48 protein-coding genes and 1 tRNA gene (2 of these 49 running past the window's edge) are annotated in these 57,319 nt (G+C 62.3%); 24 read left to right on the top strand and 25 right to left on the bottom strand.

What is annotated here, in order from left to right; genetic code table 11:
* The 4 genes from nirC to AHA_RS20795 form a co-directional block, all read right to left on the bottom strand.
* Positions 1-576, bottom strand: partial view of a nitrite transporter NirC gene (gene nirC, locus AHA_RS20810; protein ID WP_011707781.1) — the 5' portion only. Its footprint begins 237 nt before the window's first position; only the first 576 of its 813 coding nucleotides appear in the window; it begins with the start codon at positions 574-576; its stop codon lies off the left edge, out of view.
* 51 nt (positions 577-627) lie between these two features.
* Complete coding sequence (gene nirD, locus AHA_RS20805; protein WP_011707780.1) at positions 628-945, bottom strand: nitrite reductase small subunit NirD; 318 nt, start codon at positions 943-945, stop codon at positions 628-630.
* Between the two features lie 106 nt (positions 946-1,051).
* Positions 1,052-3,598 (bottom strand): nitrite reductase large subunit NirB, encoded by a 2,547-nt coding sequence (gene nirB, locus AHA_RS20800; RefSeq protein ID WP_164927766.1) that lies wholly within the window; start codon positions 3,596-3,598, stop codon positions 1,052-1,054.
* Between the two features lie 287 nt (positions 3,599-3,885).
* Positions 3,886-4,797 carry a LysR family transcriptional regulator gene (locus AHA_RS20795; RefSeq protein WP_164927765.1) on the bottom strand — a complete coding sequence of 304 codons (912 nt, stop codon included), beginning with the start codon at positions 4,795-4,797 and terminating at the stop codon, positions 3,886-3,888.
* A gap of 167 nt (positions 4,798-4,964) precedes the next feature.
* Here AHA_RS20795 and AHA_RS20790 point away from each other — a divergent pair, with 167 nt between their 5' ends.
* Positions 4,965-6,389: an MFS transporter gene (locus AHA_RS20790; RefSeq protein WP_011707777.1), complete on the top strand. Its 1,425-nt coding sequence runs from the start codon at positions 4,965-4,967 to the stop codon at positions 6,387-6,389.
* Positions 6,390-6,481: 92 nt separating this feature from the next.
* On the opposite strand, the gene hslU is transcribed toward AHA_RS20790, so the two are convergent.
* From hslU to argS, 4 genes are all read right to left on the bottom strand, one after another.
* Positions 6,482-7,810 (bottom strand): HslU--HslV peptidase ATPase subunit, encoded by a 1,329-nt coding sequence (hslU, locus tag AHA_RS20785; RefSeq protein ID WP_011707776.1) that lies wholly within the window; start codon positions 7,808-7,810, stop codon positions 6,482-6,484.
* A 92-nt stretch (positions 7,811-7,902) separates the two neighbouring features.
* Positions 7,903-8,436 carry an ATP-dependent protease subunit HslV gene (gene hslV / locus AHA_RS20780; protein WP_005306539.1) on the bottom strand — a complete coding sequence of 178 codons (534 nt, stop codon included), beginning with the start codon at positions 8,434-8,436 and terminating at the stop codon, positions 7,903-7,905.
* 188 nt (positions 8,437-8,624) lie between these two features.
* On the bottom strand, positions 8,625-9,464 hold the full coding sequence (locus tag AHA_RS20775) for an SPOR domain-containing protein (RefSeq protein WP_011707775.1): 840 nt from the start codon (positions 9,462-9,464) through the stop codon (positions 8,625-8,627).
* Between the two features lie 3 nt (positions 9,465-9,467).
* Complete coding sequence (argS, locus tag AHA_RS20770) at positions 9,468-11,213, bottom strand: arginine--tRNA ligase (RefSeq protein ID WP_011707774.1); 1,746 nt, start codon at positions 11,211-11,213, stop codon at positions 9,468-9,470.
* Between the two features lie 313 nt (positions 11,214-11,526).
* Here argS and AHA_RS20765 point away from each other — a divergent pair, with 313 nt between their 5' ends.
* The 3 genes from AHA_RS20765 to AHA_RS20755 all read left to right on the top strand — a co-directional run bounded on the left by AHA_RS20765 (position 11,527) and on the right by AHA_RS20755 (position 13,453).
* Positions 11,527-12,093 carry an LON peptidase substrate-binding domain-containing protein gene (locus AHA_RS20765; RefSeq protein ID WP_043164119.1) on the top strand — a complete coding sequence of 189 codons (567 nt, stop codon included), beginning with the start codon at positions 11,527-11,529 and terminating at the stop codon, positions 12,091-12,093.
* A 132-nt stretch (positions 12,094-12,225) separates the two neighbouring features.
* Positions 12,226-12,795, top strand: coding sequence for a sigma-70 family RNA polymerase sigma factor (locus AHA_RS20760; protein ID WP_016352315.1), 570 nt, complete (start codon positions 12,226-12,228; stop codon positions 12,793-12,795).
* Positions 12,788-13,453, top strand: a complete 666-nt coding sequence (locus AHA_RS20755; RefSeq protein WP_011707771.1) for a ChrR family anti-sigma-E factor — start codon at positions 12,788-12,790, stop codon at positions 13,451-13,453. Before AHA_RS20760 ends, AHA_RS20755 begins: the two co-directional genes overlap by 8 nt.
* A gap of 61 nt (positions 13,454-13,514) precedes the next feature.
* Here the strand turns inward: AHA_RS20755 and bacA are convergent, their stop codons facing one another.
* The 6 genes from bacA to galE all read right to left on the bottom strand — a co-directional run bounded on the left by bacA (position 13,515) and on the right by galE (position 20,087).
* The gene (gene bacA, locus AHA_RS20750) at positions 13,515-14,330 is read right to left on the bottom strand and encodes an undecaprenyl-diphosphate phosphatase (protein WP_011707770.1); all 816 of its coding nucleotides are present in this window, start codon (positions 14,328-14,330) and stop codon (positions 13,515-13,517) included.
* Positions 14,331-14,510: 180 nt separating this feature from the next.
* Positions 14,511-15,521 carry an aldo/keto reductase gene (locus AHA_RS20745; RefSeq protein ID WP_011707769.1) on the bottom strand — a complete coding sequence of 337 codons (1,011 nt, stop codon included), beginning with the start codon at positions 15,519-15,521 and terminating at the stop codon, positions 14,511-14,513.
* A 185-nt stretch (positions 15,522-15,706) separates the two neighbouring features.
* Positions 15,707-16,699: a galactose-1-epimerase gene (gene galM / locus AHA_RS20740; protein ID WP_164927764.1), complete on the bottom strand. Its 993-nt coding sequence runs from the start codon at positions 16,697-16,699 to the stop codon at positions 15,707-15,709.
* Positions 16,700-16,763: 64 nt separating this feature from the next.
* Complete coding sequence (galK, locus tag AHA_RS20735) at positions 16,764-17,912, bottom strand: galactokinase (protein ID WP_011707767.1); 1,149 nt, start codon at positions 17,910-17,912, stop codon at positions 16,764-16,766.
* Complete coding sequence (locus AHA_RS20730; protein ID WP_011707766.1) at positions 17,909-18,967, bottom strand: UDP-glucose--hexose-1-phosphate uridylyltransferase; 1,059 nt, start codon at positions 18,965-18,967, stop codon at positions 17,909-17,911. The genes galK and AHA_RS20730 overlap by 4 nt, the downstream gene beginning before the upstream one ends.
* Before the next feature lie 106 nt (positions 18,968-19,073).
* Positions 19,074-20,087 carry a UDP-glucose 4-epimerase GalE gene (gene galE / locus AHA_RS20725; protein ID WP_011707765.1) on the bottom strand — a complete coding sequence of 338 codons (1,014 nt, stop codon included), beginning with the start codon at positions 20,085-20,087 and terminating at the stop codon, positions 19,074-19,076.
* A 204-nt stretch (positions 20,088-20,291) separates the two neighbouring features.
* On the opposite strand from galE, the gene AHA_RS20720 reads away from it, so the two are divergent.
* From AHA_RS20720 to AHA_RS20695, 6 genes are all read left to right on the top strand, one after another.
* Positions 20,292-21,296, top strand: coding sequence for a substrate-binding domain-containing protein (locus tag AHA_RS20720; RefSeq protein WP_011707764.1), 1,005 nt, complete (start codon positions 20,292-20,294; stop codon positions 21,294-21,296).
* Positions 21,297-21,514: 218 nt separating this feature from the next.
* The gene (locus tag AHA_RS20715) at positions 21,515-24,592 is read left to right on the top strand and encodes a beta-galactosidase (protein WP_011707763.1); all 3,078 of its coding nucleotides are present in this window, start codon (positions 21,515-21,517) and stop codon (positions 24,590-24,592) included.
* A gap of 234 nt (positions 24,593-24,826) precedes the next feature.
* Entirely contained in the window at positions 24,827-25,813 is a 987-nt protein-coding gene (mglB, locus tag AHA_RS20710; protein ID WP_011707762.1) for a galactose/glucose ABC transporter substrate-binding protein MglB, read from the top strand.
* Positions 25,814-25,867: 54 nt separating this feature from the next.
* Positions 25,868-27,388, top strand: a complete 1,521-nt coding sequence (gene mglA / locus AHA_RS20705) for a galactose/methyl galactoside ABC transporter ATP-binding protein MglA (protein ID WP_011707761.1) — start codon at positions 25,868-25,870, stop codon at positions 27,386-27,388.
* Positions 27,389-27,404: 16 nt separating this feature from the next.
* Positions 27,405-28,415: a galactose/methyl galactoside ABC transporter permease MglC gene (gene mglC / locus AHA_RS20700; protein ID WP_011707760.1), complete on the top strand. Its 1,011-nt coding sequence runs from the start codon at positions 27,405-27,407 to the stop codon at positions 28,413-28,415.
* 51 nt (positions 28,416-28,466) lie between these two features.
* Entirely contained in the window at positions 28,467-30,200 is a 1,734-nt protein-coding gene (locus AHA_RS20695; protein ID WP_011707759.1) for a methyl-accepting chemotaxis protein, read from the top strand.
* Positions 30,201-30,801: 601 nt separating this feature from the next.
* On the opposite strand, the gene AHA_RS20690 is transcribed toward AHA_RS20695, so the two are convergent.
* The 3 genes from AHA_RS20690 to AHA_RS21740 all read right to left on the bottom strand — a co-directional run bounded on the left by AHA_RS20690 (position 30,802) and on the right by AHA_RS21740 (position 32,096).
* Positions 30,802-31,170 carry a CopG family transcriptional regulator gene (locus AHA_RS20690; protein ID WP_011707758.1) on the bottom strand — a complete coding sequence of 123 codons (369 nt, stop codon included), beginning with the start codon at positions 31,168-31,170 and terminating at the stop codon, positions 30,802-30,804.
* Between the two features lies 1 nt (position 31,171).
* A complete protein-coding gene (locus AHA_RS20685; RefSeq protein ID WP_011707757.1) occupies positions 31,172-31,819 on the bottom strand; it encodes an AAA family ATPase in 648 nt (215 codons plus the stop codon).
* Between the two features lie 100 nt (positions 31,820-31,919).
* The gene (locus AHA_RS21740) at positions 31,920-32,096 is read right to left on the bottom strand and encodes a hypothetical protein (RefSeq protein ID WP_017409769.1); all 177 of its coding nucleotides are present in this window, start codon (positions 32,094-32,096) and stop codon (positions 31,920-31,922) included.
* 745 nt (positions 32,097-32,841) lie between these two features.
* On the opposite strand from AHA_RS21740, the gene arcA reads away from it, so the two are divergent.
* The 4 genes from arcA to AHA_RS20665 all read left to right on the top strand — a co-directional run bounded on the left by arcA (position 32,842) and on the right by AHA_RS20665 (position 37,714).
* Positions 32,842-34,062 (top strand): arginine deiminase, encoded by a 1,221-nt coding sequence (gene arcA, locus AHA_RS20680; RefSeq protein ID WP_011707755.1) that lies wholly within the window; start codon positions 32,842-32,844, stop codon positions 34,060-34,062.
* A 63-nt stretch (positions 34,063-34,125) separates the two neighbouring features.
* The gene (arcC, locus tag AHA_RS20675) at positions 34,126-35,052 is read left to right on the top strand and encodes a carbamate kinase (RefSeq protein WP_011707754.1); all 927 of its coding nucleotides are present in this window, start codon (positions 34,126-34,128) and stop codon (positions 35,050-35,052) included.
* Between the two features lie 130 nt (positions 35,053-35,182).
* Positions 35,183-36,187, top strand: coding sequence for an ornithine carbamoyltransferase (gene argF / locus AHA_RS20670; protein WP_011707753.1), 1,005 nt, complete (start codon positions 35,183-35,185; stop codon positions 36,185-36,187).
* Between the two features lie 123 nt (positions 36,188-36,310).
* Positions 36,311-37,714: a YfcC family protein gene (locus AHA_RS20665; RefSeq protein WP_011707752.1), complete on the top strand. Its 1,404-nt coding sequence runs from the start codon at positions 36,311-36,313 to the stop codon at positions 37,712-37,714.
* Between the two features lie 178 nt (positions 37,715-37,892).
* Here the strand turns inward: AHA_RS20665 and AHA_RS20660 are convergent, their stop codons facing one another.
* From AHA_RS20660 to AHA_RS20640, 5 genes are all read right to left on the bottom strand, one after another.
* Entirely contained in the window at positions 37,893-38,384 is a 492-nt protein-coding gene (locus tag AHA_RS20660) for an arginine repressor (RefSeq protein ID WP_164927763.1), read from the bottom strand.
* 217 nt (positions 38,385-38,601) lie between these two features.
* The gene (pyrI, locus tag AHA_RS20655; RefSeq protein ID WP_011707750.1) at positions 38,602-39,066 is read right to left on the bottom strand and encodes an aspartate carbamoyltransferase regulatory subunit; all 465 of its coding nucleotides are present in this window, start codon (positions 39,064-39,066) and stop codon (positions 38,602-38,604) included.
* 16 nt (positions 39,067-39,082) lie between these two features.
* Positions 39,083-40,003, bottom strand: coding sequence for an aspartate carbamoyltransferase (gene pyrB, locus AHA_RS20650; RefSeq protein WP_016352301.1), 921 nt, complete (start codon positions 40,001-40,003; stop codon positions 39,083-39,085).
* Positions 39,984-40,178, bottom strand: coding sequence for a hypothetical protein (locus tag AHA_RS20645; RefSeq protein WP_123785055.1), 195 nt, complete (start codon positions 40,176-40,178; stop codon positions 39,984-39,986). Before AHA_RS20645 ends, pyrB begins: the two co-directional genes overlap by 20 nt.
* Positions 40,179-40,277: 99 nt before the next feature.
* Positions 40,278-40,820 carry a hypothetical protein gene (locus tag AHA_RS20640; protein ID WP_011707748.1) on the bottom strand — a complete coding sequence of 181 codons (543 nt, stop codon included), beginning with the start codon at positions 40,818-40,820 and terminating at the stop codon, positions 40,278-40,280.
* A gap of 208 nt (positions 40,821-41,028) precedes the next feature.
* Between AHA_RS20640 and AHA_RS20635 the strand changes: the two genes are divergently transcribed.
* The 3 genes from AHA_RS20635 to AHA_RS20625 all read left to right on the top strand — a co-directional run bounded on the left by AHA_RS20635 (position 41,029) and on the right by AHA_RS20625 (position 44,911).
* Positions 41,029-41,105, top strand: a tRNA-Trp gene (locus AHA_RS20635).
* 292 nt (positions 41,106-41,397) lie between these two features.
* Positions 41,398-42,768: a phosphatidylserine decarboxylase family protein gene (locus AHA_RS20630; RefSeq protein WP_011707747.1), complete on the top strand. Its 1,371-nt coding sequence runs from the start codon at positions 41,398-41,400 to the stop codon at positions 42,766-42,768.
* 250 nt (positions 42,769-43,018) lie between these two features.
* Positions 43,019-44,911: a methyl-accepting chemotaxis protein gene (locus AHA_RS20625; protein ID WP_011707746.1), complete on the top strand. Its 1,893-nt coding sequence runs from the start codon at positions 43,019-43,021 to the stop codon at positions 44,909-44,911.
* A 65-nt stretch (positions 44,912-44,976) separates the two neighbouring features.
* Here AHA_RS20625 and AHA_RS20620 read toward each other — a convergent pair whose 3' ends face one another.
* Positions 44,977-45,489 (bottom strand): lipocalin family protein, encoded by a 513-nt coding sequence (locus AHA_RS20620; protein WP_024945178.1) that lies wholly within the window; start codon positions 45,487-45,489, stop codon positions 44,977-44,979.
* A gap of 17 nt (positions 45,490-45,506) precedes the next feature.
* Positions 45,507-46,409, bottom strand: coding sequence for an AraC family transcriptional regulator (locus AHA_RS20615; protein ID WP_011707745.1), 903 nt, complete (start codon positions 46,407-46,409; stop codon positions 45,507-45,509).
* 146 nt (positions 46,410-46,555) lie between these two features.
* Here AHA_RS20615 and yqhD point away from each other — a divergent pair, with 146 nt between their 5' ends.
* The 7 genes from yqhD to AHA_RS20580 all read left to right on the top strand — a co-directional run bounded on the left by yqhD (position 46,556) and on the right by AHA_RS20580 (position 56,705).
* Positions 46,556-47,719 carry an alcohol dehydrogenase gene (yqhD, locus tag AHA_RS20610; RefSeq protein ID WP_024945180.1) on the top strand — a complete coding sequence of 388 codons (1,164 nt, stop codon included), beginning with the start codon at positions 46,556-46,558 and terminating at the stop codon, positions 47,717-47,719.
* Positions 47,720-48,226: 507 nt separating this feature from the next.
* Positions 48,227-49,753: a Re/Si-specific NAD(P)(+) transhydrogenase subunit alpha gene (pntA, locus tag AHA_RS20605; RefSeq protein ID WP_011707743.1), complete on the top strand. Its 1,527-nt coding sequence runs from the start codon at positions 48,227-48,229 to the stop codon at positions 49,751-49,753.
* A gap of 11 nt (positions 49,754-49,764) precedes the next feature.
* On the top strand, positions 49,765-51,249 hold the full coding sequence (pntB, locus tag AHA_RS20600; protein ID WP_011707742.1) for a Re/Si-specific NAD(P)(+) transhydrogenase subunit beta: 1,485 nt from the start codon (positions 49,765-49,767) through the stop codon (positions 51,247-51,249).
* Between the two features lie 96 nt (positions 51,250-51,345).
* On the top strand, positions 51,346-52,098 hold the full coding sequence (locus AHA_RS20595) for a substrate-binding periplasmic protein (RefSeq protein ID WP_011707741.1): 753 nt from the start codon (positions 51,346-51,348) through the stop codon (positions 52,096-52,098).
* Between the two features lie 311 nt (positions 52,099-52,409).
* Positions 52,410-53,717, top strand: a complete 1,308-nt coding sequence (locus AHA_RS20590; protein ID WP_164927762.1) for an L-cysteine desulfidase family protein — start codon at positions 52,410-52,412, stop codon at positions 53,715-53,717.
* Between the two features lie 165 nt (positions 53,718-53,882).
* Positions 53,883-55,283 carry an L-cystine transporter gene (locus tag AHA_RS20585; protein ID WP_011707739.1) on the top strand — a complete coding sequence of 467 codons (1,401 nt, stop codon included), beginning with the start codon at positions 53,883-53,885 and terminating at the stop codon, positions 55,281-55,283.
* 93 nt (positions 55,284-55,376) lie between these two features.
* Complete coding sequence (locus AHA_RS20580) at positions 55,377-56,705, top strand: CoA-disulfide reductase (RefSeq protein WP_011707738.1); 1,329 nt, start codon at positions 55,377-55,379, stop codon at positions 56,703-56,705.
* Positions 56,706-56,853: 148 nt separating this feature from the next.
* On the opposite strand, the gene AHA_RS20575 is transcribed toward AHA_RS20580, so the two are convergent.
* A protein-coding gene (locus AHA_RS20575; RefSeq protein WP_017409782.1) for an outer membrane protein assembly factor BamD crosses the window boundary here: on the bottom strand, positions 56,854-57,319 show its 3' portion. 290 nt of this gene lie beyond the right edge of the window; only the last 466 of its 756 coding nucleotides appear in the window; the start codon falls outside the window, past its right edge; the stop codon is at positions 56,854-56,856.

Here is a 57,319-nt window from a genome sequence, read left to right as displayed (position 1 = left end):
GGAGGCGATAAAGGCCAGCAGGCACCACCAGATGGCGATGAACTTGGCGGCACCCTCGGTGCGCAGCGCCATCCAGATGGCGAGGCAGACCAGCCAGTTGCACAGCACGCCCTTCATGAACAGGGTCAGCGCCGGTGCCTGGGTCTTGGCCAGCGCCACCTTGTGCGCCAGGCTGCCTGCGTCCGGCAGCAGGCTGCCGCCGTAGGAGTAGATCAGCGCCACCGCGATGGAGCCGAGCAGATTGCCGGCCCAGGTCTGGGGCAGGATGCGCAGCAGATCCCCCATGGAAATCTTGCCGGTCTTCACCCCGAAGGTGAGGAACATGGTGTGGCCGGTGAACAGCTCGGAGCCGGCGATGATGACCAGGGTCAGGGCGATGCCGAAGGTGGCCCCCATCACCAGTGGACGGATGCTCGGATCCACCAGGTTGCCCAGGGTGAAGATGAGGATGATGCCAAGGCCCACATAGGCCCCCGCCATGGCGGAGCTGAGCCAGAAGCCGAGCTTGTCGCTGCGCTCGAAGCGATTGATGCGGGCCGCGTTGGCGGCGCACTTGTTGATGGTTTCTGTATACATCTTTGTTTCCTTCAAGAGGGCCGCCCGCGGGCAGCCCTGATATGCATGGTGTTAGACGGTGACCCAGACTTGTTGGTCGCGCACTTCGACCGGGTAGCTCTGGACAGACATGGCTGCATTTTCGAGGCAGTGGCCGTCGCGCAGACGGAAGTGCTGCTTCTTGAGCGGGCTGGCGACCCAGAGCTCACCTTCGTGTTCACCTACGATGCCACGCGACAGCACGTTGGCGGCGAAGAAGGGATCCCGGTTGTCGATGGCGAACACCTCGGCCGCCGCGCTCGGGCGGAACAGGGCGATCTGGCGCCCCTCGAGCAGAGCACAGACGCCGGTGCCAGGGAGTATGTCGTTGAGTTGGCAGGCTAATTTCATGATTGAACCTCCACATCGAGCGAAACAGGCATATTCTGGCGTCCCTTGAGCAGAGCGCAGACGCCGGTGCCAGGCAGGATGTCGTTGAGTTGGCAGGCTAATTTCATCATTTGGTCTCCACCTCGATCTGGTAGACGGGGATGCGCTCGGCCGGGGTGGCCGGTCGGTGCTGGTCGCGCTCGCTGACGAACTGGACGTCCGGGTCGCGCTTGTCGCTGTTGATGAAGTGGCTAAAGCGCTTGAGCGCTTCCTCTTCGTTGAGGGTACGCGACCATTCGCACTCGTAGCTGTCGATAAGGGTCTGGATATCGCGCTCCAGGGTGTCGGCCAGCCCCAGCTTGTCGTCGACGATCACTTCGCGCAGGTAGTCGATGCCCCCTTCCAGATTGCCGAGCCAGACCGAGGTGCGCTGCAGTTTGTCGGCGCTGGTAACGTAAAACATCATAAAGCGGTCTATCAACCGGACTAACGTCTCGCGGTCGAGGTCAGACGCCAGCAGGTCGGCGTGGCGCGGCTTCATGCCGCCGTTGCCGCCTACATAGAGGTTCCAGCCCGCGTCGGTGGCGATGATGCCGACGTCCTTGCCCTGCGCTTCCGCACATTCGCGGGTACAGCCGGAGACACCGAACTTCATCTTGTGGGGGGTGCGAATGCCCTTGTAGCGGTTCTCGAGGAAGACCCCGAGGCCGACGCTGTCCTGCACGCCGAAGCGGCACCAGGTGCTGCCGACGCAGGTCTTGGCCATGCGCAGCGCCTTGGCATAGGCCTGACCTGTCTCGAAGCCCGCCGCCAGCAGCTTGCGCCAGATGGCGGGCAGATCATCCTTCTGGGCCCCGAACAGGCCGATGCGCTGGGCGCCGGTGATCTTGGTGTAGAGCTTGTAGTCGCGGGCCACTTCGGCCACCGCCAGCAGCCCTGCCGGGGTCACTTCGCCGCCGGCCATGCGCGGGATGACGGAGTAGCTGCCGTCCTTTTGCATGTTGCCGAGGAAGATGTCGTTGGTGTCCTGCAGCTGGGTATTGAGCGGGCTCAGCACATAGTCGTTCCAGCAGGAGGCGAGGATGGAGCCGACGGTCGGTTTGCACACCTCGCAGCCATGGCCGTGGCCGTGCTTGGCCAGCAGCTCGTCGAAGCTCTTGATCCCCTCCACCTTGACCAGATGGAACAGCTCCTGACGGGAGTAGGGGAAGTGGCCGCAAAGGTGGTTGTTGACCTCGATGCCCTGTTTCACCAGCTCGGCGTTGAGCACCTGGCTGATGAGCGGCACGCAGCCGCCACAGCCGGTACCGGCCTTGGTGTGCTGCTTGATGGCGGCCAGCGTGGTGTGACCCTCGGCCACTGCCTTGGCGATGTCGCCCTTGGAGACGTCGAAGCAGGAGCAGATCTGGGCGCTCTCCGGCAGGGCATCCACCCCCAGGGTCGGTTTGGCACCGGCGTAGGCAGGCAGGATCAGGGTATCCGGGTGGCTCGGCAGCGGCAGGGCGTTGAGCATCATCTGCAGCAGGTTGCCGTAATCTTCCACGTCACCCACCAGCACGGCGCCGAGCAGGCGACTGTTGTCTTCGCTCACCACGATCTTCTTGTAGACACCGGCCTGGTCGTCCTGGAACACATAGCTGTGGCTGCCAGGGGTGCGGCCGTGGGCATCACCGATGGAGCCGACGGAGACGCCGAGCAGCTTGAGCTTGGCGCTCATGTCCGCCCCCTCGAAGCGGCTGTCGCCGCCGAGCAGATGGTCGACGGTGATCTGGGCCATCTTGTAGCCCGGTGCCACCAGCCCGAAGAAGCGGCCCTGCCAGGCGGCGCACTCGCCGATGGCGTAGATGTCGGGGTCGGAGGTGAGGCAGTGATCGTCGATCAGCACGCCGCCACGGTCGGCAATGGTCAGCTCACAGTAACGGCCCAGGGTATCCTGCGGGCGGATGCCGGTGGAGAAGACCACCACGTCCACTTCAAGCGTGCTGCCGTCGGCGAAGGCGAGGCGGTGCTGGGCGTCGCGGCCGCCGTGCATCAGGATCTCGCTGGTGCTCTTGCTGGTGTGCACCTGCACGCCCATGGATTCAATCTTGCGGCGCAGCAGCTGGCCACCCTGACCATCGAGCTGCTCGGCCATCAGCACCGGAGCAAACTCCACCACGTGGGTCTCGAGACCCAGTGCCTTGAGGGCACCGGCGGCTTCGAGGCCAAGCAGGCCGCCCCCGATCACCACCCCGCTCTTGCCACTCTTGGCGGCGCTGCGGATGGCTTTCAGATCCTCGATGGTGCGATAGACGAAGCACTCGTGGTGCTGGCTGCCCTGGATGGGTGGCACCCAGGGGTAGGAACCGGTGGCCAGCACCAGCTTGTCGTACTCGACCACAGTGCCCTTGTTGGAGTGCACTTCGCGGTTGGCCCTGTCGATTTTTTTCACCGCTTCGCCGAGCAGCAGGCGGATGCCGTGCTTGTCGTAGAAACCGGGTTTGACGAGGGAGAGATCTTCGCTGGTGTGATGGGAGAAGTAGGAGGAGAGATGGACGCGATCGTAGGCGGGACGGGGTTCTGCACCGAAGACGGTGATCTCGTAGCGGCCCGGGTCGGCCCGCTCGATCAGCTCTTCGATGAAGCGGTGCCCCACCATGCCGTTGCCCACAACGACCAGTCTGACTTTGCTCATAGTTGCCTCAAGTTTGGAGTAATAAAACATCATTCTGAGGCTAGGCTACCCAGTCGGCAGGGGCAGACGATTGATGCAAATCAAGTGTCTATTTATATATCCCCTCAGGGGTAATTCCTGATAATTCAAAGATATACATAAATAGGTATACCAGTGGCGCAATTGGTGGCGGAATGCGGATCGGGACCGCCGCTGCAGGGGCGGCCTGGCTGCCCACGCAAAGCAACGCCCGTACCGCCAAAAGACGTGAAAGATTCCTTCATTGGCAGTTTGGCAAGACGAGGGGCCTACGGCAGGGGGCGGTAGGGGCTTTGGGCGCAGATGTCGCGAATGAGGGTGCGCAGCCAGCGGTGGGCCGGATCCGCGTCCAGCCGGGGATGCCAGAGCAGGGCGACCCGGATCCCGGGCAGGGTGAAGGGCAGGGGCCGTGCAACCAGATCGCCCAGCAGGGCGGCGCAGTGGTGCTCCGGCACCGTGGCCACCAGATCGCTGCCGCGCACCAGCGCCAGCGCGGTGGCAAAGCCGGGCACCAGAGTGGTGACGGTGCGCGTCAACCCCAGCTTGGCCAGCGCCTCATCGACCGGGCTGTGGGGCTGGCCGCGGCGGGACACCAGCACGTGACGCGCCTCGGCATAGCGGCTGGCGGTCAGCGGGCCGTCGCACAGTGGATGGCCCGGGCGCAGCACGGCGACGAAGTGGTCCTGAAACAGCGCCTGGGTACGCAACTCGGGTGCCGTGGTGGCGCTGATGACCCCGGTCTCGAAATCCAGCTCGCCGCTGCGCAGGGGGCCGCTCTCCTTGTCGGGTTTGGCCAGAAAGTGCAGCCGCACCCCCGGCGCCTCGGCGGCGAGCCGGCTCAGCAGGGCGGCGCCGAACAGTTCCACCAGCCCCTCGCTGGCGCGCAGGGTGAAGGTGCGCTCCAGCCGCGCCGGGTCGACCTCCAGCCGGGGGCGCAGCACCTCCTCGGCCTCCTGCACCAGCCGGCCGACCTGCTCGCGCAGCAGCAACGCCCTGGGAGTGGGTACCAGGCCGCGGCCAGCCCGCACCAGCAGCGGGTCGCCGGTGGTCTCCCGCAGCCTGGCCAGGGCCCGGCTCATGGCGGAGGGGCTCAAGCCCAGTCGTCTGGCCGCGCCCGCCACGCTGCCTTCGTCCAGCAGGGCATCCAGGGTGATCAGCAGGTTGAGGTCGGGAGTGCTCATGTGCATGCCTTCATCGAGGTGGGAGCAAGGTGCCTGCTTCATCATACCCGAGAACGGGCCCCCTCATATGGCGTCTGGTGCATTGATAAATTGCAACGGGTGCGTCTTCCGCCTGTTCACCGGCCCCACTAGCCTTGTCGTCATCACCCCTTTGTGGAGCCCGGATCATGTCATCCTTCACCCGCGTTTTAACTCCCGCTGCACGCCGCCTCGGTCTGCTGGCGCTTGGTCTCGCCACCCTGTTGCCCATGCTGGCTGGGAGCATGGCCAGCATGCTGCTGCCGGCACTGGGCGCGGACTTTGCCGTTCCCTTCGCCAGCTTGCAGTGGGTGCTGGTGGCCTATCTGCTGGGGCTCACCTGCCTGACGGTGGTGGCGGGCCGGCTGGGGGACAGGTTCGGCCGGCGCCGCCTGCTGCTCTGGGGCATGGGGCTGTTTGTGCTGGCCAGCCTGCTCTGCGCGCAGGCCTCGACCATCGGCTGGCTGCTTGCAGCCCGGGTGCTGCAGGGGGGAGGAGCGGCCTGCATGCTGGTGCTGTCGCTGGCCATGGTGGGCCAGCTGGTGTCGCCGGCTCGGCGCGGCCGGGGCATGGGGCTGCTCGGTACCCTCTCGGCCTGCGGCACGGCCCTCGGCCCCTCGTTTGGCGGTCTGCTGCTGGATGTTGCCGGCTGGCAGCCGGCCTTTCTCGCGCTGCTGCCGATCGGCCTGCTGGCGCTGGTCTGTGGCCTGTTCGGTCTGCCTCGGGATGCGGCGTGTACAGAGGGAGAGAGGCTCAATCTGGCGAGTCTGTCGCTCTTGCTGGTGGCGCTGCTCTGCTACGGGCTGGCCCTCACCTCGACGGGGGCGCTGGCCCTCTGGCTGGGGGGCGGGGCGCTGCTGGCCACCGCCTGGCTGGTGCGCAGCGAGCTGGGCGCTGCCGCCCCCCTGTTGCCGCTGGCGCTGCTGGGTACCCGTCGGCTGCGCGGTGGTCTGGCGGCCAGTGCACTGGTGGCCGGCATCATGGTGTTGACCCTGCTGATCGGCCCCTTCTATCTGCAGGGGGTATTCGGGCTCGACCCGTTCACCAGCGGGTTGCTCATCTCGGGCGGGCCCCTGCTGGCGGCGCTGACCGGGCTGCCCGCCGGCTGGCTGGTGGACAGGGTCGGCGCCATCACAGTGGTGCGGCTGGGATTGCTGCTGATGAGTGGCGCCGCGGCCTTGCTGGCGGTGCTGAGTCCAGCCCTTGGCCCGCTCGGCTATCTGCTGCCGATCCTGTTGCTGACCGCCGGCTACGCCCTGTTTCAGACCGCCAACAACAGCGCCGTGATGGGTGGCAGCGGTGGACAGGCCCGCGGTGCCGTGGCCGGGTTGCTGACCCTGGCGCGCAATCTGGGTCAGCTGACGGGGGCGGCCGGGCTCGGCGCCCTGTTTGCCGGTCTGGCGGGCGGGGGCGATCCTGCCGTTGCCAGTGCCAGCGAGCTGCACTTCGCCATGCAGGCCAGCTTCGCCCTGAGCGGCTTGTTGCTGCTGGCTGCGCTCTGGCTGGCGGGAAGAGACCAGTGCAGTGCGCCGGGCGAAGCGACCCGGGCAGGCTGCGAGTCGGGAGGGGGCTGAAAACAAAGACGCCTCCACAGGGGAGGCGTCTTGTGATGAGATTGAGCGGTTCGCTTACAGGAGATTAAACCGCTCAGCTCCTCGTTCTCGATTTACAGGATAAAGCGGCTCAGATCCTCGTCTTCAATCAGCTTGCCGAGGTGAGCGTTGACGTAGTCGGTGTCGATGACGAAGGTCTCGCCGGACTTCTCGGAGGCGTCGTAGGAGATGTCTTCCATCAGGCGCTCCATCACGGTGTGCAGGCGGCGGGCGCCGATGTTCTCGGTGCGCTCGTTGACCTGCCAGGCCGCTTCGGCCAGACGGCGGATGCCATCCTTGGTGAACTCGATCTTGACCCCTTCGGTAGCCATCAGCGCCTGGTACTGATCGGTCAGCGAGGCGTTCGGCTCGGTCAGGATCCGCTCGAAGTCATCGGTGGTCAGCGCGGTCAGCTCGACCCGGATCGGCAGGCGGCCCTGCAGCTCGGGGATGAGATCTGATGGCTTGGCGATCTGGAAGGCGCCGGAGGCGACGAACAGGATGTGGTCGGTCTTGACCATGCCGTGCTTGGTGTTGACGGTGCAGCCCTCGACCAGCGGCAGCAGGTCGCGCTGTACCCCTTCACGGGAGACGTCGGGGCCTGAGCTCTCGCCGCGCTTGCAGATCTTGTCGATCTCGTCGAGGAAGACGATGCCGTTGTTCTCGACCGCGGCGATCGCTTTCTGCTTCAGCTCTTCCGGGTTGACCAGGCGGGCCGCTTCCTCTTCGATCAGCGCCTTCATGGCCTCTTTGACCTTGATCTTGCGCTTCTTCTTCTGGTTCTGGCCCAGGTTCTGGAACAGCCCCTGCAACTGGTTGGCCATCTCTTCCATGCCCGGCGGGGTCATGATTTCGACGCCCATCGGGGAGGCGGCGAGCTCCAGCTCGATCTCCTTGTCATCCAGCTGACCTTCCCGCAGTTTCTTGCGGAAGATCTGGCGGGTGTTGGAGTTGTCGGCTTTCTCTTCCTCGCCCCAGCTGTTGCGCGGGTTGGGCAGCAGGGCGTCGAGGATGCGCTCTTCGGCGGCTTCCTCGGCGCGGTATTTCATCTTCTCCATCTCGGTTTCGCGCACCAGCTTGATGGCGGCATCGGTCAGATCGCGGATGATGCTGTCCACTTCCTTGCCGACATAGCCCACTTCGGTGAACTTGGTCGCTTCCACCTTGATGAAGGGGGCGTTGGCCAGCTTGGCCAGGCGACGGGCGATCTCGGTCTTGCCGACACCGGTCGGGCCGATCATCAGGATGTTTTTCGGGGTCACTTCATGGCGCATCTCTTCATCGAGCTGCATCCGGCGCCAGCGGTTGCGCAGGGCGACGGCGACCGCGCGCTTGGCGTCGGCCTGGCCGATGATGTGACGATCCAGCTCGTGGACGATTTCTCTCGGGGTCATCTCGGACATGATGGCGTTCCTGTATCCGGGGCGGGCAGGGCCCACCCCTTGGAAAATGGGGTTTGGCTGGCGGCCTTATTTGGCGGCCCTATTTCGCCGACTTATTTAGCTGAATAATCCAGCACTTCGATGGTGTGGTTGCCGTTGGTGAACACACAGATGTCGCCCGCAATCTTGAGGGACTTCTCGACGATGCTTTTGGCGTCGAGCTCGGTGTTCTCCAGCAGGGCGATGGCGGCGGACTGGGCAAAGTTGCCGCCGCTGCCGATGGCGATGAGATCGTGTTCCGGCTGCACCACGTCACCGTTGCCGGTGATGATGAATGATTTGTGCTCGTCGGCGACGGCCAGCAGGGCCTCGAGGCGGCGCAGGGCGCGATCGGTGCGCCAGTCCTTGGCCAGCGCCACGGCGGCGCGCTCCAGGTTGCCCTGATGGGCCTGCAGTTTGGCTTCGAAGCGCTCGAGCAGGGTGAAGGCGTCGGCGGTGCCGCCGGCGAAACCAGCCAGTACCTTGCCGTTGTAGAGGCGATGAACCTTGCGGGCATTGCCCTTCATGACGGTGTTGCCAAGGGAGACCTGGCCATCGCCACCGATGACGACCTGACCGTTGCGGCGAACTGAAACTATGGTAGTCACTTTACTTACCTCGCTTGAGCCGAATGACGGCCTGACTGTGCATGGCAAGAAAGATGGGGATGGCAAACCGGCTTTTCAAGCCTGTGGTGTGGCGAGACCAACGGGGTGGGAGAGGCGCGGTGGCAAGTGGCACCAAAAGAAACAGGGCCGGGTGTTGCCACCCGGCCCTGTGGGTATGGACGCGGCGATCAGCCCTTCTTGGGGATGCAGCCGCTGATGCCGGAGCCCTGCAGCTTGCGGTTGGCCGCATCGGCCGCCGCCTTGCCGCTGAAGGGACCGACCATCACCTTGTAGACGGCGCCACCGGCCCCGTTGACCACCTGCAGGCTGGAAGAGAGCCCGGCGGTGAAGGCGATGCGTGCCTTGAGCGATTCGGCGGAATCCTGCGAGCGCAGCGCGGCGCACTGCATCATGTAGCGTTCGTTGTCGGCCGTCGCGGGCGGGGTCGCCGCTTTGGCCTTGGCGGCCTCGGCCCGTTCCCGCTCCAGTTCGGCACGCAGCTCCCGCTCCATCCGATCCCGTTCGGCCTTGCGGTCGATCACCTGCTCCTGGGCACTGGCCACCGGTGCGCCGGTCGCCGGCTTGGCCGGTTGTACCGGTTGCGGCTTGTAGGGCTGTACCTGACCGATGGGGGTACCCGGCTGGGGAATGTCGGTCGGCACCGGTTGCGGCAGCTTCTCCGGCTGCAGGGTCATGGTTTCCGCCGGCGGTGGCGGCAGCACGCCCGGCTGGGGCGGCGGTTCGGTGATATCGACCTGCTTGTTCTCCAGCCGTTCGATATAGCTCCACTTCTCCTGCGGCAGACCGTTGTTCTGTGCCTTGGGCTTGTTGGCTTTCACCTGCTCTTCGATGGTCGGGGCATCATGACCCTTGCCACTGATGGTGTAGAGGAAGCCGCCGAACCCTGCCAGCAGCGCCCCGGCCAGCAGGGCCGGGATAACAGGAAAGCGGCGAGGTGCCGCTTTCTTGGTGTTGCGACCACCCGCCCGACGTCGCGGGCGGCTGCCGACATAATCCCGGGTCGCCATCTATTACATGCGCTCCAGGGTGTGGATGCCCAGTACGCCCAGACCCAGCTTGAGGACCTTGGCGGTGGCGGCACACAGCAGCAGGCGGCTCTGACGGGTCGCTTCGTCGACGCCATCCTTGTTGATCGGGCAGGCTTCGTAGAAGGTCATGAAGTTGCCGGACAGCTCGTACAGATAGGTACAGAGCAGGTGCGGCATGCCCTTGTCCGCCACGCCGTTGACCGCGTCGGAGAACTGGATCAGCTTCTGGGCCAGCACCTCTTCCGCTTCCTCGTTCAGGATCACATGACCGCTCAGGGTGTCGGCATCGACGCCGGCCTTGCGGAAGATGGACTGGATGCGGGTGTAGGCGTACTGCAGGTACGGCGCCGTGTTGCCTTCAAAGGAGAGCATCAGATCCCAGTCGAAGATGTAGTCGGTGGTACGGTTCTTGGAGAGATCCGCATACTTGACCGCGCCCATGGCGATGGCGTGCACCACCTGGGCCTTCTCTTCGGCGGAGAGGTCGCTGTTGCGGCTCTCCAGCAGGGCGCTGGCGCGCTCTTCGGCTTCGTTCAGCAGCTCTACCAGCTTGACGGTACCGCCGGAACGGGTCTTGTAGGGACGGCCGTCCTTGCCCAGCATCATGCCGAAGGCGTGGTGCTCGAGCGGTACGGATTCCGGCACATAGCCCGCCTTGCGGGTGATGGTCCAGGCCTGCATCAGGTGCTGGTGCTGACGGGAGTCGATGAAGTACATCACCCGGTCGGCGCCCAGGGTTTCGTAACGGTATTTGGCACAGGCGATGTCGGTGGTGGTGTAGAGGAAGCCGCCATCGCTCTTCTGGATGATGACGCCCATGGGCTCGCCATCCTTGTTCTTGTACTCGTCCAGGAAGACGACGGTGGCGCCTTCGCTCTCGACTGCCAGGCCGCGCGCTTTCAGATCGGCGACGATCTCCGGCAGCATGTCGTTGTACATGGACTCGCCCATGATGTCCTTGTTGGTCAGGGAGACATTCAGGCGGTCGTAGTTGCGCTGGTTCTGCTCCATGGTCATGTCGACCAGCTTCTTCCACATGGTGCGGCAGTACTCATCACCGCCCTGCAGCTTGACCACGTAGTTGCGCGCGCGCTCGGCGAAGGCTTCGTCTTCGTCGTAGTGACGCTTGGCCTGGGTGTAGAAGGCTTCCAGATCGCGCAGCTCCATGTCGGAGGCGTGCTCGTTGGCCATCTTCTCCAGATAGGCGATCAGCATGCCAAACTGTGTACCCCAGTCACCGATGTGGTTGGCACGCACCACCTTGTGGCCGAGGAACTCCAGCGCGCGGGCGGCCACGTCACCGAGGACGGTGGAGCGGATGTGGTGCACCGCCATCTCCTTGGCCACGTTGGGGGCGGAGTAGTCCACCACCACGGTCTGCGGCACCGGCAGCTTCACGTTGGCGTTGGCAGAGGCGACCATGGCCTCCACCTGACCGGCCAGCCAGCTCGGGTCGAAGAAGAAGTTGATGAAGCCGGGGCCGGCGATCTCGACCTTGGCGATCAGATCGGAGGCGGGCAGGTGCTCGATGATGGCAGCGGCCAGCTCACGGGGATTCTTGCGGGCCGGTTTGGCCAGCAGCATGGCCAAGTTGGTGGCCAGGTCGCCGTGAGCCTTCTCCTTGCATCGGTCTACTTGCACGCGGGCTTCCAGGTCCGCCGGCAGGACGCCCGCTGACTTCAGATTGGCTACCGTTTGTTCAAGTAGATGATGAATATGCTCTTTCATAACTGACCACCAAGGTTGCGCGTCGAAAAATGACTGATATATAAGGGCGTGAATTTTACCCGCATCGGCCCGAGAAAACTATAGGGACGGCCCGCCGGAGTTGGACGGGCGGATATTTCACTGCATTTGGCACCGTAATCCAGAATATTGGACGGAAATTGTGGTGCTTATCCATTTCTACTGCATATCGAAGCGGCTTGTCCAGGCTATTTTCCCCTGATTGTTAAGGGGTTTTTTATTCCAGCTCGTTCTGAATGATCTGCCCCGTCGGCACGGTCGTATCAACAGGGACCTTTTACCGAGGAATCTGTCGATGAAACTGGCGCTGTTTCCCCTCTCGGCCCATCTGCTGCCCGGCGGCATCATGCCGCTGCGCATCTTCGAGCCCAGATACCAGCGCATGATCGCCCAGGCGGGAGATCAGGGCTTCGCCCTCTGCATGCTGGATCCCCGCCAGCCCGATGCGCTGCGCAACATGTACCCCATCGCCACCCGGGTGCGGATCGTCGACTTCGATCAACTGCCGGACGGCCTGCTCGGCATCACGGTGCTTGGCATGGAGCGGGTCAGGATCACCGATCTGTGGCAGGAGGCAGACGGCTTGCGGCTTGGGGAGGTGGAGCAGCTGCCCCCCTGGCGCACCGGCCGGCTCAATGCCGACCAGCACTCGCTGGCCAGGGCGCTGCAGGAGGTGTTCGAGGACTACCCGGAATACGCGGCCCTCTATCGCAACCCCGACTGGGGTGATGCCAGCTGGGTGGCCCAGCGCTGGCTGGAGGTGCTGCCGATCCCGGTGGAGCAGAAGCAGTGGCTGGTGGCGGCGGAAGACAACCAGCCGGCGCTCTCCCTGCTGAGCGGGTTGCTGGTCGCCAGCCACTGAGCCCTCTTTGATACGGTGCCGGTGATCCTTTTGCTGCGGCGCACGTATTGGCACTCATCACCCTCTTCAAGGTACGGCGCCATGGCATATACTGGCCAATCACAATCGACTCCGCACAGGATATCGCCCCCCATGGATGACCCCGCCGGCGATCTGAAATCCCTGTTGGTGCGGGTGGCCGAGCATGGCGATAAGGCCGCCTTCGCCACCCTGTTCCAGCACTTTGCCCCGCGCATCCGCAGCTACGGGCTGCGCCACCTCGGCAGCGAGGCCAACGCCATGGAACTGGTACAGGAGACCATGCTGCTGGTGTGGCAGAAGGCCCGGCTCTATCACCCCGACAAGGGGGCCGCCACCACCTGGATCTACACCGTGATGCGCAATCAGGGTTTCGACATGCTGCGCCGACGTCGCGCCAGCAAGGAAGAACTCTGTGCTGAGGAGCTGTGGCCCATGCTGGAGTTCAGGGCGGAAGAGGAGCACCTGAGCGGCGGTGAAGACGCCGTGCTGACCCGCCAGATGGCCCATTACGTCGGCACCCTGCCGGAACCGCAGCAGCAGGTGGTGCGCGGCATCTACCTGCAGGAGCTCTCCCAGCAGGAGCTGGCAGACCGGCTCGGCGTGCCGCTCGGCACCATCAAATCCCGCCTCAGACTGGCATTACAAAAATTGAAGGAACAAGTGGAGCAAGGCCATGATTAAAGCCCATCCCGTTCAGGCCATGTTGCGCGCCTTTGCCGCCGACGAACTGCCCCTGCCGCTGGCCGTCGGCGTTTCCGCTCACTGCGAGCTTTGCCCCGATTGCGCGGCCCGGCTGCGGGCCTGCGAAGAGGAGCTGGCCCGGCAATATCTAGCGCCGGCCGAAGAGTGCGAGCCCTTGCCGGCGGCGTTCGATGCCATGCTGGCTGGCATCCTGCAGCAGCCGGTGGCCAGTGCGGCTGCGTTGAGTCAGTCGGCGGCGGCACAGCCCGAACTGCAGGTGGCGGGCCAGTCGTACCGGTTGCCCAGGGTGCTGGCCCGTCACCACGCCCCCAGCTGGCGCCACATCGGCGCCATCCGGCAGGTGAGCCTGCCGCTCGACGAGCAGGGGGCCCGCGCCAGCCTGCTGCACATAGAGGCGGGCGGCCGCATCCCGGAGCACACCCACAAGGGCTATGAGCTGACCCTGCTGCTGGCAGGCACCATCGAAGATGGCGACACCCGCTATCAGGCGGGGGACTTCATCTGGCGTGATGCCAGCCACGCCCACAGTCCGCACACCCCGGACGGCTGCCTCTGCTACACGGTGCAGGATGCGCCGGTGCAGTTCACCAAGGGGCTGTCGCGGCTGCTCAACGGCATCAGCCATCGCCTCTACTGAGCCATGGCGGCAATAAAAAAGGGACCCTCGAGGTCCCTTTTTGCATGGTGTTGCGGCCGGATCAGGCGACGAACACCAGATAGACGGCGAAGGCCACCACGAAGCGGTAGATGGCGAACGGGATGAAGTCGAGGCGACGGATCAGCGCCAGGAAGGTCTTGATGGCGATCATGGCCACCACGAAGGCGGTGATGAAGCCCACCGCGAACATGGGGAAGTCGGCCATGGAGAGCAGATCCCGGCTCTTGTAGAGATCCAGTCCGCTGGCCGCCACCATCATGGGCACCGCCAGGATGAAGGAGAACTCGGCCGCCGCCTGGCGGCTGATCCCCATCAGCATGCCGCCGCTGATGGTGGCACCGGAGCGGGAGAAACCGGGCCAGAGCGCCAGGCACTGGAACAGACCGATGCCGAGCGCCTGCTTGTAGCTGATGTCGTCCAGGGTTTCGGAGCGCACTGCCGGGCGGAACTTCTCGGCGATGATCAGCAGGATACCGCCGGCCACCAGGGCGTACATCACGGTTTGCGGGCCGAACAGATGGGCCTTGATCCAGCTGTGGATGGCGAGGCCGATGATCACGGCGGGCAGCATGCCGAGGATGATGTGCACCAGCGAGAGGGTGGCGTGTCCCTGCGCCGGTTTCTGGCCGAAGTGGATGCCGATCAGGCCAAACAGGCGGCGCCAGAACACGGCGACCACCGCCAGAATGGAGCCCATCTGGATCACCACTTCGAAGGTGGCAGCCTTGGGGCCGTCGAAGCCAAGCAGGTGGCCGACGATGATCATGTGGCCGGTGGAGGAGACGGGGAGGAACTCGGTCAGGCCCTCCACTATGCCCAGCACGAAGGCGACAAACAGGGCGTAAGACTCTGTCATGTTTCAGATCTCTTGATTATTGGTCCGGATGAAGTCGGCCCCGAGCCGAGCCAGGGGCGACCAATGATGGAGGAAAATCGGGCGGGCAACCAGTGAATATTGTGTCGGCGCCAGGCCCCGCCGGCGGGGCTATGGGTTTTCGTTCGGGTCAGATTTGTTCGCTGTCGGCATCGGCCCCGATCAGGCGGTGCCCTGGCTGGTCAGGATCCCCTCGATTTGCTGCAGCAGCGCCGCATCCAGCGGGGGTTGGGCCTGGGCTTCCACCGCGCTGACAATCTGCTGCGGGCTGCTGGCACCGATCAGGGCGCAGCTCACCACAGAGTCGCGCAGCACCCACTGCAGTGCCAGTTGCGACAGCGGTTGACCCCGCTGCTGCGCCAGCGCGTGCAGGGCACGGATGGTGGCCAGCTTGCCGGCGGTGATCTGTTCGGGCTTGAGGAAGGGGCTGGCACTGGCGGCGCGCGAATCCGCTGGAATGCCTGCCAGGTAGCGATCGCTCAGCAGCCCGCCGGCCAGCGGGGAGAAGGCGATCACCCCCATGCCGTGTTCGCGGCAGGCCGGCAGGGTTTCGGCTTCAATATCGCGCTGGAACAGGGAGTATTTGAGCTGATTGACCAGACAGGGGGTGCCCAGCTCCGCCAGCCGGGCGGCGGCCTGCGCGGCGAGCGGGGCCGGGTAGTTGGAGAGGCCGACGTAGAGCGCCTTGCCCTGACGTACCATCAGGGCCAGCGCCTGGCAGGTCTCCTCCAGCGGGGTGCGCGGATCCGGCCTGTGGTGGTAGAAGATGTCCACGTAGTCGAGGCCGAGCCGGCGCAAGCTCTGGTGCAGGCTGGCAAACAGGTATTTGGCGCTGCCGCCATCGCCGTAGGGGCCATCCCACATGATGTACCCCGCCTTGCTGGCGATGATGAGCTCGTCCCGATAGGGAGCCAGGCTCCCCTTGAGCAGCTTGCCGAAGGTGATCTCGGCCGACCCCGGCGGCGGCCCGTAGTTGTTGGCCAGATCGAAGTGGGTGATGCCCAGGTCGAACGCCTGGTGCACCATGGCTTTCGCGGTGGCAGGATCGCACTCGGCGCCGAAGTTGTGCCAGAGGCCGAAACCGATGCCGGGCAGGCGCAGGCCGTGGCGACCGGCGGGTCGATAGGGCTGGCGCTGGTAGCGGTCGGGGGCGGCGAGGTAGTGATCATCCATAACGACTCCTTGCGTGAACTTGTGTGCGAGCGGATGTGACGGGTGACCCCGTGCCCTCTTCATCCGCCATGTCGGCATGGAGCAGAGTGCGCGGGGCCAGAGTGTAGCCAGAGTGCCGCGAAACGGTGACGCCGCCCCGGCCGCGCCTGGGGTGGTCAGCGCAGGTCTGCCGGAGGGCGCCGGGATCAGCTGGCGGCGATAAAGCGATAACGGGTCTGGTGGCGATAGGTCTGCCCCGGCGACAGCCAGGGATCCCCCAGCTCGGGCCGGTTGGGGCTGTCCGGCAACTGCTGGGCTTCCAGACAGAAGCCGGCGTGATCCTGATGGAGTCGGCCGCCTCGCGCCGGCGTATTGGCCAGCCAGTTGCCGGTGTAGAACTGCAGCGAGGGCTGGTTGGTGTAGACCTCCATCGCCAGCTGGCGATCCCCCGAGACCACCCGTGCCGCCCACTCGGCGCTCGGCCCGTTGAGCACGAAGGCGTGGTCATACCCCTTGGCCTGTTGCTGCTGGGGGTGGCTCAGCCAATCTTGTCCGATAAGGCGTTCGTGGCGCAGATCGAATGGCCCCTCCACCGGTGCGAGCGCGAGCGGCAGGCCGCTTTGGTCGGTCGGCAGGAAACGGTCGGCATTGAGGCGGATGAGGTGATCGCGCACATCGCCGCCGTTCGGGTTGTCATCGAGATTGAAGTAGGTGTGGCTGGTGAGGCTGACCGGGGTCGCGGCATCCGTGCTGGCGACGAAATCCACCACCAGATCGCACTGCTCCAGCCGGTACTCCAGCGTGACCCGCAGGTTGCCGGGAAAGCCCTGATCCCCCGCCCGGGAGAGCAGGGTCAGTCTGACCCGGTCCGCCTCCCGCTCCTTGATCTGCCAGTGCTGGCGATGAAACCCCGCCCGCCCGCCGTGCAGGCAGTGGGGCGGCTGGTTGGCATCCAGCGGCCAGCGCTGGCCGTCGCGCAGCAGTTCGGCGCCGCCGATACGGTTGGCAAAGCGCCCCGCCACCGCCCCCAGCCACACCTGCTGCGCGGGGTAGGCCTCATCGGCGCAGCCCAGCAGCACTTCGCGGCGCCCGCCCGCCACCGGCAGGGTTAGGGAGGTGAGGGTGGCACCGAAATCGAGGCCACGCAGGCGCAGCCCCTCCTCGTTTTCCAGCTCGAACGGGATCATGGCATCGCTCATAGTCTGCCTGCACCTGTGTTGCCGATCCGGCAGACATGGCCGTCGGTCTGCATCATCAATGGGCTCATAGTTTTCCCGCCCCCGCGCTGGCGCGGCAGACGTAGCTGTCGGCCTTGAGGCCGAAGCGGGCCGGGTACTCGGCATCGACCGCGGCGATCACCTCAGCCACCTTGTCGGGGTGCAGCAGGGCGACCACGCAGCCACCGAAGCCGCCGCCGGTCATCCGCACGCCGCCCTCGGTGCCGATCCTGGCCTTGATGATCTCCACCAGACCGTCGATGGCGGGCACGGTAATTTCGAAGTCATCGCGCATGGCGGCGTGGGAGTCGGCCATCAGCTCGCCGAGGCGCACCAGATCCCCTTGCGCCAGTGCGTCGGCGGCGGCCAGGGTGCGGCTGTTGTCGCCCACCACGTGACGGGCACGGCGATAGCAGACCTCATCCAGCCCGGCCTTGCCCGCTTCCAGCGCCGCCAGATCCAGATCGCGCAGCGCCTTGACCCCGTAGTGACGAGCGGCGGCTTCACACTGCTGGCGGCGGGTGTTGTATTCGCTGTCCACCAGGCCGCGGCGCACGTTGGAGTTGACGATCAGCACCGCCAGATCGGTGGGCATGGGGATGAGCCGGGTTTCCAGCGAGCGGCAGTCGAGCAGCAGGGCGTGATCCTGTTTGCCGCTGGCGGAGATCATCTGGTCCATGATGCCGCAGTTGCAACCGACGAACTGGTTCTCCGCCTGCTGGCCGTTGAGGGCAATCTCGGCCTGCGTGATGGCAAGCCCCAGTGCCTCCTTGAAGGCCTGGCCGATGGCCACCTCCAGCGAGGCGGAAGAGGAGAGGCCGGCCCCCTGCGGCACGTTGCCGGAGACCACCAGATTGAGGCCGCGCAGTGGATAGCCTCGCTCCTGCAGGTACTTCACCACCCCGCGGATGTAGTCGCTCCAGCGCTGATCGGCATGGTGGCCGATGGGCTGGTCGAGATCGAACAGGTCGCGCTGGTTGCCGTAGTCGGCGGCGATCACGTGCACCAGGCTGTCATCGCGCAGGCCGATGGCGACGCAGGTCTCGTAGTCGATGGCGCAGGGCAGCACGAAGCCATCGTTGTAGTCGGTGTGCTCGCCGATGAGGTTGACGCGGCCGGGGGCCCGCACCAGCAGGTCGGGTTGTTGCTCAAACTGCTCGGCAAACACGGCGCTGACGCGCTGGCTCGGGGTCATAGGGCCTCCTCGTTGGCCTGATTGGTCTGGTTGTAATGAATGGGGGACAGGGCGCGCAGTCGTTCCGCCGCTTGTTCCGGAGTCAGATCACGCTGGGTCTCGGCCAGCATCTCGAAGCCCACCATGAATTTGCGCACCGTGGCGGAGCGCAGCAGCGGCGGATAGAAGTGGGCATGCAGTTGCCACGCCTCTGGGCAGTCGGAGCGGGGCGGGGCAAAGTGCCAGCCCATGGAGTAGGGGAAGCTGCACTCGAACAGATTGTCGTAGCGGCTGGTGAGCTCCTTGAGCGCGATGGCCAGATCCTGCTGCAGCTCGGGAGTGAGGTCGAGCAGAGAGGGAACGTGGCGCTTGGGCAGCAGCAGGGTCTCGAACGGCCAGGCCGCCCAGAAGGGGACTACCGCCAGCCAGTGGGCGGTCTCTACCACGATGCGGGAGCGATCCTGCAGCTCCCGCTCCACGTAGTCGACCAGCAGCGGGCGGCCGTGCTCCGCCAGCCAGTCGCGCTGGTGCTGCTCTTCGCGGGCAATTTCATTGGGCAGGAAGTCGCTGCCCCACAGCTGGCCGTGGGGATGAGGGTTGGAGCAGCCCATGACGGCGCCCTTGTTTTCAAACACCTGCACCCACTCCCACTGGGCCGACAGTTCGGCCACCTGCTCCATCCAGGTGGTGATCACCTGCTCGATGGCAGGCAGGGGCAGCTCGGGCAGCGTCTTGCCGTGATCCGGCGAGAAGCAGATGACCCGGCTGGTGCCACGGGCGGCTTCCAGCTTGAGCAGGGGATCCTGCTGGCCACTGGCGGCCGGGGTGTCCTGCATCAGGGCGGCAAAGTCGTTGGTAAAGACGAAGGTATCCCGATAGTAGGGGTTCTGGTCGCCGGTGACGCGCTTGTTGCCGGCACAGAGGAAGCAGTCGGGGTCATGAGCCTGGCTCGGCGCCTGGCTCACCTTCTCGACCTGGCCCTGCCAGGGGCGCTTGGCCCTGTGAGGGGAGACCAGCACATATTGGCCGGTCAGCGGGTTGAAACGACGGTGGGGGTGATCAACCGGGTTGAACATCATCACTCCTCAAGCTCAATAAAGGAATTGCGGGCAGTGATGAGGGCGGGGGCGCCGCTCATCTTTGGCCCCTCTCCCGCGACGGGAGAAGGGAGCAAAACGGACATCACGCCTCATACCCCCGTGGGTTGGCGGATTGCCAGCGCCAGCTGTCGGCACACATGGCGGCCAGATCCCTCTGGGCTCGCCAGCCCAGCTCGCGCTCGGCCTTGGCGGGATCGGCCCAGCATTCGGCGATGTCGCCGGGACGTCTTGGTTCGATGCGATAGGGCAAGGGGCGGCCGCTGGCTGCCTCGAACGCCGCGACCATCTGCAGCACGCTCTGGCCCTGGCCCGTGCCCAGGTTGTAGACGTGCACGCCCCCCTTGCTGGCGCAGTGCTGCAACGCCTTGACGTGCCCCTCGGCGAGATCCATCACGTGGATGTAGTCGCGCACACCGGTGCCGTCGACGGTGGGGTAATCGTTACCAAAGATGGAAAGGCAGTCGCGCCGGCCGATGGCGACCTGGGTCAAAAACGGCATGAGGTTGTTGGGGATCCCCTGGGGATCTTCCCCCATGGTGCCCGACTCGTGGGCGCCGACCGGGTTGAAGTAGCGCAGCAGGGTCATGCTCCAGTGCGGCTCGGCCCGCTGCAGATCCTCGAGGATCTCTTCGATGATCAGCTTGGATCGGCCGTAGGGGTTGGTGGCGCTGCGCGGGAAATCTTCCCGGATGGGGGTGTTGGCCGGGTCGCCGTAGACGGTGGCCGACGAGCTGAACACCAGGTTATGGACGCCGGCCCGCTGCATCGCCTGCAGCAATACCAGGGTGCCGCTCAGGTTGTTCTCGTAGTATGCGAGGGGGAGGCGGGTGGACTCGCCGACCGCCTTGAGGGCGGCGAAGTGGATCACGGCGTCGATCCGTTGCTCGCTGAAGATGCGATCCAGCAGGGCCGGGTCACGGATGTCCCCCTGATAGAAGCGGGGCTCGCACCCGCTGATGGCGGCGATGCGAGCCAGTACACCCGCCTTGCTGTTGCAGAGGTTGTCCACCACCACGGGCTCCATGCCAGCCGCTTGCAGTGCCAGGCAGGTGTGGCTGCCGATGTAGCCGCAGCCGCCGGTGACCAGTACTTTCATCCTCATCTCCACGCTGAAAAAAGCCTGTGAAGGAGTCTAGCCGAGGGGCCGGCGGGCAAACTGTGAACTGGCTAACAAATATGTGTAAACGATTACACTTGTTTTGATGGTCATCATTTCAGCAATATGGTTTTCCCCCCTGTTATCAGTGACATTGCTCGGTATAATGGCGCCATCCCGAGCCGTGAAATAAGTGAAAACAGCATGAGTACCATCAAGGATGTCGCCCGTTTGGCCAACGTATCGGTGGCAACGGTTTCACGGGTGATGAACAACTCACCCAAGGCCAGTGCCGCTTCCCGCGAGGTGGTACAGAAGGCCATGGCCGAACTGGGCTACACCCCCAATGCCAACGCGCGGGCACTGGTCAGCCAGACCTGTGACACCATGGGGGTGCTGGTGGGCGACGTGGCGGATCCCTTCTTCGGCGCCCTGGTCAAGGGGGTGGCCGCGGTGGCGGTGGAACAGGGTCTGCACCTGTTGATGGGTAATGGTTTTCACAAGGCACGGCAGGAGCGCGAATCCATCGAACTACTGATCGGCAAGCGCTGTGAGGCGCTGGTGGTGCACAGCAAGGCGCTGAGCGACGAAGAGCTGATCGACTACGCGCTGCGGGTGCCCGGCATGGTGCTGATAAACCGCGACATCCCGGCGCTCAAGGGGCGCTGCATCGCCCTCAACAACCGCCAGGGGGCCGCCACGGCGACCCGGCATCTGCTGGAGCTGGGCCACCGCCACATCGCCTTCCTCAGTTCGGATCACGCCATCGAAGATGCCATCCTGCGGTTGCAGGGCTATCAGGATGCGCTGGCCGAAGCGGGGCTGCGTGCCGACCCCGAGCTGGTGGAGAGCGGCATGCCCAACGAGGAGGGCGGCGAGCGCGCCATGCTCAACCTGCTGGCCAAGGGGCTGCCCATCACGGCCGTGGTGGCCTACAACGATGCCATGGCGGCGGGTGCCATCTCGGTGCTGGCGGACAACGGCCTCAAGGTGCCGGAGGAGGTGTCGGTAGTGGGCTTCGATGACATCATCTATGCCAGATACCTGCGCCCCAAGCTCTCCACCATGCGCTATCCGGTTGAACTGATGGCAGCCCAGGCGGCCAAGCTGGCACTGCAGCTGGCGGCGGGCGAAAGCGAGGCGGTGCAGAGCCGCATTTACACCCCGACCCTGATCAACCGCCACTCGGTGGCTCCCGTTCGAAGCTGATCCCTTTCATTTACCTCCGTTTACCGCTCCGGATCGCCATTTTTGCGGCGCTTGATCCGGAGCCTTGGTCTTTTACCTGCATTTAGCGCATTTTTACCCTGTTTTACTTAACAAATTCAGTGTAATCGTTTACATCTGTGTGAGCGAGATCGCCGATCACCGGGCAAAACTCCCCTACACTGCATACGTTTTCGGCGTTCATGCAGGGAGAGAGAAGAATGCTCAGGGAGATAGTGGCCCGTCAGGACTGGCAGACCCAGGCGATTACCGCGGTGAATCGGTTGCCTGCCCATACCCCCTTGTTCAGCTGGCGCAGCGAAGCCGCGGCGCGAGATGATCTCGCCTCGCCATCGCGCACCCTGCTGGACGGGGAGTGGCGTTTCTCCTTCTTCGAGGCGCCCGAACTGGTGCCGGAGCACTGGCTGGTCGAGGATCTGCCGGATGCCTGTGCCATCAAGGTGCCGGGCAACTGGCAGCTGGATGCGGCCTACCCAGGGTTGCGGCTTGCGACGGATGTGCCCATCTACACCAACATCAAATATCCCTTCCCGTGCGATCCACCGCGGGTGCCGGCCGAGAATCCCACCGGCTGCTACTCCCGCGAGTTCAGCGTGCCGGCCGACTGGCTCGCCAGCGGCCAGACCCGGATCATCTTCGACGGGGTGGACAGCGCTTTCCACCTCTTCTGCAACGGCCGCTGGGTCGGTTACTCCCAGGACAGCCGGCTGCCTGCCGAATTTGACCTGACCTCTTTCCTCTGCGGCGGTGACAACCGGCTGGCAGTGCTGGTGCTGCGCTGGTCCGACGGCTCCTATCTGGAAGATCAGGACATGTGGCGCATGAGCGGCATCTTCCGCTCCGTCAGCCTGCTGCACAAACCGGTCCGTCATCTGATGGACATCCGGGTCACCCCAGAGCTGGACGCCTGCTATCGCGATGGCCGCCTCAAGATCGCGCTGCAGGCGGCCAATGGGGCCGGTTTGTCGGTGGCGGCCTGCCTCTATGACGGCGGTGAGCGGGTGGCGACCCTGCGCCAGCCGATCGGCACGCAAGCCATTGACGAGAAAGGGGCGTATGACGATCGTGCCGAGTGCTGGCTCGAGGTGGCGGCCCCGCGCAAGTGGAGTGCCGAGACCCCCCACCTCTATCGCCTTACCCTGACTCTGCTGGACGAGCAGGGGGAGCCCATCGAGAGCGAAGCCTATGACGTGGGCTTTCGGGCGGTGGAGATCCGTGGCGGCCTGCTGCGGGTCAACGGCCAGCCGCTGCTCATTCGCGGCGCCAACCGTCACGAACACGATGTGGCCAGCGGTCATGTGGTGACCCCCGCCGCCATCGAGCAGGATCTGCTGTTGATGAAGCGGCACAACTTCAACTCGGTGCGCTGCTCTCATTACCCCAATCACCCCGAGCTTTATCGGCTGTGCGACCGGCTCGGCCTCTACGTGGTGGACGAGGCGAACCTGGAGACCCACGGCATGACCCCCATGGGGCGGCTGGCACGGGATCCCGCCTGGAGCAACGCCTTCCTGGAGCGGGTGACCCGCATGGTGGCCCGTGACTTCAACCACCCCAGCATCATCATCTGGTCCCTTGGCAACGAGTCGGGCTACGGCCCGGCCCACGATGCCATGTATGGCTGGGTCAAGCGGGCGGATCCGAGCCGTCCGGTGCAATACGAAGGGGGTGGGGCCGATACGCCGGCCACCGACATCATCTGCCCCATGTATGCCCGTACCCATCAGGATCAACCCTTCCCGGCGGTGCCCAAGTGGGCGCTGGCCAAGTGGATTGGCCTGCCGGGAGAGACCCGCCCGCTGATCCTGTGTGAATACGCCCACGCCATGGGCAACAGCCTGGGGGGCTATGCCCACTACTGGCAGGCATTTCGCGATCATCCGCGGCTGCAGGGTGGTTTCGTCTGGGATTGGGTCGATCAGGGACTGGACAAGCTGACCGATGACGGCCGTCATTTCTGGGCCTATGGCGGTGATTTCGGCGATACCCCGAATGATCGCCAGTTCTGCTGCAACGGTTTGGTGTTCCCCGACCGTACCCCTCATCCTGCCCTGTTCGAGGCCAGGCGGGCCCAGCAGCCGTTCGGGTTGACGTTGCTCGAGCGCCAGCCGCTGACGGTCGAGATCCGCAGCGAATACCTGTTTCGCGAGACGGACAACGAGCGGTTGCAGTGGCGGCTGTGCGAAGACGGCGTGGTGGTGAGCCAGGGTGAATGCCCACTCACCCTGGCACCGCAGGGCAGCATGATGCTGACTCTGCTGGAGCGGTTGCCGGCCTTTGCGCCGGGGGCGCTCGCCTGGCTGGATCTCGCCATCGTGCAGCCCGCCGCCACGCCCTGGTCTGCGGTCGGTCACGAGGTGGCGCGTCAGCAATGCATGCTGCCTGCCCCTCTGTCGCTGCCTGTTGCCCGCACGCCGGCTACCTTCATCGAGCTGGCGGATGGCTGGCAGATCCGGGCGGCCGCCAGCGAGTGGCGGCTGGACAAGGCCAGCGGCCGCGTCCAAAGCTGGTGCAAGCTGGGCCGCGAGCAACTGAAAGAGGCCATCGCCGATCACTTCTATCGGGCACCGCTCGACAACGATATTGGTACCAGTGAGGCGGATCACGCCGATCCCAACGCCTGGATCGCTCGCTGGCAGGAGGCCGGGCTCAATGAGTTGCAGCACCGCTGCCTCGATATGGTAGTGAGCCCTGACCAAGGGGTTGTGACGGTACACCACGGCTACTTCGTCGGCGATGCGCTCAAGCTGCTGACCCGCTGGCGCCACGAGTTCGATCAGGATGGGGCCATGCGCCTCGCCATCGAGGTGCAGGTGGCGGCCGAGATGCCCTCCCTGCCGCGCATCGGCGCCCGGCTCTGGCTGACCGACGAGGTGCTGGCGACAGGGGAGGAGGTGAGCTGGCTGGGGCGCGGTCCGCACGAGAACTACCCGGATCGCCTGCTGGCTGCCGACCTCGGTCGCTGGCAGTCGCCGCTCGATGTGCTGCACACCGCGTATGTGTTCCCGACCGACAACGGACTGCGCTGCGACACCCGCCAGCTGCAACTGGGTAGCATCGAGGTCGAGGGGCTGTTCCATTTCAGCTTGAGCCGCTTCAGTCAGCAGCAGCTGGCACAGGCCCGCCACCAGACCGATCTGGTGGCCGAGGGAGGGCTGCATCTCTGTCTCGATGGCTTTCATATGGGAATTGGGGGCGATGACTCCTGGAGCCAGAGCGTGCGGCCGGAATATTGGTTGCAGCCGGGCGGCTACTATTGGAACTGTGTTCTACGCTGAATCTGAGCGATTGCTTAACAAGAAAGAGCCTCGTTCAGGGCTTCACCTTCAGCAATCAAATGTAACCTAATGATTTTTAATTGATTTGTTGCTATGTAACAGAGTGTAAACGTTTTCATTTTGTTGTCATGATCACAGATTGTCATACAACAAACTGATTACATTAGGCTGGCGCCAGTTCACTTGGTGTACAGCATTCCCTACAAAAACAGATAGAGAGATCGGAGCATAACAATGAAAAAGATCACGACCATTGCCGCCGTACTGATGAGCCTGATGGCTGGAGCCACCGCTCATGCCGAAACTCGCATCGGGGTGACCGTCTACAAATACGACGACAACTTCATGGCGGTAGTGCGCAAGGCAATCGAGAAGGAAGCGGCAGCCAACCCGGGGGTGGAGCTGTTGATGAATGACTCCCAGAATGACCAGTCCAAGCAGAACGATCAGGTCGACGTACTGCTGGCCAAAGGCGTGAAGGCGCTGGCCATCAACCTGGTTGACCCGGCGGCGGCCCCGGTCGTGATCGAGAAGGCCCGTGGCGAGGATGTGCCCGTGGTGTTCTACAACAAGGAGCCGAGCGCTGCCGATCTCGCCAGCTATGACAAGGCTTACTACGTGGGTACCGACTCCAAGGAGTCAGGCATCATCCAGGGTCAGCTGATCGCCAAGCACTGGAAAGCCAACCCGGCCTGGGATCTGAACAAGGATGGCGTCATCCAGTTCGTGCTGCTGAAAGGGGAGCCGGGTCACCCCGATGCCGAAGCCCGTACCACCTACGTCATCAAGACCCTGAACGACGGCGGCATCAAGACCGAGCAGCTGCACATGGACACTGGTATGTGGGATACCGCCATGGCCAAGGACAAGATGGACGCCTGGATCTCCGGCCCCAACGCCAACAAGATCGAAGTGGTCATCGCCAACAACGATGGCATGGCGATGGGTGCTGTCGAGTCGCTGAAGGCCCAGGGCAAGACCGCCATCCCGGTATTCGGGGTTGATGCCCTGCCGGAAGCGCTGGCACTGGTCAAGAGCGGTGCCATGGCCGGTACCGTGCTGAACGATGCCGCCAACCAGGCCAAGGCGACCTACGAACTGACCAAGAACCTGGCGGAAGGCAAAGCGGCCGGTGAAGGCACCAAGTGGAACATCGTCAACAAGGTTGTGCGCGTTCCCTACGTTGGTGTCGATGCTGACAACCTGTCCAAATTCGAATAATTCCCTCCTCCCGGGCAAGGGGTTTCCCCTTGCCCTCAGTTTCAACCAGATGTGATGGCTGATATGACAACACAGCAACAATCAGAATGGCTGTTGGAGATGATTGACGTCAGTAAAAGCTTTCCCGGCGTCAAGGCACTCGATAATGTCAATTTACGGGTCCGTCCTCATTCTGTGCATGCGTTGATGGGCGAGAACGGGGCAGGAAAATCCACGTTGCTCAAGTGCCTGTTCGGCATTTACGAGAAGGATCAGGGCAAGATCTTCTTCAAGGGGCAGGAGATCAACTTCACCTCTTCCAAAGAGGCGCTGGAGAATGGCGTCTCCATGGTGCATCAGGAGTTGAACCTGGTGCTGCAACGCTCGGTGATGGACAACATGTGGCTCGGCCGCTATCCCACCAAGGGGCTGTTCGTCGATCACGGCAAGATGTATCAGGACACCAAGCATATCTTCGACGAGCTGGACATCGACATCGACCCGCGGGTCAAGGTCGGTACCCTCTCCGTCTCCCAGATGCAGATGATCGAGATCGCCAAGGCGTTCTCCTATGACGCCAAGATCGTCATCATGGACGAGCCCACCTCCTCGCTGACCGAGAAAGAGGTGAGCCATCTCTTCAAGATCATCAACAAGCTCAAGGAGAAGGGCTGCGGCATCGTCTACATCTCCCACAAGATGGAAGAGATCTTCCAGCTGTGTGACGAGATTACCATATTGCGGGATGGCCAGTGGGTGGCGACCCAGCCGCTCAAGGGCATGACCATGGATCAGATCATCGGCATGATGGTCGGTCGTGAGTTGACCCAGCGCTTCCCGGAGAAGACCAACCAGCCGAAAGAGGTGATCCTCGAAGTCGAGCACCTGACGGCGAAGAACCAGCCCTCCATTCAGGACATCACCTTCAACCTGCACAAGGGGGAGATCCTCGGCATCGCCGGACTGGTGGGGGCCAAGCGCACCGACATCGTCGAGACCCTGTTCGGCATCCGCGATCGCAGTGAAGGGATCATCAAGCTGCATGGTCAGCCGGTGGCGAACCACAATGCCCACGAGGCGATCCGCAACGGCTTTGCACTGGTGACCGAAGAGCGGCGCTCCACCGGCATCTATTCGCGTCTCGACATCGCTTTCAACTCCCTGATCGCCAACATGGACAACTACAAGGGCTCCATGGGGCTGCTCAGCGACAACAAGATGAAGAGCGATACCCAGTGGGTCATCGACTCCATGCGGGTCAAGACACCGACTCAACAGACCCAGATCGGCTCCCTCTCGGGGGGCAACCAGCAGAAGGTGATCATCGGCCGCTGGCTGCTGACCCAGCCGGAGATCCTGATGCTGGACGAACCGACTCGCGGCATCGACGTGGGGGCCAAGTTCGAGATTTATCAGCTCATCCTGGAGCTGGCGAAGAAGGACAAGGGCATCATCATCATTTCGTCGGAAATGCCCGAACTGCTCGGCATCACGGATCGCATCATGGTCATGAGCAATGGCCGGGTCGCCGGGATCGTCAATACCAAAGAAACTGACCAGAGCGAGATACTGCGCCTGGCATCTCTGTACCTCTAGAGACAGGAAGACATTTATGGAGTCGGCTAAAAATTTCAATCTGATGCGGGCGCTCAAGGAGAACGGCATCTACGTGGTGCTGCTGGTGCTGCTCATGATCATCGTGATCAAGGAACCCTCCTTCCTGAGTCTCACCAACTTCAGCAACATCCTGACCCAGTCTTCGGTACGGGTCATCATAGCGCTGGGGGTGGCAGGCATCATCATCACCCAGGGGACGGATCTGTCGGCCGGTCGTCAGGTCGGCCTGGCGGCGCTCATTGCGGCGACCATGCTGCAGGCGCTGACCAACGTCAACAAGGTGTTTCCCAGCCTGGGCGAAGTGCCCATTCCGGCGGTGATCCTGCTGGTGTGCGTGGTGGGGGCCCTGATTGGTCTGGTCAACGGCCTTATCGTGGCTTATCTGAACGTCACCCCGTTCATTACCACCCTGGGGACCATGATCATCGTCTACGGCATCAACTCCCTCTACTTTGACTCTGTAGGGGCTTCGCCGGTGGCCGGTTTTGACCCTCGTTTCTCGAGCTTCGCGCAGGGGTTCATCAAGCTGGGTGGCTTCAAGCTATCCTATCTGACCTTCTATGCCGCCATTGCCAGCGTGTTCGTCTGGGTGCTGTGGAACAAGACCCGCTTTGGCAAGAACATCTTTGCCATCGGCGGCAACCCGGAAGCCGCCAAGGTCTCCGGCGTCAACGTGGCGGTCAACCTGGTGATGATCTATGCGCTGGCTGGGGTGTTCTACGCCTTCGGCGGCATGCTGGAAGCGGGCCGGATCGGCAGTGCCACCAACAACCTCGGCTTCATGTATGAACTCGATGCCATCGCCGCCTGCGTGGTGGGTGGGGTGTCGTTTGCCGGCGGGGTGGGCACGGTCGCCGGGGTGATCACCGGGGTACTCATCTTTACATTGATCAACTATGGTTTGACCTATATCGGGGTCAGCCCTTACTGGCAGTTCATCATCAAGGGCGGCATCATCATTCTGGCGGTGGCGTTGGACTCCATGAAGTACGCCAAGAAGAAATAACGATTGGCAGAGAGGGTTGGCAGTGCCAGCCCTCTCTTCTGGAGGGATCCCATGCCATTCAAGGTCAAGATTTACGTCTTGCTGCTGCTGGCCATTCTGGTCACCATCGGCACTGCCTGGTTCAGCGTCAATCACTTCATCAGCGCCTATATCCGCACTCAGGCCACCCAGAACATCAACGAGCAAATCACCCTGGTCAAAGAGAAGCTGGCCAGCGACATCAATCAAAAAATCCTGTTGGCGGCCAACCTCAACTTCGGGGTCACCAACGTCAAGAAGACGCTGGAAGAGACCGGCTTTCATAATATCGTCAAGGTTATTGGCGACATGGCGTTCGACGTGAGCGGGGTCATCAACGATACGGCCAAGGTCGATGCGCTGCGCCAGCTGATCCCCGCCGCCAACAACCAGATCACCGTCAGCCCGCTGCAGCAGGTGGATGGCAAGCCCGTCATCTCCATTCTGGTGCCGCGAGGGGCCGACTCTGCCTACCTTTATTACCTCGACATGAGCGAGTTCAAGAACCTGCTGGAGAAGGTGAGCGGCGAGGGGCGTTACTTCTCGCTGGCCGATGGGCAGGGCAATGTGCTCTACAGCAGCAAGCCGCAGGGAGAGAGCGAGGCTCGTCCCAATGCGCTGGATATTCGCGGCAGCAGCTGGACGCTGACCGGCTATATCGATCTCGACTACATCCGTATCATGACCCAGGCACTCAACGGCCAGATCATCATGGCGTTGCTCGGGGTTGCCGTGGTGGTGATGGTGCTCGCCGTACTGGCGCTCAATCTCGCCTACCGTCCCATCCTTTCGCTGCGGGATCTGGTGCTGGAGCTCTCCCGTGGCAGCGGCGACCTGACCCGTCGGCTGGCGGTAACCAGTACCGATGATCTGGGCCAGATTTCGGCCGGCATCAACCGCTTTATCGAGCGGCTGCAGGAGATGATGAACGAGGTACGGCAGGCCAGCGGCCAGCTCAACAGCGGTATCGAGGGGCTGGCCAGCCAGACCGGGGCCGCCCAGTCCCTGCTGGCAGATCATGTGCGGGAAACCGAACAGGTGGTGACCGCCATCAACGAGATGAGTCGCACCGCAGTCTCCGTCTCTGAGAGTGCGGCCAGCACGGCCCAGCTGACCGGCCAGAGCCAGCAGCTGGCGAGCCAGTCCCGTCAGGTGGTGGATCAGGCCATGGCCAGCGTGATGGCGCTGGTGGACGAGGTGGAGGCCACTGCCCGCTCCATCGAAGCCATGCAGCAGGATGTGCAGCAGATTGGCTCCGTACTGGGCGTGATCGGCAGCATAGCCGAGCAGACCAACCTGCTGGCCCTCAACGCCGCCATCGAGGCGGCCCGCGCTGGCGAACAGGGGCGCGGTTTTGCGGTGGTGGCCGACGAGGTGCGCTCCCTTGCCGCTCGCACCCAGCAGAGCACGGCGGAGATCCAGACCATGCTGGCCAGTCTGCAGCGGGGTACCCAGACGGTGGTGGATGCCATGAGCAACACCAAGCAGAGTTGCCAGGGGGCCGCCGAGAACACCACCCGGGTCAATGAATCGCTGGATCTGATGGCGGGAGAAGTGGTGGAGATCAACGATCTTATCAGCCACATCGCCACGGCGGCGGAACAACAGAGCGCGGTAGCCGAAGAGATCAATCGCAACATGAGTGCGATTGCCGAGGTGATCCGCCAGCTGACTCAGAACGGGGAGGAGACGGTAGCCAGCTCCGCCGCGATGCAGCAGACCTACGACAGGCTGCGGGAGATCGTGGGCCACTTCCGGCTCGAGTAGATGTTGGAGTCTGGCCGCTGAAGAAAAATGGCCAAAAAAGATGGGGGCGACTTGCGTCGCCCCCGATAGTCTTATCGCTCATGTCCTTGAACGAAGTTGCTCCCTGCAATCCCTGACTATACCTCTTCCTTTAGGTTTCCCCTTCCCAATCCTTTGGGGTGTCCTTTAGCCATCATGGCCTGACGAGTCATCCGTTCCCGCCGCACTTTCTCCGTCCTGGGAGGTGTCCTTTACCACATCCTGTGGTGAGTCCATTTGCCCAACCCTGGCAGCCAGTCTTCCTGACCGACTTCATTGCGTCCGTGCAGGAGTAACTATAAGGATTTCACGGGGCACGACAACGGCAGATTGAAAAACGTTTTTACGCATCTCGTTACGAAGGAAACTTGTTTCGATATATTTCATTTTAAATCAGTGATTTGGTTTATTTGTGTTCAGGTTTTTTGATCCTATCTTCCGACTATCGCGAGAGCTTTTTAGGCGCTTTGCTCACGATGTGAATGGCGAATGTCTCACGCGTCGTTTAACCGAGGTTCAGACAAGGATAAGGGGAGCAGAGCGCGGGGAACTGGGGGTGATAATCAGTGACACGACTGTCGTGTCAGTTGTGTTCCTGTAGCCGTTCATAGATGGTTTGGCGTTCTTCCGGACTCAAGGAGGAGAAGTAATGGGTAAACAGACGCAGCAACAGGGATTTGTTCATGCCATCCTGCTGGGTCAGGCTGCCAAGCTCGTCGATGGCCGTGGTACTCAGGGAAAAGGTCGCTTTTTTGTAGCTGGGTTTCAGGTGTTCACCGTTTTCGATGAAGGCGAGTGCAGTGAGGGCTTCCTCCCGATGCAGATTCAGTTCCAGGCTGACAACCTTGGGTTTGCCCTTGGCGTAGAAGTCAGCATCTTCGATGAACTCGTCAATGGTGAACTTCTTCTGATGATGCAGATTGTGTTTCTTCTTCAGGTCGGCAAGGCCCATCTCACACCCCCAGCTCCAGAAACTCCTTGGCGATGGCCCGGATCTCTTCGGCCGATTTGCCATCCGGTTCTATTTCCATCACCGACAACCCCTTCTCCTCGCTGTCATCGTAGACATTGCGGCCATAGGTAATGGAGTTGAGTACGTCGACACCGAAGGAAGAGCACACCTCCTTGGCCTCCAGGATCCGCTTCACCTGGTTGGGGAGGGCAGGGCACTGGGTCAGCACCACGGCTGCCCGCAGGCTGGGGTTGACCATCTTGCAGGTGGTGATGAGGTCTTCCATGTGCGGCAAGGTCTTGAGGTCGCGGCGTTTGGGGCGCAGCGGGATCAGGGCGTGGGTGGCAACTGCCATGGTGGAACGCAATGCCCGGTTGTCCTGGCCGCCGCAATCGACAATGAGATAGTCATAGCGGTTCTTCAGGCTGAGCAGGTCGTTGCGGATGTTGCCGTAGAGCTGAACACAATTTATCTGGGGCAGGTCCGGATTGTCATTGCGCTCCTGGATCCAGTCCGATGTGGTGCGCTGTGGATCGCAATCGACCAGCAACACCTCGCCATGAAACTGGGTCCTGAGGTAAACCGCCAGATTCTGGGCCAGGCAACTCTTGCCGCTCCCCCCTTTTTCGCCACCGACCAGCAGGATCATGACCGTCTCCTATCCCTATGAAAAACAGCTGCATTGAGTATAGGAGGGGGTTGGGCCATGACAAGCCAAGAGGAGGTGGCCTCCTCTTGGGCTCTCACTCTCAGTAGTGCTGGCTGCCGCCATACCACTGACAGACATAGGCCGGCACCAGCATCTGGGGAGCCTTATCGACCTGGCATACCACCAACGGCATGGCCGGCGCGCCTTCTGCACTGACCAGTGCAGGGGTCATGGGCAGCAGCAGGCTTGCAAACAACAGCAGTGATTTGATCTTCATGGTTAGCTCCTTGGTGATAAAACGGGTGTGATCCTGATCACTTTCTGAGTTAAGCCGAGGTGGTTGGTGACGCAAGGTGCTGAAATAAATTCAACTAATGAAAAAAGTTTGAAAAGAGCCGATGGCAGGCGTCCTGAAAAATGAGCGGCCAAGATGCGGACTGGGTGCATATCCATATAAATGATGAGCCGGCAGGTGCGCCGCAGCGGGCCTGCGCGAGCGGGTTGGACGAGATGCCATGATCTGGGACAACAAACAGATTATTCAGTGAGCAGGCAGGCAATGACTATTTATTTCCCCGTATCACCGCTTTGAAATCTCATAAAATTCAATTTTTTGCATATTAAATTCAATGAATGTTGATTTTGTTTTTATCTGTATGAAATTGAAGGTTTTTTGTTTTTACATATATCCCTTAGTAGATATTGCGGATGAATGAAACAAGAAGAAATATGAAAAATTCACGATGAAAAGTGCGTATTTAAACGAAGGTGATGAATGGGAGATTGTCAGTTCTGTTATCCCTATCAAAGAATAAACCGTGATTTTATTCAGTTATAAGTGAATGTGATCAATGTCTAAGTTTGGTGTGATTCGCAGGTCTAACCTCGGTCTCGAAAGGCAAGGGCAGGATAGAACACAAGCCGATTACCCTACATAAAGAATATCCCGCCTTAGCCACGAGCATGAATAGAAGGAATCTATTCAATCACTCGCAGGGACCACTGCTAGACGGAATATAATCATGAGCAAATTTTATGTAGGTTCTGAAGTTGGCCAATTGCGCCGTGTCATGTTGCACCGCCCCAACCTCAGTCTGAAGCGTCTGACTCCTTCCAACTGCCAGGATCTGCTGTTTGATGATGTCCTGTCAGTTGAACGTGCCGGTCAGGAGCACGACAAATTCGCTCAGGTACTGCGCGATCAGAATGTCGAAGTTTTCCTGCTGACCAATCTGCTGGCCGAAACCCTGGACGTGCCGGAAGCCAAAACCTGGCTGCTGCAACATCAGGTCTCCGACTATCGCCTCGGCACCTCCTTTGCCAACGACGTGCGCTGCTTCCTGGCAGACATGCCGCACCGTGAACTGGCCCGCATTCTCTCCGGTGGCCTGACCTACTCCGAGATGCCCTACAGCGGCGTCAACATGGTCGTCGGCATGCACGCCCCGACCGACTTCATCATCGAACCGCTGCCCAACCACCTCTTTACCCGTGACACCTCCTGCTGGGTTTATGGTGGCGTTTCCATCAACCCCATGGCCAAGGCCGCCCGTCGTCGCGAGACCAACCATGTGAAGGCCATCTACCGCTGGCACCCGCAGTTCGCCGGCCAAGACTTCATCAAATACTTCGGTGATGAAGATCGCGACTACGACAACTCCACCATCGAGGGGGGCGACGTACTGGTCATCGGCCGCGGCTCCGTGCTCATCGGCATGTCCGAGCGCACCACACCGCAAGGGGTCGAACACCTGGCTCGCGGCCTGTTCAAACACGGCCAGGCCAAGCAGGTCATCGCCATGCAACTGCCGAAACACCGCAGCTGCATGCACCTCGATACCGTCATGACCCACATGGACATAGACACCTTCTCCGTTTATCCGGAAGTCATCCGCAAGGATGTGAACTGCTGGAGCCTGACTCCGGGCGGTGCCACCGGTATGAACATCAAGGAAGAGGGTTACTTTGTTACCGCCATCGAGAAGGCGCTGGGTGTCGATCAGCTCAAGCTCATCACCACAGGTGGTGACACCTTCGAGGCCGAGCGCGAGCAGTGGAACGATGCCAACAACGTGCTGACCGTGCGCCCCGGCGTGGTGGTGGGTTACGAGCGCAATACCTACACCAACGAGAAGTACGACAAGGCAGGCATCACAGTGCTGCCCATCCCGGGTGAAGAGCTGGGACGTGGTCGCGGCGGCGCCCGCTGCATGAGCTGCCCGATGGAACGCGACGGCATCTAACAAGACGGCGTGGCGCCGGCAAGAGGCCGGCGCCACAGATACCAAGACTCGAGAGTAACACTCATGAAAAAACCAACTGTCGTCGTCGCCCTGGGTGGCAATGCTCTGCTCCGTCGTGGCGAGCCGCTCGAAGCTGACATCCAGCGCAAAAACATCGCCACCGCCGCCAAGACCATCGCCCTGATCGCTCAGGAGTACAACGTGGTGCTGGTGCATGGCAACGGCCCGCAAGTCGGTCTGCTGGCCCTGCAAAACAGTGCCTACACCAAGGTATCCCCCTATCCGCTGGATGTGCTGGGTGCCGAGTCTCAGGGCATGATCGGCTACATGCTGATCCAGGAGCTGAAAAACCTGATGCCGAGCCGCAACGTCACCGCGCTGCTGACCCAGGTGCAGGTTGATCCCAAGGATCCGGCGTTTGCCAATCCGACCAAATTTATCGGCCCCGTCTACGAAGAAGCGGAAGCCCGCACCCTGGCAGAAGAGAAGCACTGGGTGGTCAAGGCTGACGGCAAGTTCTTCCGTCGTGTGGTGCCGTCCCCGCTGCCCCAGCGCATTGTCGAAGGCGACGCCATCGAAACCCTGATCGCCCAGGGTCACCTCATCATCTGTACCGGTGGTGGTGGCATCCCGGTGACCTGGGATGGCCAGAGCCTGACCGGCATCGAAGCCGTCATCGACAAGGACATGTCTGCCGCCTACCTGGCCAAGCAGATCAAGGCCGACGCCCTGCTGATCCTGACCGATGCTGATGCCGTCTATCTCGACTGGGGCAAACCGACCCAGCGTCCGCTGCGGATCACCAGCCCGGACGAGCTGGCCGGGGTCAAGTTCGATGCCGGCTCCATGGGGCCGAAAGTCGAAGCCTCCTGTGAATTTGTCAAAGCGACCGGCGGCATGGTCGGCATCGGTTCGCTGGAAGATGGCCTGGCCATCCTCAAGGGCGAAGCCGGTACCAATATCGTCGCCACCCGTACCGTGAATGCGTAGTTACAAATCTGTACTGAAGAATGCGTAGCCAGTGCTACTGCCCTACGTGGCTTGAACAAATCTGTACTGAAGAATGCGTAGTCAACACTACTGCCTAAATTGGTCTGAACAAATATAGAGAGAACTCATCATGGCTTTTAATCTGCGTAACCGTAACTTCCTGAAACTGCTGGACTTCACCCCGCGCGAAATCCAATACATGATCGATCTGGCCATCGACCTGAAGAAAGCCAAATACGGTGGCTATGAGCGTAAACACCTGACCGGCAAAAACATTGCCCTGATTTTCGAGAAGACCTCCACCCGTACCCGCTGTGCGTTTGAAGTGGCAGCCTTCGACCAGGGCGCGCAAGTCTCCTACCTCGGCCCAAGCGGTTCCCAGATCGGTCACAAGGAGTCCATGAAGGACACTGCCCGGGTACTGGGTCGCATGTATGACGGCATCGAATACCGTGGCTACGGTCAGGAGATCGTGGAAGAGCTGGGTGCCTACGCCGGTGTACCGGTCTGGAACGGCCTGACCAACGAATTCCACCCGACCCAGATCCTGGCCGACTTCATGACCATGCTGGAGCACGGCAAGGGCAAACGTCTGGATCAAATCAAGTTCGCCTACCTGGGTGATGCCCGCAACAACATGGGCAACTCCCTGATGGTCGGTGCCGCCAAGATGGGCATGGACATCCGCCTGGTTGCGCCGAAAGCCTTCTGGCCGGAAGAAGATCTGGTTGCCAAGTGCCGCCTGATCGCCGAAGAGACCGGCGCACGCATCACCCTGACCGAAGACGTCAAAGAGGGCGTGCTGGGTGCTGACTTCCTCTACACAGACGTCTGGGTTTCCATGGGTGAAGCGAAAGAAGCCTGGGATCAACGCGTCAAACTGATGACCCCGTATCAGGTCAACATGGATGTCATCAACGCCACCAAGAACCCGGATGTGAAGTTCATGCACTGCCTGCCGGCGTTCCACAACGATGAGACCACCATGGGCAAGGAAGTGGCTGACAAATATGGCATGAAAGGCCTGGAAGTGACCGAGGACGTGTTCGAATCCGAGCACAGCATCGTGTTCGACGAGGCCGAAAACCGGATGCACACCATCAAGGCAGTGATGGTTGCTACGCTGGGCGACTAAGGTCGCAGTAGTGGTGCCGGGGGGTGACCCCCGGCTTTTCGACCATGTGACAGCGGCATAATACCTCTAACCCTACGACCCGCAGCCTGCATGGATACCACACCCACAGAAGGAAGCTGGACCATGACCAAATTCAAGTTCCCGTCAGCCTACACGATACTGTTCGTGCTGATCGCCCTGGTGGCCGCCCTGAGCTGGATAGTGCCGGCCGGCAAATATGAAATGACCATGAACGAAGCCCTCGGCAAGGAAGTGCCGGTGGCTGGTACCTACAAACTGGTGGAGGGTAATCCCCAGGGGATCGTCGACGTGCTGCTGGCACCTATCGACGGTCTTTATAACCATGACACCTATCAGGCAGGCGCCATCGACGTCTCCCTGTTCATCCTGATCATCGGTGGTTTTCTTGGCATTGTGACCAAGACAGGTGCCATCGATGCCGGTATCGAGCGTGTAACCGACCGTCTGCGCGGCCGGGAAGAGTGGATGATCCCGATCCTGATGGCGCTATTCGCCGCGGGCGGTACCATCTACGGCATGGCCGAAGAGTCGCTGCCGTTCTACACCCTGCTGGTGCCGGTGATGATGGCCGCCCGCTTCGACCCGGTCGTGGCTGCCGCAACCGTATTGCTGGGGGCCGGTATCGGTACCCTGGGTTCCACCATCAACCCGTTCGCCACCGTGATTGCCGCCAACGCGGCCGGTATCTCCTTCACCGACGGCATCTGGTTGCGCGTCGCCATGCTGGTTGCCGGCTGGCTGCTGTGCGTGGCCTATGTGATGCGTTACGCCAAGATGGTGCGCAACGACCCGAGCAAATCCCTGGTGGCTGACAAGTGGGAAGAGAACCGTGCCCATTTCCTTGGCAACAAGAGCGATCAGATGCTGGAGTTCACCCTGACCCGTAAAATCGTGCTGGGTATCTTCGTCGCCGCCTTCGCCGTGATGATCTACGGGGTGGCCGTGCTGGGCTGGTGGATGGCGCAGATCTCCGGCGTGTTCCTGGCTGCCGCCATCATCGTCGGTGTCATCTCCCGCATGAGTGAAGAGGAGCTGACCTCCAACTTCATCGACGGTGCCCGCGACCTGCTCGGCGTCGCCCTCATCATCGGTATCGCCCGCGGTATCGTGGTGGTGATGGACAACGGCATGATCACCCACACCATACTGCACAGCGCAGAAGGGATCGTGACCGGCCTCTCCACCGTGGTGTTCATCAACGTGATGTTCGTGCTGGAAGTGGTGCTCTCCTTCCTGGTGCCGTCCTCCTCCGGTCTGGCCGTGCTGACCATGCCGATCATGGCGCCGCTGGCCGACTTCGCCAACGTGGGTCGCGAGTTGGTGGTCACCGCCTATCAGTCCGCCTCCGGCCTAGTGAACCTGGTGACCCCGACCTCCGCCGTGGTCATGGGGGGTCTGGCGATTGCCAAGGTGCCTTATGTACGCTGGCTGAAATGGGTGGCCCCGCTGCTCGGCCTGCTGACCGTGTTGATCGTGGTCTGCCTGAGCCTGGGTGCTGTGCTCTGATCTACAACGAAGAGAAAGCTGAAAACGGGAGCCGCTGGCTCCCGTTTTTTTATGGCTGACTCATGACGACTCAAGTCGTGGGGAGGGGAGAACGGGTACGGATGAACCGCCTTGGCGAAGATCAGCGGCAACAAAAAGGCGACCTTCTGGTCGCCTCGATCTCTTCATGGGAGAGGGCTTAGCGGGCTTGCGCCAGGGTGCGTACCACGGCAGCGTGGGCCTGACGAGTGCGGCTGATGTGGCGCGGGGCGACCAGCACCACGTCGTTGCCGGCGACGGCGCCCATGATCTCGGGATTGGCGTTGCGATCCAGCAGGCGGGCCACCACGGTGGCGGCGCCAGGGGTGGTGTGGATCAGCACCATCTGCTGGTTGTGCACCACTTCGCGCACCATGTCGTGGATGGAGCGGGTGCTGCCGGCGGGCTCCAGCTGCTCGTCCACCAGGGTGTAGACCTTCTTGCCGTTGGCGTTCTGGGCCTTGGCCACGCCGAGTCGGCGCAGCAGGCGGGAGATGGTGGACTGGCTGATGTCGGCGAAACCGCGCTCCGACAGCTCGCGCCGGATCTCCTCCTGGGTGCTGTAGCAGTGCTGGCCGATGATCTGGCGACAGGCATCCAGCTGGGCCAGCTCGGGCTCTTGTTCCACGGGACGACTGAGGGTTTTGACCACGGCGAATTCCTTTGATGATGACCGACGGTAAACGCTCGATATCTGCCGCATTTGCTGAATATCAGCAAAAAATACTGGCAATCAATGCACTGGCAGGAAATGAGCGGGAATAGCTCTGTTTGGATGGCAAATTATAACCAACTGGTTATTTGGTGATGTGACAGGGGTCAAAAATGGGCCCCTTGGGGCCCACCTGGATATCTTTTGAGTCTGGCTATCAGTAGCGTTCGCTGACGATGTCCTGGGTGAAGGACTTCTCGCAGTATTTGCACTTCATCCGCACCACGCCTTTCACTTCGCGCACCCGGAAGTAGCTGTCCACCGGCTCGTTGTGGGAGATGCAGTTGGAGTTGGGGCAGTGGAACACCCCGGCGATGAACTCCGGCAGCTCCAGCTGGTGTTTCTTCACCACGGCGAAGTCTTCGATGATGTTGACGGTCGCCTTGGGGGCGAACAGCGCCAGCTGGTTGGCCTGCTGTTCGGTCAGGCGGGTGTTCTCGATCTTGATGAGATCCTTCTTGCCCAGCGCGCCGGATTTCAGGTTGAAACCGACGGTGATGCGCTCCTGGGTTTCGATCAGCTGGAACAGCTTGAGGATCTTGATGCCCTGGCCGGCGGGGACGTGGTCGATGACGGAGCCGTGACGGATGGCTTCGACTTGCAGTTGGTTCTTCTCGGACATGATATACCCCTTTCCCTTAGACGGTTTCGTTCAGTACCAGAGCCAGCAGCGCCTGGCGTGCATAAACCCCGTTCTCTGCCTGCTGGAAGTAGTAGGCGTGGGGAGTCTTGTCGACCGCGACGTCGATCTCGTCGACGCGGGGCAGGGGGTGCAGGATCTTCATGGTGGGCTTGGCGCCTTCCAGGGTGGCCACTTCCAGCACGAACTTGGCGGCCATGTGCTTGTATTCGGTCTCGTCGAAGCGCTCTTTCTGAACCCGGGTCATGTAGAGGATGTCGAGCTCCGGCATCACCTCTTCCATGGTCTCGTGCACGCTGAACTGGATGCCTTTCTCTTCCAGCTCCTCGCAGATGTAGTCCGGCATTGCCAGCGCTTCCGGCGAGATGAAGAAGAAGCGGCAGTTGAACAGGCTGAGGGCCTGGGCCAGCGAGTGTACGGTGCGGCCGTACTTGAGGTCGCCGACGAAGGCGACGTTGAGACCGTCCAGCTTGCCTTGCGTCTCGTGGATGGAGAAGAGGTCGAGCAGGGTCTGGGTCGGATGCTGGTTGGAACCGTCACCGCCGTTGATGACCGGTACCCGGGAGAACTCGGAAGCGAGGCGGGCGGCGCCCTCTTTCGGATGACGCATCACCACCGCATCGGTGTAGGAGCCGATGATCTTGATGGAGTCGGCCAGGGTCTCGCCCTTCTTGGCGCTGGTGTTGCCACCGTCGGCGAAGCCGATGATGTTGCCGCCCAGGCGCTGGACCGCAGTCTCGAACGACAGGCGGGTACGGGTGGAGGCTTCGAAGAAGCAGCTGGCAACCAGCTTGTCTTTCAGCAAGCGGGTGTCGGGCTCGGCCTTCAACCGCTGTGCGGTTGCGACCACCAGTTCCATGTCGGGCCGGGTCAGGTCCGAAATGGAGATGACATGTTTCTTATAGAGTGGATTGGTCATCGTCTGCATTCCCTTTGACATCAATGAAGGTTTTTCGGGCACAAAAAAAAGCCCCTGAAACAGGGGCTTTTTTTAAAAACAATTGGGGATCTGTGGGTCGGGAACCGGAAACAACGGGGCCGCTCTGGTGCGCTCCACCCGTCTGCAAGGCTGTTTTTTTCAGCAAAAACTGCATCGTCCTGTCCTGACCTTTTTTCAAACCGGACAGATTATAGAGTCGCATTTTGAATTGTCAAAAATTTATTTTAAAGGCAAGATTTACGCGGAAAAACGTTTAACTGTCGTGAACTGGCCGGCAAACCCACACCTGGTGTTCGGCCTGCAATGGCTGTGCATCTTCGGCCATGCTGCGCAGATAGGCGAGTCTGTGGTGCCCCTCCAGCAGGCAATAGGGTTGTGGCAGCGGGTGACCGTCCGGGTAGCTGCTGCCCGCTGCCGATGCCAGCACTATGATGGGTTCGGACCAGGTGCCCTGGCTCAGCATGTACTCCCCGAGCCAGGAGCGACGGACGTAACGGTTGTGCCTCAGCATCTCGCCCCAGCGTTCGACCACCTCCATATGGCGGGAGCCGGTCTGCTCGATGATCTTGGCGGTGGGCCAGCTTTCACACTCGAACTGGTGGCGGGCGAGATCGATAAAGCTCCAGTTGGATTCAAAACCGCGCCAATGGCGGTAAATCCACTGGGAGAGCACATTGTCGGGAATGAAGGGCACCAGCGGGGCGACCCGTGCCAGATAGTCCGGCAGGGCCTCGGTTTTGCTCTCATCCCGGAAGTTGAGCGGTGCAAGTTGTTGAAGTAACCGATAATTGAGCATGAGCAGCCTCCTCATTGCCTGGCCACCTCTTCACCCTACCCCCATTGCCGCTGCTTTCCTACCCAAACAAGGCTGTAAATACAGCGAGTTACCCCCTTTGGCTGCAAAAAGTGACCAGATCTGCTCGTCCTTTGTGCAATCGCACCGAAAGTGAGAAAAAAGCCTTTACCTTTGATCCCGGCTTTGTATAATTCGCCTCGTTTGTTGCAGGGGCGTAGTTCCAATTGGTAGAACAGCGGTCTCCAAAACCGATGGTTGCGGGTTCGAGTCCTGCCGCCCCTGCCATTTTTCAGAGAAGCCAGCTCATTGAGCTGGCTTTTCGCTTTTCCGGGCCTCCCATTTTTTCCCATCGTCCCTTGCCCCGACTGCTGTAGCAGGGCGCTTCCTCCCGTTGTACTCGTTCCTCCCGACCGCTAGTCGTTGTTGCGCCGGTTTGCCCTGTCGTTTCTGGCAATCGTCCCGCCGCGCTCCCTGTGCTACATAACAGGGTCGGTGCCCTGGCATGCCGTTGGCAGGCCGGCACTCAATGCTCAAGCCGTGGATTGTGGGCGTGAACATCAGCTGAGGAGAGCGAACCATGAACAAGGCAGTTGAAACCCGATTGAACAAGTCCCGTCCCGGTGGCTGGATCCCCCGCGATGGCGCCCATATCGAGCGCTGGATCCGGCGCATCAAGCACTACGTGACCCAGCAGCCGCGGGCGCTGGTGCCACCCATCGCCGAGCTGCGGGATCTGGTCCATGCCAACCCTGCGCTGCATGCCCAGGCCGAAGCCATGTTCAAGGAAGCCTGGCGCCACAAGCACCTGACCCCGCTCGGTCAGCCGGAGGTACGCTCGTTCGAGGAGTTCCTGGGGCTGCTCAACGGCATCATGACCACGGCGCCCGAGGCGTATCAGGACATCCCCAGCCACGAGCCATCCGGTCTCATCGGCTTTCCCATCAATGCTCTGCTCGACTGGCCCATGGCCACCCAGTCTGGCTATCACTTCTTTGCCAACGCCCTGATCAACCAGCAGTTCAAGAAGATCCTCGACTACTGGGCCCAGTTCCTGCAAAGCCCGGCTTCCCGCTATGTATTGAATGAACCGGTCAGCCGGCTGGATCAGGAGACCCTGGTGGTGCCCTGGCTCGGCAAGGTGGCCAAGGCCGAGATGGTCAAGGTGGCGAACGAGGCGGTCGGGGAGGGGCCCAACCCCACGCCGGGCAGCTTCGAGCAGATCTTCGAGTGCGAGCCGGCGGCCGAATACCACGGGTTCAGCTGCTGGGACGACTTCTTCACCCGCCGTTTTCGGGCCGGGGTGCGGCCGGTATCTGCACCGACGGATGACGGTGTCATCGTCAACGCCTGCGAATCGGCGCCGCTGCAGGTGCGCAAGGAGGTGAGCCGCAGCGATCAGTTCTGGCTCAAGGGGCAGCCCTATTCGCTGGACAACATGCTCGATTTTGACGATCTGGCGCCCCGTTTCGAAGGCGGCACCGTCTACCAGGCCTTCCTCAGCGCGCTCAGCTACCACCGCTGGCACAGCCCGGTGAGCGGCACCATCCGCAAGGTGCGCATCGTCAACGGCACCTACTATCTGGAAAACCAGTTCGAAGGCTTTGCCGACCCGCAGGGGGCGGATCCCAGCGCCCCCAACAATTCCCAGCCGTTCCTCACCTCGGTGGCAACCCGGGCACTCATCTTCATCGAGGCCGACAACCCCAAAATCGGCCTGATGTGCGTGGTGCCGGTGGGGATGGCCGAGGTGTCGAGCTGCGAGATCACGGTGCAGGCGGGGGATCGGGTGCAGAAGGGGGATCCGCTCGGCATGTTCCACTTCGGCGGTTCCACCCACTGTCTGCTGTTCCGCCCCGGCGTCAGGCTGGAGTTCGACTTCCATGGCCAGATCCCAGGGCTGGATGCGACCAATATGCGGCTCAACACCGCCATCGCCCGGGTCAAGTAGCCCTGCCGGGCAGAGAATGGGAGGCCGCCTGCGGGCGGCCTTGTTGTTGTCATGGGTAGCTGCTTTTTGGCTCTTTCATGGGGGTTGTCAGCAGCATGGAATAGCGATCCAGTAATGACGAGTAGCGGGTTCTGTTGTTGATAGATGTAAAAATAATGGGATTCACTAAAGTCTGTTCAGCATGTGGCCGATAGCCTTGATTAAATAAGGGTCTCTCCCTGGCCCGTCACAACAACAAGGATCCGTAGTCATGACACTTTCGTTGCGCGGCAAGCTGCTGGCCACCAGTCTGGGGGTGGTGCTGCTGATGGCCTCACTGCTCGGCATCGTTGCCTTTCACACCCTCAAATCCCGCACCATGAGCGCCATCCAGAGCGAGGCGGTCAACTATGGCCACGCCTACTCGGTCGCCATCGGCGACTGGATGGCGGATCGCAAGAACACGGTGCACGCGCTGGTGAACCTGATCGCCGACAACCCGCAGGCCGAGCTGGTGCCCCACCTGAAGCAGGCCTACACCTCGGGTGGGTTCGGGCTCACCTACTTTGGCTCGACCCAGGGGGTGATGACCCGCCAGGACCCCTCCCTCAACACCGGCAACTATGACCCGCGCGAGCGCCCCTGGTATCAGGATGCGGTGAAGGCGGGGCAGCTCATCGTCACCGCCCCCTATGTCAGCGTCACCATGCAGAAGCTGGTGGTCACCCTCTCCGAGCCGGTGCTCCATCAGGGCGAACTGGTCGGCGCCGTGGGGGCCAACCTGGCGCTCGACAAGCTGATCGACGAGGTGCTGGCGATGCAGGTGCAGGGCGAGGGGTACGCCATGCTGCTCGACAGCAGCGGCCTCATCGTCGGCCATCCCAACAAGGAGCTGGCGCTCAAGCAGATTGGTGAGCTCTCTCCCGACCTGTCGGCGGCCACCTTCCAGCAGTGGGGCCGCGAGAACAACGAGCTGCACGCCGCCACCCTGGACGGGCGTGACGTGCTGCTGGCGGTGCAGCCGGTGGCGGGCACCGACTGGCTGCTGGCCATAGTGATGTATCGCGACGTGCTGGAGGCGCCGCTCGCCTCCCTGCTGTGGCAGCTGGTGGGGCTGACTCTGGTGCTGATGCTGGTGTTCAGCGCCCTGCTCACCGCCATGTTCAAGTATCTGTTTGCCGATCTGGGCCGGGTGGCTGGCGCGCTGCACGACATCGCTCACGGCGAGGGGGACCTCACGGTGCACATCAACACCCGCAGCAAGGATGAGGTGGGTCAGCTGGCGGAGAGCTTCAACCAGTTCGTGGCGCGGCTGCACGGCATCGTCAGCCGGCTGCGGGATGTCACCGTCGAGCTGGCGGCCCAGTCCCGCGCCCAGGCAGCCGGGGCCCAGTCCCGCAGCCAGCGGGTGCGCCAGCAGCAGGACGAGATCGTGATGGTGGCGACCGCGGTGACCGAGATGGCCTCCGCCACTCAGGAGATCGCCGGCAACGCCGAGTTTGCCGCCACCACCTCGGGCGATGCGGTCAAGCTGGCGGTCGCCGGCCAGTCGCAGGTCGGTCAGAGCCAGCGCAGCATCACGGGGCTCGCGGACGAAGTGGCCGATGCCAGCCAGATCATCGTGGAGCTGGATGCCCACGCCCAGAAGATCAGCGGCATTCTGGCCACCATCAGCGGCATTGCCGAGCAGACCAACCTGCTGGCGCTCAACGCCGCCATCGAGGCAGCCCGGGCCGGTGAGCAGGGCCGCGGTTTCGCGGTGGTGGCGGACGAGGTGCGGGTGCTGTCGCGCCGCACCCACGACTCCACCGACGAGATCCAGCAGATGATCGAGACCCTGCAGCAGACCACCCGCCGGGCGGTGAGCGGCATGGAGACCAGCCGCCAGCTGGCGGGCACCAGCGTGGAGGACGCGGAGTCCGCCAACCTGAGCCTGGGGCAGATCAACGAGGCGATCGGTGCCATCAGCGACATGGCGACCCAGATTGCGGCGGCGGCCGAAGAGCAGACCTCGGTCACCAGCGAGATCAGCCGCAACACCGAGAACATCCGCCACGTCTCCCAGGAGCTGGCCGAGCAGGCCAATCAGGAGGCGGCGCAGGCAGCCGAGCTGAAGGGGCTGACCGAGCGGCTGGAGCAGGAGATCGGCCGCTTCCGGCTCTGATCATCAGGCGAACGTCCATGAAAAAGGGCAGCCCGCGGGCTGCCCTTTCTTGTTTCACGACAGGCTCAATGGGTCTGCTTGACCCAGATCAGCTGATCGGTGGCAAAACCTAGCGACTTCGCCTTGGCGACCAGGGCGTCCACCTTCTCCTTGGGCGGATTGGGTGAGCGGGCGAGGATCCAGAGATAGTCGTGGTTGTAGCTGGTCACCAGCGAGAGCTGGTAATCGGGATCCAGTTCGATGACGTTGTAGCCACCGTAGAAGGGGCCGAAGAAGCTCACCTTGAGCCGTGCCTCATCCGGTTTGTCGACGAAGTAGGCCTTGCCCTCGGCTTCACGCCAGCTGCCGTCACTCTGCTTGCCGCGGTTGAGCACCTTGACCCCGCCGTCGTCGCGCAGGCTGTAGGTGGCGCTCACCTGCTCCAGTCCGCGCTCGAAACCGTGGTCGAGGCGGGCGATCTCGTACCAGGTGCCGAGGTAGCGGTCGAGCTGGAAGCCGGTAATGGGGCGGATGCCGTCGGCGAGGCCGGTACAGGCCGTCAGCAGGCAGGCGGTGAGCAGACAAAGCAGTGCACGCATGAACAATTCCTCTCTGGTTATCCCTCTATGATGCGCAGCTGGCCTTCCCGAAAGCGGGAGGCCTGATCCGTCGGCGTGCTGCCGAAGAAGCGCTTGTACTCCCGGCTGAACTGGGAGTTGCTCTCGTAGCCGACCCTGGTTGCCGCGGTGCCCGCCTTGATGCCGTCGTGCAGCATCATCATCCGCGCCTTGTGGAGGCGAAACGACTTGATGTACTGCAGCGGCGAGGTGGCGGTGACCGCCTTGAAGTGGTGGTGGAAGGCGGAGACGCTCATGTTCACCTCCCGCGCCAGCTCCTCCATGGTCAGGTTGTCGGCGTAACGCGACTCTATCATACGCAGCACCCGGGCAATCTGGCCCACATGGTTGTGGCGATTGGCGAGCGCCTGCAACGCCGGGCCGCCCCCCTCGTGCAGGGCGTAGAACAGCATCTCCCGCACCGTCTGCGGCCCCAGCACTCTGGCGTGGTGGGGTTTGTCCATCAGGTCGATCAGCCGCTCGGCGGCGCAGAACATGGCCTCCGACAGGGGCACCGAGTGCACGCCGCTCTTTTGCGGGGTGGGGGCGGGCAGGGCATCCCCCAGCTCCAGCAGCAACTCCTGCAGGGTCACCAGGTTGATCTCGAGGGAGAAGCCGATGAGGGGCTGCTCGGGGGAGGCGAAGCACTCGCACTCGCAGGGCAGCGGCAGGGTCATCAGCAGGTAGTGGTTGGGGTCGTAGCGAAACACCTGGTCCGCCAGATAGCCCACCTTGTGCCCCTGCAGGATCACGATCATCCGCGGCTGATAGAGCACCGGGGTGCGGCCGTGGTATTCGGTGGTGTAGATGAGGCTCACCTGATCCACCGGCGAGGGGGTGATGCCGGGGGCGGTGACGTGGCGGGCCAGCTTGGCGGCGAGATCGGTGTAGCGGGTCTGCATGGGATGCTCTTGGGTTCTGTTTTGGCTGCTTTGTAGGAATAGGCAAAAATAAAGCAGGATGTTGCCTTGATGGTATTGGTTGTCTGGAGAAAAATGCAATCACATTTTTGCGGCCTGGCCGCCAGATACTCACAAAGGCAATGTCGATGAACAACTTTACCCTGCATACCCCGACCAAGATCCTGTTCGGCAAGGGCCAGGTCGCCCAGCTGCGTGAACAGCTGCCGCGCGATGCCCGCATCCTCATCACCTACGGTGGTGGCAGCGTGGTGCGCAGCGGTCTGCTGGCCCAGATCCGCAGCGAGCTGGCCGGCATGACCCTGTTTGAATTCGGTGGCATCGAGCCCAACCCCACCTATGAAACCCTGATGGGAGCGGTCGAGCTGGCCCGCGCCGAGCGGGTCGACTTCCTGCTGGCCGTCGGCGGCGGCTCCGTGCTCGACGGCACCAAGTTTATCGCCGCAGCGGCCCATTACGACGAGAGCCGGGATCCCTGGCACATCCTCGAGACCGTGGGCAACGAAGTGCGTTCCGCCATCCCGCTCGGCGCCGTGCTGACCCTGCCGGCCACCGGCTCCGAGATGAACATGGGCGCCGTGGTGACCCGTCGCAGCAGCGGCGACAAGGTGCACTTCTTCTCGCCCTTCGTGATGCCGCGCTTCGCCGTGCTTGATCCGGTGCTGACCTACACCCTGCCGGCCCGCCAGGTGGCCAACGGGGTGGTGGATGCCTTCATCCACATTCTGGAGCAGTACCTCACCTATCCGGTCAACGCCAAGGTGCAGGATCGCTTCGCCGAAGGTCTGCTGCTGACCCTGCTGGAAGAAGGCCCCAAGGCGCTGGTGGAACCGGAAAACTACGAGGTGCGCGCCAACATCATGTGGAGCGCCACCCTGGCGCTGAACGGCCTGATCGGGGCCGGCGTACCGCAGGACTGGGCGACCCACATGCTGGGCCACGAGATCACCGCCCTGCACGGCCTTGACCACGCCCAGACCCTGGCGGTGGTGCTGCCGGCCCTGCTGCAGGCCAAGCGCCAGCAGAAACACGCCAAGCTGCTGCAATACGCCGAGCGAGTGTGGGATCTGCGCAGCGGCAGTGAAGCGGAGCGCATCGATGGCGCCATCGCCGCCACCCGCGACTTCTTCGAGCGGATGGGGGTCAAGACCCGGCTGCGGGATTACGGCGTGGCGGACGCAGGAATTGATACCCTGCTCGGCAAGCTGGCGGAACATGGCATGACCGCCATCGGCGAGCACGGCGATATCGACCTGGTGCAGAGCCAGCATATTTATGAGGCGGCCTGGTAAGCGGGGCGCACTGGTCCGTCACCATCGAAACGATTAAATAGCAGGGGCCGGATCCGCTCATTTGGCGGGTAGCCGGCCCCTTGTCTGTTACAAAACAGTTACTTTTTTCGTTTTCGGCCCGATATCTGTGATCCGTGCGGATTTCGTAAGAACAAAAAGCGCTAAGATAGAGGGCCGGTAAAACATTTTTTTTGACTGGTTGGATCACTTTTTCCAGCGCTTTTTACTGGTATAAGTCGCTAATTTGGTTTGTTTTTTTAAATCATGGTCCGGGACGGGCTGAATTCTGTACGCGCCCCGCCGGGACTGCGGTTGTAATAAAACTCCAAAATTTGATACTAATCACCTTCGCGCCTGAAAAGCGGGGGCCTGGCCATGACAGGAGGTTGAGGTAAAGCCTACTGATTTTCATAACAAAGGGCCCGTGACCTGCACTTTGGTCATGTCTTGTTTCGCCAGAAATGCGACACTGGGCAGCGATTGTTTATTAACCATCAGGGAATAGTCATGCAGATTGGAATACCGAGAGAGAGTCTCGCCGGTGAGACCCGGGTCGCAGCGACCCCGGCCACCGTTGAGCAGCTGAAAAAGCTCGGCTTCGAGGTCGCCATCGAGGCCGGTGCCGGCCTGCTGGCCAGCTTCGATGATGCCGCCTTCGAGGCTGCCGGTGCCAGCGTGGTGCCGAGCGTCTGGCAAGCCGACCTCATCTTCAAGGTCAATGCGCCGACCGATGCCGAGATCGCACAAATTAAAGATGGTGCCACCCTGGTGAGCTTCATCTGGCCTGCCCAGAACCCTGAGCTGGTCAAGAAGCTGTCCGCGCGCAACATCAATGTGATGGCGATGGACATGGTGCCGCGGATCTCCCGTGCCCAGTCCCTCGATGCCCTCTCCTCCATGGCCAACATCGGTGGCTATCGCGCCGTGGTGGAAGCCGCGCACCAGTTTGGTCGCTTCTTCACCGGCCAAATCACCGCAGCCGGCAAGGTGCCGCCCGCCAAGGTCCTGGTGATCGGTGCCGGCGTAGCCGGTCTGGCCGCCATCGGTACTGCCGGTTCCCTCGGTGCCATCGTGCGTGCGTTCGATACCCGTCTGGAAGTGGCCGAGCAGATCGAGTCCATGGGTGGCGAGTTCCTCAAGCTGGACTTCGGTGGCGAGGATGGCTCTTCCTCCGACGGTTACGCCAAGGTGATGAGCGAAGAGTTCATCGCGGCCGAGATGGCGCTGTTTGCCCAGCAAGCCAAGGAAGTGGACATCATCATCACTACCGCCCTGATCCCGGGCAAGCCGGCACCCAAGCTGATCACCAAAGAGATGGTGGACAGCATGAAGCCGGGTTCGGTGATCGTGGACATGGCCGCTCAGGCTGGCGGCAACTGTGAATACACTGTGCCGGGTGAACTGCATGTCACCGGCAACGGCGTCAAGGTGATCGGTTACACCGATCTGCCGGGCCGCCTGCCTGCCCAATCCTCCCAGCTCTACGGTACCAACCTGGTCAACCTGATGAAGCTGATGTGCAAGGAGAAGGACGGCAACGTCGCCATCAACTTCGAAGACGTGGTGCAGCGCAACATGACGGTGATCCAGGCCGGTGAAGTGACCTTCCCGCCGCCCGCCATCTCGGTCTCTGCCGCCCCGCAAAAACCGGCTGCCGCCAAACCGGCCGCCAAGAAGGAAGCGGCCAAGCCCTCCAACAAGAAGTTCGTGTTCGGTGCCCTTGGCATCGCCGCCTTCGGTTGGGTTGCTGCCGTGGCGCCTGCGGCGTTCCTCTCCCACTTCACCGTATTCATCCTGGCCTGCGTGGTCGGTTACTACGTGGTGTGGAACGTCTCTCACGCCCTGCACACGCCGCTGATGTCGGTCACCAATGCCATCTCCGGCATTATCGTGGTCGGTGCCCTGCTGCAGATTGGGCAAGGGTCGACCCTGGTCACCGCATTGGCCTTCGTCGCCGTGCTGATTGCCAGTATCAACATCTTCGGTGGCTTCACCGTCACTCAGCGCATGCTGAAGATGTTCCGTAAGGATTAAGGGGGTTTAACGTGTCTCAAGGACTGGTAACAGCATCCTATATCGTTGCCGCCGTGCTCTTCATCCTCAGTCTCGCGGGACTGTCGAAGCAAGAGACGGCCAAGCATGGCAACCTGTTCGGTATCGCGGGGATGGCCATCGCCCTGCTCGCGACCGTGTTCAACCCGGAAACCAGTGGCGTGCACTGGATCATTCTGGCCATGGTGATCGGCGGTGCCATCGGCGTGCGTCTGGCGCTCAAGGTCGAGATGACCGAGATGCCCGAGCTGGTGGCCGTGCTGCACAGCTTCGTGGGTATGGCGGCCGTGCTGGTGGGCTTCAACAGCTTCATCGATCTGCACCCCTCCGCACCTGCTGAAGTGGTTGTGTCCGTCGGTTCCAACCTGGATGCCACCCTGGCTGCCGCCCGTGCGGCGTTCGAGCAGGCGGCCAGCGTCGCCCAGGTCGAGCACCTCTCCGGCGCCATGCTGAACATCCACCTGGTCGAGATCTTCCTCGGCGTCTTCATCGGTGCGGTGACCTTCACCGGTTCCGTGGTGGCGTTTGGCAAGCTGCGTGGCCTTATCTCCTCCAAGCCGCTGATGCTGCCGCATCGCCACAAGCTGAACCTGCTGGCCGTGGTCGCCTCGCTGGCGCTGATGGTCTACTTCGTCAACGCGGGCGGTTCTACCTTCGCCCTGCTGGTGATGACCCTGATCGCCTTCGCCTTCGGCTGGCACCTGGTGGCCTCCATCGGTGGCGCCGACATGCCGGTAGTGGTCTCCATGCTGAACTCCTACTCCGGTTGGGCGGCGGCGGCGGCGGGCTTCATGCTCTCCAATGACCTGCTGATCGTGGTGGGTGCGCTGGTGGGTTCCTCCGGTGCGATCCTCTCTTACATCATGTGCAAGGCGATGAACCGCTCCTTCATCTCGGTGATCGCCGGTGGCTTCGGCTCCGACGGCGTGGCCTCCACGGCCGACCAGGAGATGGGCGAATACCGCGAAACCAGCGCTGAAGACGTGGCTGACCTGCTGAAGAACTCCAGCTCCGTCATCATCACCCCGGGCTACGGCATGGCGGTGGCACAGGCCCAGTACCCGGTGGCTGAAATCACCCAGAAGCTGCGTGATCGCGGCGTCAAGGTGCGCTTCGGTATCCACCCGGTGGCCGGTCGTCTGCCAGGCCACATGAACGTGCTGCTGGCGGAAGCGAAAGTCCCGTATGACATAGTTCTGGAAATGGACGAGATCAACGAAGACTTCAGCGATACCGATACCGTGCTGGTGATCGGTGCCAACGACACCGTCAACCCGGCCGCCATGGAAGATCCGGGCAGCCCCATCGCCGGCATGCCGGTGCTGGAAGTGTGGAAGGCGCAGAACGTCATCGGCTTCAAGCGCTCCATGAACACTGGCTATGCCGGCGTGCAGAACCCGCTGTTCTTCAAGGAGAACACCCAGATGCTGTTTGGCGATGCCAAGGCCAGCGTCGAGGCTATCCTGAAAGCGCTGTAAGCGCCGGAGAGGAAAGCAAAAAAGGAGGCTCCGGCCTCCTTTTTTATTACTCACTTCTTGGTATATCCTCAGCCAATACACAGAGGAGATCACTGCATGGTGTGGCGTAAAGGATGGATCCTGCTTTGCCTCTGGTGGGGGTGGGCGGCACAGGCGAGCGAGCCACCGACCCTGACCCTGCTGACCGAGCTGTGGCCGCCCTATGTGATGCGGCTCGATGACGGCAGCCTGGGCGGTGCCGATCTGGAGCTGGCCCGCACCGTGCTCAAGCGGATGGGTTACCACACCACGGTCAAGGTACTGCCCTGGAAGCGGGTGCTGCAGGAGGCCAGGCTCCAGCGCGGCGATGCCATCGTCGATGCCTTCTTCGAAGAGCGCCGGCTGGAGTGGTTGCACTATCCGGATGAACCCCTCTCCCAGAGTGGAGAAGTGCTCTTCTTCCCGTTCGCCAGACCCGTCGACTTCCAGGGGCTGGCCAGTCTCAAGGGGCTGCGTATCGGTACCCAGGCTGACTACGCCTACGGTGAGGAATTCCTCACCTCGGCCCTGTTTACCCGGGTGGCCATGACCGGGGAGAGCAACATGATCAAGCAGTTGCACCTGATGATGGCGGGGCGGCTCGATGGGGTCGTGATGAACCAGATGGTGGGCCGTTACCTGCTCAAGGGGCAGGGGCTGCAGGATCAGGTCGGCCACAGCGAAAAACTGGTGAGCGAGAGCAACCGCAATTTTCTCGCTTTTACCCACAGGCCCGGCAACGAGCGGCTGGCTTATCAGTTCTCCCTCGCCCTCAAGGCCTTCAAACAGACCCCCGAATATCAATCCCTGCTGACCCGTTACGGGCTCTGACTTTCCCCGCTGCTGGCTTAACCAGGTCGGCAGCGACCTGCCGTGCGCTTGTTCACATTTTGTGGCACTTCACCGCCAGTTGGGCATAATGCCTGCGCAAAAAGCGAAGCGGTTCAAATTTATTTGAGTCCTATTGCTTTAGAGTTACCAAAAGTTGATCGGAATGCCCAACGACTCAGGCGGCCCCGATCATCGGCTCGGCCCTCGACCGGCTGCAGCCGACCCGGCATCTCCCGCCATACTGGTTATATGTCGCTCCGCCATTGTGGAGCGGACAGCACAATGACAAGCCCGCATCGGGCACCGTGAACATGAGACACATCGCAATGAAAGCACAATGGACCGACTTTATTACCCTGCTCAAGCGTGAAGTGGTGCCGGCCCTTGGCTGCACCGAGCCCATGTCGGTGGCGCTGGCGGCGGCCAACTGCCGCAAGCTGCTGGGGCAGGTGCCGACTCGCGTCAGCGTCTGGGTCAGCGGCAATCTGTTCAAGAACGGCATGGGGGTCGGCGTGCCGGGTACCGGCATGATAGGTCTGCCGGTGGCGGCCGCCGTCGGCATCACCGGCGGCAACCCGGATGCCGGGCTGGAGGTGCTCAAGGCCCTGACCCCGGCCCAGGTGGAAGAGGCCAAGGTGCTCCTGCCCGCCATCAAGGTGGATGTGAAGGACGTGCCGGACGTGCTCTACGCCGAGGTGCTGGCACAGGTGGAGGGGCACAGCGCCCGGGTGGTGATCTGTACCGACCACACCCGCATCATCCTGATGGAGCGAGACGGCGAGGTGCTGATGGCGCAGGACAGCGCCCCCGGCGTGCAGATCCAGGCCGCCCCTTCCAGCAAGCCAGCCATGACCCTGCGCGAGATTGTCGAGTTCGCCCTGCAGGTGCCGCTGGCCGAGATCGACTTCATCCGCGAGGCGGCCACCATGAACCAGGCGCTGGCAGATGAAGGGTTGCAGGGGTATGGCCTGCGCATCGGCAAGATCCTCACCGAGCAGGTGGAGCGCAAGCTGCTCTCCGATGACCTGATGACCCTGGCCATGCGTTTGTCGTCCGCCGCCTCCGATGCGCGGATGGATGGTGCCATGCTGCCCGCCATGTCCAACTCGGGCTCCGGCAACCAGGGCATTGCCGCCACCATGCCGGTGGTGGCGGCCGCCCGCTTCCTCCAGGCGAGCGATGAGCAGCTGACCCGGGCGCTGGTGATGAGCCACCTGGTGGCCATCTACATCAAGACCTACCAGAACAAGCTGTCGGCCCTCTGCGCCGCCAGCACCGCCGCCATGGGGGCGGGGGCCGCCATCACCTGGCTGCTGGGCGGCCAGTTCGAGCAAATTAGTCACTGTATCAACAACATGATCGGCGACGTTTCCGGTATCATCTGCGACGGCGCGGGCAGCGCCTGTTCCATGAAGGTCTCTACCTCCACCTCGGCGGCGGTCAAATCGTCGCTGATGGCCATCAACAACCTGCACGTGCCCCAGAGCGAAGGCATCGTCTCCGACGATGTGGATCAGACCATCGCCAACCTGGGTCGCCTCTCCAAACAGGGGATGCTGGATACCGATATCGAGATCATCAACATCATGCGGGCCAAGCAACAAGGCAAGGCCGAGTGATGCAAGAGGGTGGCGCAGGCCACCCTCCGTTTTTCTGCCTGTTGACGCCACCCCGGCCACACCGGGGGGCGGGCCGCCACGATGCGGCACGTTTCAGGGGAGAGTGCGCACTGGGCACTCGCCCGTACACCTCGGGCCCGGCCCGATCATTTGGGGAATATCGTCATGACTCTTAGCGTTATAGGTAATCTGGCCATCCTGGTCATGTTGCTGCTGTTTCTCTATCGGTTGCAGCAAACCCACGTCAGCTTCACCCGCCGGGTCTTCTCGGGGCTGGGGCTGGGCATCCTGTTTGGCGCCGCCCTGCAGTTGCTCTACGGTGCCGGCTCCGACGTGCTGGTACAGACCGGCGACTACCTGGACATCGTCGGCAGCGGCTATGTGAAGCTGCTGCAGATGATCATCACGCCGCTCATCATGGTCTCCATCATCGGCGCCATCCTGAAGCTCAACGGCGGCACCGCGCTCGGCAAGATCAGCGCCATGACCATAGGCGTGCTGATCTTCACCACCATGATTGCCGCCGGGGCCGGCATCCTGATGTCCAACCTGTTCGGCCTGACTGCCGAGGGGCTCACCGCCGGCGCCGCCGAGACCGCCCGCGGCGCGGCCCTGCAGACCACCCTCGGCAGCGTCGAGAGCATGTCCTTTGCCAAGATGGTGCTGGAGTTCATCCCGGCCAACCCCTTCCTCGACATGACGGGCGCGCGCAAGACCTCCACCATCGCCGTGGTGATCTTCTCCATCTTCATCGGCCTCTCCGCCACCGGTATCGCCCGCAAGAAGCCGGAGATCTTCGCGAGCTTCGGTCACTTCATGCAGGTTGCCCACGTCATCGTGATGCGGATGGTGACCCTGGTGCTGCGCCTCACCCCCTACGGCGTGCTGGCGCTGATGACCAAGGTGGTGTCCGGCTCCAACTATGCCGATATCCTCAATCTGCTCAGCTTCGTCATGGCTTCCTACGGCGCCATCGCCATCATGTTTGCGGTGCACCTGCTGCTGGTGAGCCTGGTGGGCATCAACCCGGCCCGCTATCTGAAGAAGATCATGCCGGTGCTGGCCTTTGCCTTCACCTCCCGCACCAGTGCGGGCTCCATCCCGATGAACGTGCAGACCCAGACCAAGGCGCTCGGCATTCCCGAGGGGATCGCCAACTTCGCCGCCTCGTTCGGTTCGACCATCGGCCAGAACGGCTGCGCCGGCATCTATCCGGCCATGCTGGCGGTCATGATTGCGCCGACCGTGGGGGTCAACCCCATGGATCCGGGCTTCATCATGACCCTGATCGCCATCATCACCGTCAGCTCCTTCGGGGTGGCCGGCATTGGTGGCGGTGCCACCTTCGCCGCCTTGATCGTGCTCTCCGCGCTGGACTTCCCGGTGGCACTGGCCGGTCTGCTCATATCCATCGAGCCGCTGATCGACATGGGCCGTACCGCCCTCAACGTCTCCGGCTCCATCACCGCCGGTACCGTCACCAGCCGTTTGCTGGGGGAGACCGACATGGCGGTGTTCAACAGCGAGCACGAGGTGTGTCTGGACGGCGAAGAGTCCACCATCTGATCCGTCTGCCCGGGGGAGTTGACCCTGCCCCGGCGAGCAAACAAGAGAGAGCGGGGAGGGCATGCCCTCCCCGTTGCATGGAAAGGAGCGAGTATGAGAATCGTGATCATCGGTGGCGAAGCCGCCGGCATGAGTGCGGCGGCCAAGGCGCGCCGGCTGGCCAAAGAGGCCGACATCGTGGTGTATGAGGCGTCCGAGGTGATCTCCTTCGGCGCCTGCGGTCTGCCCTACTTCGTTGGCGACGAGTTTCAGGAGCCCGGCTACATGGCCGAGTTCACCCCGGAGCAGTTCGCCGCCAAGGGGATCGAGGTCAAGACCGGCCACCGGGTGCTGGGCCTGGATGCTGCCGCGCAGACGCTGACAGTGGAACACAAGGGCGACATCTTCACCGATCGTTACGATCGGCTGATGATCGCCACCGGCGCCCGCGAAGTGATGCCCCCCATCCCCGGCCTGCAGCAGGAGGGGGTATTCGGTCTGCGCCGGATGGCCGACGGGTTGGCGCTGAAGGCTGCCGTGCAGGACAAGGCCAACAGCCGTGCCCTGGTGATCGGCTCCGGCTTTATCGGGCTGGAGGTGGTGGAGGCGCTGGTGCATCAGGGTAAAGAAGTGCGTCTGATCGAGCTGGCGGAGCGGGTTATCCCCGACGCGTTTGATGGCGAGATCACCCAGCATATCGAGACCGAACTGCGCGAGCAGGGGGTCTCCCTTCATCTCGGCGAGCGAGTAGAAGCGCTGCTGGGGGAGGGCCGGGTGACCGGCGTGCGTACCAGCCATGGCGAGTACGAGGCCGACATAGTGGTGGTCTGCACCGGGGTCAAACCCAATACCGAGTTCCTGGCTGATACTGGCATCGAGCGGCTCGGCAACGGCGCCATCAAGGTGGACCGGCAGGGGCGCAGCTCGCTGGCCAACGTCTGGTCGGCCGGCGACTGTGCCAGCGTCTGGCATGGCGTGAAGCAGCAGCAGGTCTATGTGCCGCTCGCCACCATCGCCAACAAGCTGGGCCGGATGGTGGGCGAGAACCTGGCGGGGGCCGAGCAGGAGTTCCCGGGCACTCTCGGCTCTGCCGCGCTCAAGGTGCTGGGGCTGGAGGCAGGCCGCACCGGCCTCTCCGAGCAGGAAGCCAAGGCGATGGGCATCGATTACCGCACCGTGGTGATCAAGGACAAGTGCCACACCAACTACTGCCCGGGCCAGTCCGACATTCACGTCAAGCTGGTATACGAGGCGGGCAGCAAGCGGCTGCTGGGGGGCCAGATCCTCGGTCGCAAGGGGGCGGTACACCGCATCGATGCGCTGGCGGTCGCCATCACCATGGGGGTGACCACCGAGCAGCTCGGCATGCTGGACTTTGCCTATGCGCCGCCCTTCTCCCGCACCTGGGATGTGCTCAACGTGGCGGGCAACGTCGCCAAGTAACGCACGGCATGACGGCGTGGCTGATGTGCGCCGTCTCTCCCTATGCCGCCGGCACGGGGGGAAGGGGCTGATGGTCATGTCATCCATGAAAAGCGCCCATAAAAAAACCGGAGCCAGGGGCTCCGGTTTTTCATTGCGTTGCTGCGAGTCAGCCGCGGCCGAGACGATTGTCCGGGTAGTTCTTGGCCAGCACTTCGCGGGCATGCTGGGCCAGGGTCGGCATCTTCAGGCTGTCGTAGGAGTTGATCATGATCTCCAGCGCCTTCTCGGTTTCGGCCGTGTCGGGATAGGTCTCGACGATCAGCTTGGCGCGGTTGGCGGCGGCGATCAGCGCATCGCGCTTCACGTAGTACTCGGCCACGCTCAGGTCGTAACGGGCAAGCCGGTTCTTCAGACCGATCATGCGGGCACGGGCATCGGCGGCATAGACGCTGTTGGGATAGTTCTGCAACAGGGTCTTGAAATCCTGGAAGGCCTGACGGGCATAGGAGGGGTCTTTGTCGTCCCGATTGATGCCCAGAAAGTCCTGGAAGAAGTTGTAATCGCCGGCCATGTTGGTCAGACCGCGCATGTAGAATACGTAGTCGATATTTTTATGCGCCGGATTGAGGCGG

Source organism: Aeromonas hydrophila subsp. hydrophila ATCC 7966, assembly GCF_000014805.1.
GTDB classification, from domain to species: Bacteria; Pseudomonadota; Gammaproteobacteria; order Enterobacterales; family Aeromonadaceae; genus Aeromonas; species Aeromonas hydrophila.
This window is presented reverse-complemented; position numbering and strand designations above follow the sequence as displayed.

Bases quoted from the DNA above. Each gene is read 5' to 3' on its own strand.
- nirD (WP_011707780.1), bottom strand. From the start codon at position 945: ATGAAATTAGCCTGCCAACTCAACGACATACTCCCTGGCACCGGCGTC.
- nirB (WP_164927766.1), bottom strand. From the start codon at position 3,598: ATGAGCAAAGTCAGACTGGTCGTTGTGGGCAACGGCATGGTGGGGCAC.
- AHA_RS20795 (WP_164927765.1), bottom strand. From the start codon at position 4,797: ATGAGCACTCCCGACCTCAACCTGCTGATCACCCTGGATGCCCTGCTG.
- AHA_RS20790 (WP_011707777.1), top strand. From the start codon at position 4,965: ATGTCATCCTTCACCCGCGTTTTAACTCCCGCTGCACGCCGCCTCGGT.
- hslU (WP_011707776.1), bottom strand. From the start codon at position 7,810: ATGTCCGAGATGACCCCGAGAGAAATCGTCCACGAGCTGGATCGTCAC.
- AHA_RS20775 (WP_011707775.1), bottom strand. From the start codon at position 9,464: ATGGCGACCCGGGATTATGTCGGCAGCCGCCCGCGACGTCGGGCGGGT.
- argS (WP_011707774.1), bottom strand. From the start codon at position 11,213: ATGAAAGAGCATATTCATCATCTACTTGAACAAACGGTAGCCAATCTG.
- AHA_RS20765 (WP_043164119.1), top strand. From the start codon at position 11,527: ATGAAACTGGCGCTGTTTCCCCTCTCGGCCCATCTGCTGCCCGGCGGC.
- AHA_RS20760 (WP_016352315.1), top strand. From the start codon at position 12,226: ATGGATGACCCCGCCGGCGATCTGAAATCCCTGTTGGTGCGGGTGGCC.
- AHA_RS20755 (WP_011707771.1), top strand. From the start codon at position 12,788: ATGATTAAAGCCCATCCCGTTCAGGCCATGTTGCGCGCCTTTGCCGCC.
- bacA (WP_011707770.1), bottom strand. From the start codon at position 14,330: ATGACAGAGTCTTACGCCCTGTTTGTCGCCTTCGTGCTGGGCATAGTG.
- AHA_RS20745 (WP_011707769.1), bottom strand. From the start codon at position 15,521: ATGGATGATCACTACCTCGCCGCCCCCGACCGCTACCAGCGCCAGCCC.
- galM (WP_164927764.1), bottom strand. From the start codon at position 16,699: ATGAGCGATGCCATGATCCCGTTCGAGCTGGAAAACGAGGAGGGGCTG.
- galK (WP_011707767.1), bottom strand. From the start codon at position 17,912: ATGACCCCGAGCCAGCGCGTCAGCGCCGTGTTTGCCGAGCAGTTTGAG.
- AHA_RS20730 (WP_011707766.1), bottom strand. From the start codon at position 18,967: ATGTTCAACCCGGTTGATCACCCCCACCGTCGTTTCAACCCGCTGACC.
- galE (WP_011707765.1), bottom strand. From the start codon at position 20,087: ATGAAAGTACTGGTCACCGGCGGCTGCGGCTACATCGGCAGCCACACC.
- AHA_RS20720 (WP_011707764.1), top strand. From the start codon at position 20,292: ATGAGTACCATCAAGGATGTCGCCCGTTTGGCCAACGTATCGGTGGCA.
- AHA_RS20715 (WP_011707763.1), top strand. From the start codon at position 21,515: ATGCTCAGGGAGATAGTGGCCCGTCAGGACTGGCAGACCCAGGCGATT.
- mglB (WP_011707762.1), top strand. From the start codon at position 24,827: ATGAAAAAGATCACGACCATTGCCGCCGTACTGATGAGCCTGATGGCT.
- mglA (WP_011707761.1), top strand. From the start codon at position 25,868: ATGGCTGATATGACAACACAGCAACAATCAGAATGGCTGTTGGAGATG.
- mglC (WP_011707760.1), top strand. From the start codon at position 27,405: ATGGAGTCGGCTAAAAATTTCAATCTGATGCGGGCGCTCAAGGAGAAC.
- AHA_RS20695 (WP_011707759.1), top strand. From the start codon at position 28,467: ATGCCATTCAAGGTCAAGATTTACGTCTTGCTGCTGCTGGCCATTCTG.
- AHA_RS20690 (WP_011707758.1), bottom strand. From the start codon at position 31,170: ATGGGCCTTGCCGACCTGAAGAAGAAACACAATCTGCATCATCAGAAG.
- AHA_RS20685 (WP_011707757.1), bottom strand. From the start codon at position 31,819: ATGATCCTGCTGGTCGGTGGCGAAAAAGGGGGGAGCGGCAAGAGTTGC.
- AHA_RS21740 (WP_017409769.1), bottom strand. From the start codon at position 32,096: ATGAAGATCAAATCACTGCTGTTGTTTGCAAGCCTGCTGCTGCCCATG.
- arcA (WP_011707755.1), top strand. From the start codon at position 32,842: ATGAGCAAATTTTATGTAGGTTCTGAAGTTGGCCAATTGCGCCGTGTC.
- arcC (WP_011707754.1), top strand. From the start codon at position 34,126: ATGAAAAAACCAACTGTCGTCGTCGCCCTGGGTGGCAATGCTCTGCTC.
- argF (WP_011707753.1), top strand. From the start codon at position 35,183: ATGGCTTTTAATCTGCGTAACCGTAACTTCCTGAAACTGCTGGACTTC.
- AHA_RS20665 (WP_011707752.1), top strand. From the start codon at position 36,311: ATGACCAAATTCAAGTTCCCGTCAGCCTACACGATACTGTTCGTGCTG.
- pyrI (WP_011707750.1), bottom strand. From the start codon at position 39,066: ATGTCCGAGAAGAACCAACTGCAAGTCGAAGCCATCCGTCACGGCTCC.
- pyrB (WP_016352301.1), bottom strand. From the start codon at position 40,003: ATGACCAATCCACTCTATAAGAAACATGTCATCTCCATTTCGGACCTG.
- AHA_RS20645 (WP_123785055.1), bottom strand. From the start codon at position 40,178: ATGCAGTTTTTGCTGAAAAAAACAGCCTTGCAGACGGGTGGAGCGCAC.
- AHA_RS20640 (WP_011707748.1), bottom strand. From the start codon at position 40,820: ATGCTCAATTATCGGTTACTTCAACAACTTGCACCGCTCAACTTCCGG.
- AHA_RS20630 (WP_011707747.1), top strand. From the start codon at position 41,398: ATGAACAAGGCAGTTGAAACCCGATTGAACAAGTCCCGTCCCGGTGGC.
- AHA_RS20625 (WP_011707746.1), top strand. From the start codon at position 43,019: ATGACACTTTCGTTGCGCGGCAAGCTGCTGGCCACCAGTCTGGGGGTG.
- AHA_RS20620 (WP_024945178.1), bottom strand. From the start codon at position 45,489: ATGCGTGCACTGCTTTGTCTGCTCACCGCCTGCCTGCTGACGGCCTGT.
- AHA_RS20615 (WP_011707745.1), bottom strand. From the start codon at position 46,409: ATGCAGACCCGCTACACCGATCTCGCCGCCAAGCTGGCCCGCCACGTC.
- yqhD (WP_024945180.1), top strand. From the start codon at position 46,556: ATGAACAACTTTACCCTGCATACCCCGACCAAGATCCTGTTCGGCAAG.
- pntA (WP_011707743.1), top strand. From the start codon at position 48,227: ATGCAGATTGGAATACCGAGAGAGAGTCTCGCCGGTGAGACCCGGGTC.
- AHA_RS20595 (WP_011707741.1), top strand. From the start codon at position 51,346: ATGGTGTGGCGTAAAGGATGGATCCTGCTTTGCCTCTGGTGGGGGTGG.
- AHA_RS20590 (WP_164927762.1), top strand. From the start codon at position 52,410: ATGAGACACATCGCAATGAAAGCACAATGGACCGACTTTATTACCCTG.
- AHA_RS20585 (WP_011707739.1), top strand. From the start codon at position 53,883: ATGACTCTTAGCGTTATAGGTAATCTGGCCATCCTGGTCATGTTGCTG.
- AHA_RS20580 (WP_011707738.1), top strand. From the start codon at position 55,377: ATGAGAATCGTGATCATCGGTGGCGAAGCCGCCGGCATGAGTGCGGCG.